This is a genomic window from Amycolatopsis echigonensis (assembly GCF_014174495.1).
GTDB lineage: Bacteria > Actinomycetota > Actinomycetes > Mycobacteriales > Pseudonocardiaceae > Amycolatopsis > Amycolatopsis echigonensis.
In genome coordinates, this window is the sequence record NZ_JACJHR010000076.1 from 1 (window position 1) to 43,291 (window position 43,291).

Sequence of the window (43,291 nt, forward strand, 5' to 3'; positions counted from 1 at the left end):
GACCTGAACGCGGCGGAGTTGTAGTTTGTCATATGACTCGGTCAAATGACCAGCCCCGCGTAGACCTTCGGTCGGGCCGCTCGGAGGCGCAACGCCCACGCGAGCCCGGCGACGTACGCGAGGACAAGGAAAGCGAGGAACGCCCAGGCGATGCCGGAGGAGCCGATCAGCAGTTCGAAGTTGCCGACCACCAGGAAAAGGGTGCCGAGCAGGCTCGCCGAGGCGATCCCCGGCGCGATGGCGCCCTTCCATTTCGACACGCCGCGGGGGTTTCGGCGAAAGTGCGCGACGATTGCGATGGAGGTCAAGGCAAGCAGGAAGATCAGCCCGAGCGTGCCCGCGCCGCCGAACCAGGCGTAGATCTGCACGACGGGATCGAGCCGGCACACGGCCATGACTGCCAGCGCGATCGAGACGATGCCCGACGTGACCAGGGAGGCGACGTGGGGCGAGCGGTGCTTCGGATGGACCGCTTCGAAACTGGCCGGCAGCACGCCCTTGCGGCCCAACGTGAACGTGTAGCGGGACACGACGTTGTGCACCGTCAGCACGCAAGCGAAAAAGCTGGTCGCGAGCAGGCATTGCATCACGTCGTGCGCGAAGGTCGACACGTAGCGCGTGGCCAGGTCGGGAGTGAGGGCCTCCGGGCGGCTGGCCGCCAGGGCCACGACCTTGCCGGTTCCCGCGCCGACGATGACGGCCCACGCGGAGACCGCGTAAACCACGGCGATGACGAGCACCGCGGTGTAAGTCGCGCGCGGAACGGTGGTGTCCGGATCCTTTGCCTCCGAACGGAACACCGCGGTCGCTTCAAAGCCGACGAATCCGAAGATCGCGTACATGATCCCGGTTCCCACGGCTCCCTGGCTGAACGCGCCCCACGTGAACGGCTCGCCGGACAGCCCGCGGTCGCCTCCGTGCACGACGATCGCCAGGTCCAGCACAGCGACGATCAGGATCTCGGCGACGAGCAGAGCACTGAGGACGCGCGCGCTCATTTCGATGTTGCGGTAGCCGAGAAAGGCGATGGCGAGCAGGCACACCCCCGAGAGCGACCACCAGGGGACGGAAACCGCGGCGAGGGTCACGAGCACGTTGTGCACGGCGGCGCCGAGGTAGGCCGCGACTGACACGAGCAGCACCGCGTACGTCGCGATCGCCAGGGTCGCGGCGCCGAGGCCGATCACCCGGCCCAAGCCTTTTTGCACGTAGGAGTAGAACGCTCCGGCGTCGGCGACCTCGGGCGTCATCGCCGAGAACCCGACGGTGAAGAGGACGAGCACGAGGCCCATGACCACGAAGTTCAGCGGTGCTCCGGTCCCGTTGCCCGTAGCGATCATGAGCGGGATGAGGCCGGCGACGACGGTCAGCGGTGCGGCCATGGCCACGACCATGAAGACGATCTGCGGCACGCCGAGCGTGCGCGCCAGCCCTGGGGTCTGCCGGTCCGGCGGGAGGTCACGGGTCATGGGTTCCTCGCATCGCAGTCGAATGGGGGAAAGGCCGCGGGCACCGGAGTTCTCGCGACTCGGCCAGGGCGCGCCGGGACGGGCGGCGCCCGGTCCGGACGGCGTCGCCCCGTTCGAGCCAGGCAGCGTTCTGCGCGTGAGCCGGGAGCCGGGCCTGGCGTCGATCCGTCTTGACCGGAGCGGTCCGATGTGGACTGTGCGGCTGGCTCGGCGCGAGCCGGGCAGCTCAGGCAGCAGTCGGATCGCCCTTCCGAGCGTTCCGTCTGCTGCCGTTGATCCGGTCGGTGAAGCGGTCGACCGCCCAGATCGTGCGCAGCCCGAGCGGGCTCATCATGAGCGGGCGGGGGAAACGGGCTTTCTCGGCCCACAGGACGTCCAGGTCTTCGGGTCGTTCGCCGTCGACGACGAGATCCGCGAGGAGGGCGCCGACGTACGGTGCTTGCGCCAGGCCGTGGCCGTTGCAGGCGATCGAGTAGAAGACGGTGCCGCCGATCCGTCCGGCGACCGGAAGCCACGACGAGGTGATGGCGATCCAGCCTCCCCAAGCGCGGTCCACCGCTACGTCGGCCAGGCTCGGGAACCGCGTCGCGAACGCGTCGGCGAGTTCCCGGACCAGTCGCGGGTCGGGGCGCTTTTCCGTTGCCGGAAGCGGAAAGCGCGTGCCCCGCTCGACCCGGCGCACGCCGAAGACGATCGTGTCGCGCGGGGTCAGCCGGTAGTTCTCCATGATGTTGTGCTGGGTGATCAGCCCGGAACGGCTGGTCCAGCCCAGCGCCTTCAAGCGGACGGGGTCGATCGGCTCGGTCTCCGCCTCGATCACCCACAGCGGCACCGAAAGGTGCTTGGGCGTGATCGTCCATTCGCCCGAGAAGGCGTTCGTCGCGAGCACGGCCTTGTCCGCGCGCACCTTGCCTCGAGGGGTCGAAAGCACGACCTGACCGCCGTCGCGGGCGACGTCCGTGACCTTGGTCTGTTCGAAGACTCGAGCGGACGACGTCAGGAGTCCCCGGCGCACGCCGCGGGTGAACTTGCCGGGGTTCATGATCCCGCCGGCCACTTCGCGCATGCCGCCGAGGAAACCGCGCGGGATTCCGAGTTCCTCGCTCGTGCCGAGCTCGACCTTGGTCCCCGCCCGGTGCAGGATCTTGGCCACGCGCCGCACTCGTCCCAGTTGTCCTCGGGACACCGCGGCGAAGGTGTTGCCCGCGGCTTCGTAGTCGCAGTCGATGCCCAGACGCTTGATCAGGTCTTCGACGTGCAGCGCGGCGTGCTCGGCCAACCGGGCCATGGCGGGCATTTTCTTGCGGAAGAAGAGATTCAGCAGCTGGATGTCGCCGCCGGGCGCGCTCGCGAGCTGGCCGGCGTTGCGGGAACTGGAACCGTGGCCGCAGAACTGGGCCTCCAGCACCACGACGTCCTGCCCGCGTTCGGCGAGGCGCAGCGCGGCCGACATGCCGCCCAGCCCGCCGCCGACGACCGCGACGGCGCAGCCGAGGTCGCCGTCCAGCGGCGGCCGGACGTCGGACGGCGGGCCGATCCAACCGGTGAAGCCGAGGTAGTCGACGTTGGCTGTGTCCACGGGATCTCCTAGGCGCTCGCGAGCTTGGTGCGTCCGGACCGGGAAGCCGGCTCGAGCCCGGTCGCGACGTTGTGGTCGTGCAGGGCGCGGTAGGCCCGGAAAATCACGTACATCTGGGTGCCCCAGGTGGCGAGGGCGAGCGTGTAGAACGTCGTGCGGTACTGGTCGTCCGGAATCGGCAGGAAGTCGTACATCACCGCGATCGCCAGACCCGCCGCGGTGGCGAGAGCGGAAGCGACGGCCGAACCCTTGGCGCGGGCCCGCCAGAGCCGCACCGTGAAATAGGCGAGGTAGATCGCCGTGACCGCGTTGACCGCGACGTAGAAGATCGCCGAGCCAGCGTGGAATCCCCAATGGAACTGCTGCAAGTACAGTCCCGCCACGGCCGCCAGCGCGAACGCGCTGACATCGGTTGCCGCCGAAGGCTTGTAGAGGTGCGTCACGCGCATGAGGCCCAGGACGAGGATCAGCGTGATGCCTACTGAGCGCGAGAAAGCGTCGAGGAAATACGCCGCGAAGTACATCGGGCTGTGTTCGTCGCCGCCGAGCAGGGACCAGAGCAGGAAGTTCGTCCCGGACGTGGCGACGACGATCCATTCCAGGCCCAGCAAATAGTTTCCGTAACGCCGGATGAACTTCACGCCGTAAGTGAACCCGGCGAAAATCATCCAGACGTCGGCGAGGGAGAAAAGTATTTCTTTCATTTCGGTATTCCTCGAGTTTCGGGCCTTCGCTTTCGTCGAAGGCGGCGATGGTTCAGGCGAGGCGGCGCCGGGCGCGCGCCCGGGAGACGACCAAGGTCGCCAGCACGAGCAGGGCCACGACGGCGGCGATCCAGTAGCCGGAGCCGTAGAGATCCGCGGTAGCGACTTCCTCGCCGGTGCCGCGCACCGGGGTCACCGAGACGCTGAGGTCGGCGCTGATCAACGCGGTGCCGACGGCGAATCCCACGGCCATGAAAGTCCCCGCGACGCCGGCGGCCATCCCGGCCTTTTCTTCGGGCACGGCTCGTTGCGCGATCGCGAAACCGGCCGCGTAGCCGATGCTGCAGCCGAGGCCCATGACCGCTGCGCCGACGAGGTACTGCCACTGCTGGTCGTGCGCCAGCGCGAGCCAGGCAAGGCCCGCGGCACTGACCAGCGCCCCGGCCACGAACATCGAGGCGCCGCGTCCGTTGGCCGCCGGACGGTCCGCGATGGCGCCGCCGAGCAGGAAGGTCACCGCGAACGGCACCATCAGCCAGCCCGTCTGCAGTGCGCTGAGCCCCAATCCGTAGGCGTCGGCCGGACGGAGCGTCGCCGGAACGACCTGGGCGTAATCGCTGACCAAGAGCAGATAGGCCGAGTTCACCGCCGCGAACAAGGCGATGCACACGCACGCCGCCGTCACGAGCGGGGTTTTCATCAAGGACACGTCGAAGACCGCGGACGCCGATTTCCGTTCGACGCGCAGCCAGAGAATCCCGCCTGCGACGCCGAGAGCCAACGGGATCAACGCCCCGGCGCCCCACACCAGACCCTGCGTCAGCGTCAGCAGGATCGCCGCCACCCAGCCGATCATCCAGACGGTGCCGACCACGCCGACCCGGCCGGAGGGTTCGGCGGGCGGAGTGTGCGGAATGGTCGCGTACGAGGCGACGGTGGTCACGGCGAATGCCGCGGTCAGGATGAAGAAAAAGCTTCGCAGCGACAGATTCTGCACGATCAGGCCGCCGCCGATCATTCCGACGACAATTCCGACACCGGTGGCGATCACGAGAACCGCTACGCCCGCGGTGATTCCGCGCTCGCCGAGGTTTCTGCGAAGGAACCCCAGGGGCAGCAACTGCGCGGCCCCGCCGAAGCCCATTACGAGACAGCCCGCCAGCAGCGACGGATACGAGTTGCCCACCGCGGGAATGAGCGCGCCCAAGGTGAGAAAAGCGGACGCGAGCACTGACGCGTTGCGATCCCCGTAGAGGTCGGCGAGCCGGGGAAGCAGGATGAATCCGGCTCCGCCGCCCAGCGTGAGCGCGGTGTAGACCCAGGTGGTCTGGGCGAGCGTGACGAGGTGGTAGTGCGTCGCGATGACCGGCAGAAGCGGCGGCACCACGAAGATGACCGCGTTGGTCAAGACGACCAGCACCGCGCCGATGCTGAGGAGAGGGACTCTTCGGGCCGCCGGAAGGGGCGGCGCGGTGCGGACGAGGTCAGGCCGGTGCAGTTCTGCCATGGTCGACTCCGATGTCGTGGGCGGGCCTGCGGAAGGTGAGCGATCCCCGGTGCTCAGGGCCCATAAGCTAACCCTTCTTGGTCGTCCGATCAAGTTGTTTGACCAAGAGTTTTCCGGCCGTCGGCGCGACCGCCCGCCCGGCCGCACTGGTAGTCTGGGGTCGACTGGGTCAAATGTCCTAGTCGTACCGGGCAGCACTGCGGGAGGGCTCCATGCCACGCGTCTCGGCCGTCGAACGCCGGCAGGACTTCGTCAACGCGGCGATGGAGGTCATCGCCTCCCGCGGCATCGACGGCGCCACGACGCGACGGATCGCCGAACAGGCGCAGGCGCCGCTGGCGACGCTGCACTATTGCTACAACTCCAAGGAAGACCTGTTCGCGGACGTCTACGAATTCGTCGGGTCCCGGTTCCAGGCGGTCCTGGACGGCAGCGATCCGCACAGCGGCCTCGCGGAAACCGCCCGGCAACTCCTTCGCGGGGTGCTCAGCTGCTACTTCGAGTCGCACACCTTCGCGGCGGCGACGCTGGAGCTGTTCAGCTGGGCGCAACGGCAGTCCGAGAACCGCGGGCTGGGCGTCTACGAGCGTGCGTTCGAGACGATGCGCGGCATTCTGCGGAAAGCGGCGCCGGGCGATCAGCTCAGCTCCGAAGCGATCGAAGACATCGTCAACGTCATCACTTCCCTTGCTGACGGCTTCGCCTTGAATTGGCTTACGCGCGGCGACGATTCTCTCGCCGACGACAAGATCAATCTCGTCACGGCGGTGCTGGACAGCTGGCTCGCGGACCGGATCGCCCAAGAGGCGACGGCGCGCTGAACCGGTCCCGCTCCTGCGGACGGCCTGGCCGCCGCGGGAGAACGGGCTCACCCGGCCGGGCCGGGCCCGCTGATTCCGGTTGGCCCTAGCACTTTTCGCCGAGGTCGGCGAGCTTCGTGCCGTCGCCCGGCGCTCTCCGTCTCGGTCTCGCTGCGTACCTGATCGCCGCTCCGGCCAGGAATCGCGCTGCCTCGCGGCCAGTGTTCCTGAGCCGGAAAATGCTGTGCTCCCCACCGTTCCCCGGGTCCGCCCGGCTGGGTGATCGGGTCGCGGCGGCGAAGTCGGGCCTTGACGTCCGACGGCTCGTGCCACACACTCTGTCAAACGACTTTATCAAATGACCAACTTCGGTCCCGGTCGTTGACGCCGGTCAGCGGTGTCCCGGCGTCGTCAGCACGCATCGGAAGGACGCAGAACATGAAGGAACGGAGCGCGACGGAGCGCGCCGACATTGTCGTGATCGGCGCGGGGGTGTCCGGCATCGGCGCGAGCCGGCAGCTGGCGGCCGAGTTCCCGGACAAGAAGATCCTCGTCCTCGAATCCCGCGCGGCGATCGGCGGGACGTGGGATCTGTTCCGCTATCCGGGCGTCCGCTCCGACTCCGACCTGCACACCTATGCCTACGATTTCAAGCCGTGGCGGCACCGGAGCGCGATCGCCGAAGCCCCGTTGATCCGCGAGTACCTCGACGAGACGGTGGCCGAATTCGGCCTGGACAAGATCCTCCGCCTCGGCCACCGCGTGACGGCGGCGGACTGGTCGAGCGCCGAAGCGCAGTGGACGCTTCAGGTCCGGGTGACCGGCGCGGACGGGGCCGAGAGCGAGAAGACCGTCAAGGCCGGCTTCGTCTTCAGCGCGACCGGTTATTACCGCTACGACAAGGGATACACGCCGCACTTCGAGGGCCGTGAGGTTTTCCGGGGCGACATCCTGCACCCTCAGGAATGGCCGGAGGATTACGACTACCGCGGCAAACGCGTCGTGATCATCGGAAGCGGCGCGACGGCGGTGACCATGCTGCCGGCCATGCTGATGGGCGAGGGCGCCGCGGCGCACGTGACGATGCTGCAGCGCACGCCGAGTTACGTCGCCTCGGCTCCTCGGGTCGACAAGATCGCGCTCGCGCTCAGCAAGGTGCTCGGGGCGAAGGCCGGTTACGCGGCCACGCGGCGGAAGAACATCTGGCAGGACTTCCTCCTCGTCTCGGTCCTCACCAAGTTCCCGAATTTCGGGCGGAAGCTGCTCCGCAAGCTGGCGCTCAAGGACCTCCCGCCCGGGTTCGACGTGGACACCCATTTCAACCCGCCGTACGACCCGTGGGACCAGCGGCTCTGCGTCACCCCGGACGGCGAGTTCTTCCACGCCCTGCGCGACGGGAAGGCCGACGTGGTCACTGACCGGATCGACCGCTTCACCGAGAAGGGCATCCTGCTGGAATCGGGCAAGACCTTGGAGGCCGACCTCGTCGTGACGGCGACCGGCCTGGCCCTGCAGCTCCTGGGCGGCATCCAGCCGACAGTGGACGGCGTTCCGGCGAAGCTGCCGGACACCGTGCTGTACCGCGGCTGCCTGATCTCCGGGGTGCCGAACTGGGCCATGATGTTCGGGTACACGAAGGCGTCCTGGACCCTGCGCCTGAGCAACGTGTGCCGCTTGGTCGCCGACGTGCTCCGCCGCATGGACGCGACCGGGCAGGAGATCGTGGTGCCGGTCGCGCCGGAAAACCTGGCCAAGGAAGACGTCGTCGACCTCAGCGCGGGGTACCTGCGGCGGTCGCTGCACGAGCTTCCGAAGCAGGGCACCGAACTGCCGTGGCGGATGCGCACCACCTTCGTTCCGGACAACCGGCTGTTCAAGGGACAGCTGATCGACGAGAGTCTCCGGTTCTCGACCCGGACTTCCACCCTCGCCGGCGTCGGAGCCGGGTCGTGACCGCGCCGCGCCGGACGCTGAGCCAGCGTCTCCAACGAGCGTTTGTCGTTGCCCTGTGCGGGGTTCCGGCACCGGTCGCCCGGCTGCTCGCGCGCCCGCCGGTCAACCGCGCGGGGGAGCGGATGGCCCCGGACGTCGCCATGCTGATGAAACTCACCGCCGCCGGGAACGACTACAGCGACCTGCCCGCCGCCGAGGCGCGGAAGGTCATCGAGACCGACGCGGCCGTGTTCGCCGACCGGGTCGCTCCCTGTGCCGTCGAACAGGAAGTCGAGATCCACAGTGGACTCCTGGCGACCCGGTACAGTTCGGCAAAGCCCGGCCGCGGCTTGATCCTCTTCTTCCACGGCGGCGGTTTCGTTCTCGGGAGCCGGGCCAGTTACGCCTCCCCGGCCCGGATGTTCGCCCACGGAACGGGCGCCGACGTCCTGTCGGTCGCATACCGCCTTGCGCCGGAAGATCCGTTCCCCGCGGCGCACGAGGACGCGCTGGCGGCCTGGCAGTACGCCGTCGAGCACGCGGAGAGCTGGGGTCTGGACCCGAACCGGATCGTCGTGGCCGGCGAAAGCGCCGGGGGCAACATCGCCGCCGTGCTGTGCCAGCAGGTGCGCGGCCAGTCGGAGCAGCCGCTGCTTCAGGTGCTCGTCCAGCCGGTCACCGACATCTCGGTGCGGCGGCCCTCCCAGGACGAGTTCGCCGGCTCTCCCGCCTTGTCGGCCAAGCAGATCGACTGGTTCATGGGCCATTACCTGCCCGCCGGAACGGATCAGCACGATCCGCTGCTCTGCCCCTTGCTGGCCGACGACCTGAGCGGTCTTCCGGACGCCGTCGTGGCGGTCGCCGGGTTCGACCCGCTGCGCGACGACGCGCTCGCCTACGCGGCCGCGTTGCTGGAAAGCGGGGTGCGCGTCGACCTGATCCGTGAAGAAGGCCTTGTGCACGGCTATCTCTCTTTCACCGCGGTCAGCCGGAGCTGCAAGGAAGCCACGGCACGGCTGGTAGCGGCTGTCGCCGCGGCACTGCGGGATCGCGAGGCGCGGCCGCTGCGCCTCGTCGACCGGACGGCACAAGCGAAGTCCCAGCGGCCCAACCCAGAGCGGAGCGCCCGGTGACCACAACCATGCCAGCACAACTCACCGCGGACGTCGTAGTGGTCGGCGCGGGACTTTCCGGTCTCGTCGCCGCCCGCCGGCTCGTGCAGCAGGGACATTCGGTCGTCGTGCTGGAGGCCGACGACCGCGCGGGCGGTCGTTTGTACAACCTCGACGCCGGCGACGGCGTGATCAGCGAGGGCGGCGGCCAGTGGGTCGGCAAGCTGCACACCCGCATGTTCGAGTTGCTCGAGGAACTGGGGCTGAAGACCTTCCCCACGCACATCGAGGGCAAGACGATCTACCTCCGGCGCGGCAAACGGCGGACGTTCGGCGGCACCATCCCGCCCCTGGGGCCGGTGGCCCTGCTGGACTTCGCCCAGGCGCAGTTCCGTCTCGAACGGATGGCGGCGACCATCCCGGCCGAGGCCCCTTGGCGGGCACGGAAAGCAGCCGAATGGGACAGCACGACGCTCGGCCACTGGCTCGACAAGCACTGCCGGAGCGCCGAGGCTCGGCACCTGTTCGAACTCGGGCTCTCGCTGGTCTTCGCCGAGAGTTCGAGCCAGGTCTCGCTGCTCAAGGCCCTGCACCAGATCGGCACCTCGGGCGGCGTCGAGTTCATGATGAACACCGCGGACGGCGCCCAGGAGACGCGCGTGGCGGGCGGCACCCAGGCCGTCGCCGACGCGATCGCGGCCGAACTCGGGGACCGGGTCCGGCTGGGCTCGCCGGTGACCTCGATCGAACAGGACGGCCGCGGCGTGCTCGTGCGGTCAGCCGGCGCGGAGGTCCGGTGCGGCCGGGTCATCGTCGCGATGACCCCGGGCGACGCGGACCGGATCGATTTCCTGCCGCCGCTGCCGACCCGCCGCGCGAAGCTGCAGCGCGTCTGGCGCAACGGCGGCGAACGCAAGGTCTGCCTGGTCTACCGGCGGCCGTTCTGGCGCGAGCGGGGCCTGAACGGCTCCGCGGTCACCGATCTTCCGATCGCGCACTACGTCGTCGACAACTCGCCGCCCGACGGCAGCAAGGGCATCCTCCTGGCGTTCATCGGCACCGCCGCCTCGGGCGGTTTCCATTGGGACGACACGATTCTCGACGACGAGGAAGCACGCCGCGACGCCTTCGTGAAGGACCTCGTCGAGCTTTTCGGCCCCCAGGCGCGGGATTTCGAGCAGTACCTGGAAAAGTCCTGGATCGCCGAACCGTGGATCAGCGGCGTGGCGGGGCTGCGGACCCCGGGCGTCCTCACGAACTACACCGACGCGACGACCGCGGCGGTCGGCCGGGTCCACTGGGCCGGAGCGGAGACGTCCGCCGAGTTCGAGTCCTATATGGAGGGTGCGGTCCGCGCTGCCGAACGGGCGGTGGCCGAAGTCGTCGCCCAAGGTGTCGACGTTCCGCGGTAGCGCGTGGCTCCGGCGGCATTGCCCGCTTGGCCGCCCGCACCGAGGCGCCGCGCCGCTGGTCAGAGGAGGATCACGGTGCGCTCCCCGGGGTCGTCCTGGTGGGCCCAAGCCTCTTCGACCTTCTCGAGCGGGAACGGGTGCGGGCGCACGGCCATGCCGCCCGCGGCGATCGCGGCGACGAGTTCGGTGAACTCCCGGTGCATGACGTCCATCTCCACCGCGCCGAAGCCGCTGCCCAGGATGCGGAAAGCGTTGGAGCGCAAGGCGTGCCCGGAGAGGGTGATCGCGTCTCCGCCCATGCCGCCGATCTGCACCCAGTCGAGCAGGCGGGTGTGTTCGGTCCGCGCCCCGAGGACGGCGCGCATGGCGAGTTCGGTGGGCGGACCCCACACGTAGTCCAGGACCACGTCGACGTTCGCGGCGGCCTCGGCGAGCGCGGCCGCGGTGGCGTCCTCGTCGGGGGTGAGCTGGACGACCGCGTCCGCGCCCTCGGCCGCGAGTTCGTCGAGTCGGGAACGATTGCGTCCGGCGGCGATCACGCGCTCGGCACCGAGGTGCTTGGCGACCTTGACGGCTGTCGATCCGGCATTGCCGGTCGCGCCGTGCACCAGGACCGACTGCCCGGCTTGGAATGGCACCCGGGTGCGCAGCGCGGTCCACGAGGACAAGGCCGGATTCATGGTGGCGGCCAGGACCGCGGGATCGGCTCCGTCCGGGACCGGGATCGCGCTGGCCGGATCGATGACGATGCGCTCAGCGAGGGAGCCACTGCCCATCGGCATGACGAAGGCGAGGCTGCCATCCTCTCGGCGAACTACGGCGTCGGCGCCGGCCAGGGCGGGCAGCGTCTTGGGGCTCGTGTAGTGCTTGCCCGCGGCGATGCCCCGGGTGGCGGGGTGCACGCCGACGGCGAGAACCTCCACCTCCTCCTGGCCGGGGGCGGCCTCGGGCGCGGGAACGGACCGGAAGTGCGGCGGCTCGTCGAAGGACTCCACCACCGCGGCGTTGATCGTGGACATGCGGGCATCCCCTTGCGTGTGCGTGGCTCGGCGGCGGGTGTCCGTCCGCCAGTAAGATACGGTTTCGTTTCTTACTGCTCCGAATGTACGACGGCGGGTTAAGATACGCAACCGGATCCAACCGTCCGGGGGAAACGTCAGGGAGCCAAGGTGAGCCAGCGACGCACGGAGCCCGCGGCGCCCACCCGGCGCAGGGGCGCCGCACTGGAGAGTGCGATCCTGGACGCCGCCTGGGAAGTACTGGTCGAGCAGGGCTACCACGGCTTGACCTTCGAGACCGTCGCGGCGCGCGCCGGGACCAGCAAACCGGTGCTCTACCGGCGCTGGCCGCAGCGCGACGACCTGCTGCTCGCCACGCTCGCCCGGCACTGGCGCCCGCTCGACCTCCCCGACACCGGCAGCCTGCGCCAGGACGCGCTCGCTCTCCTGCGCACGGTCAACGCCGAGCGAGCCCGCACGCTGATCCTCATGCGCATCCAGCTCGCGGACTACCTCCGCGAGACCGGCACCACCTTCAATCACCTGCGCAGCCGCGTCCTGCCCGTCGATCAGCCGCCCCCGTTCGCGACGCTTGTCGACCGCGCGGTCGAGCGCGGCGAATTGGCGGACGTGCCCCGTTCCGACCGGGTCGTGAACCTTCCGTTCGACCTCGTGCGCCATGACATGCTGATGCGCATGGACGGGGTGCCGGACGAGACGATCGTCGAGATCGTGGACGCGGTGTGGCTGCCTCTGCTCGGCCTCTCGCAGGCCGAACGCTGAGTCCTTTCGCGACGACTCGCCGCCCCCTCTTGGGGCAGCAAGTCCGGCGGGTCTTCGCTTGCCGCCGCAGCACTTCCTGCCGCGAGCGCGGAAGGGCCGAGCGTCGAGAACAGCTCGCCTCGCCGAGATCTTTCCTTCTCACTCGGCCGTTTCGGAGTGGCCGCACGGCCGGAGTCCGTCCATCAGGAGGTCCAGCAGGCGACCCGCCATCGCTTTGTGCTCGGCGGAACCGGCCACGGTGAAGATCCCGATGAGAGCGGCGGCGATGTCCTCGGCGGGGACGTCGGCGCGGAGTTCCCCGCTCGCGCGCCCGGCTTCGAGGATGTCGCCGATCGCGGCGAGCAGTTCGGTTCTGGTGCGGGCGTGGGCGATCTCGCCCGATTCGACCATCGCGAGCAGGGTGTCGAGCATCCCGTTCTTGGTCGCGATCCAGTCCCCGAACAGGTCCATCCAGCGGCGCAGCGCCGCGCGCGGGCCGAGCTGGGCGAGCAGTTGCCTGGCGCCGGCGGTGAGCCGCGAGACCTGATCCTGGTAGACCGCGTCGACCAGGGACTCCCGGGTGGGGAAGTGCCGGTACAGGGTGGCGATGCCGACCCCGGCTTCGTGGGCGATCGCGCGCATCGACGGCTCGGTCTCGGCCGAAGCGAACAGGCGGGTCGCCACCGCCAGCAGCTGTTCGCGGTTGCGGGTCGCGTCCGCCCTCGGCCGGCGGACCTTTGCGGAAGCCAAAACGGATCACGCTCCACTTGTGCTAGCTTGGGTCAGATAAACGGAGCGTAGTCCGTTTGCATTGCGTCACGAGCCGCTACAGAAACAGGTGAGCATGAAAGAACCGAACGCCACCGCGTCGGCGACTACCGGCCGGGCGGTCCAGTTCGAGTCGTTCGGCGGGCCGGAGACCCTGCGCGTGCGTGAGGTGCCGGTGCCGCAGGCCGGTCCGGGGCAGATCCGCGTGCGGGTCGCCGCGGCCGGGCTGAACCCGATGGACTGGTTCATGACCTCGGACGCGGAGACCGCCGCGCGGTTTGGCTTGAGCCTGCCGTGCGGGTTCGGCACCGACTACGCCGGGATCGTGGACCAGGTCGGCGAAGGCGTGCGCGAGTTCGCCGCCGGCGACCGCGTGTTCGGCGGGGCGATGTCCCGCGCGGTGGCCGACTACGTCCTGATCGAGGACGCGGGGACGATCGCGGCCGGCGGCGAGGCGCACCGCACCCCGGACGGCGTCGACGACCGCACCGCCGCCGCTCTCGCAATCGCGGGCTGCACGGCGGCCGCGGCGCTGGCCGTGATCAACCCGGGCCCGGGCGACACGGTGCTCGTCGGCGGCGCGGGAGGCGGGGTCGGCGTATTCGCCGTCCAACTCGCGCGGCTCGCGGGCGCGCGAGTGATCGGGACCGGATCAGCGTCGTCGGCCGACGCCCTGCGCGCACTGGGGGCCGAGCCGGTCACCTATGGCGACGGCCTGGTCGATCGCGTCCGCGCGCTGGCTCCCGAGGGCGTCACCGCCGCCATGGACCTGCACGGGGAGGACACCGCACTGGCAGCACGCGAACTCGGCGTGCCGGACGAGCGGATCACCACCATCGCCGCCCAGATCGACGGGATCACGCCAGCGAACGGCGCCAACGCGGCCCCGGGCGCCATCGAGGAAATCGCCGGCCTGGTCGCGGCGGGAAAGCTCCGGGTGCCGATCGCGGCGACCTTCCCGGTCGAGAAAATCCGGGACGCGGTCGAGCTCCAGGCGGGACGGCACGTGCACGGGAAGGTCGTCATCGAGCTGTAGACGAGGGAACTCCCCGCACGCGGCGGCCGGGGGAAGGTGGTTTGCCACTGCGTGAATTTCGGGGTGTGCGGGCTGGCGGCCGAGGGGTTCCTCGGTTGTCTCGCGCGGCTGTTGGTCAGTGGTGCTGGGGGCGAATCGGCTCGGCTGTCGCGGCAGGTGGCCGAGGGAAGGTGGTTGTGCCGCTGCGTGAACGTCGGCGGTGTGCGAGCTGGCTGCTGGAGGGTTCCTCGGTTGTCTCACGGGCTGTTGATCGGTGGTGCTGGGGGCGAATCGGCTCGGCTGCGGCGGGAGGTGGGCCAGGGAAGGTGGTTGTGCCGCTGCATGAACGTCGGGGTGTGCGGGCTGGGGGCCGCGGGGTCCTCGGTACCTCGCGCGGTTGCTGGTCAGTTGTGCCGATGACGAACCGACCCGGCCGTCGCGGCGGGCGGCCGAATCGGTTGTCCGCGCAGGGATTCCGGCCGGAGTCGCGAACCTCGGCCGCGGCTCGCGCCAGCCCGCGAGCCTCGGCCCGACCGGCGGCAGTCAGGTCGCGGCCGGGGTGAAGTTCTCCCGGTGGATCACGCGCGGCGCCATCCGGCGGCGTTTGAACGCTTTCACCCCGGCGTCGACCATCGGCGGCGGTCCGCAGAGCCAGCCCGACCAGCCGCGTGCGCTGGGAATGTCCTCGAGGAACCGGTCGGTCGGGAAACCGGTGCGGTGCGTGCTGTTTCCGGGTTCGTGGGACAGCACCGGAAGGAACGCGAAATTCGGGCAGCTGTCGGCGAGTTCGGCCATCAGGTCGAGGTCGTAGAGGTCGGCCTCGCCGCGAACCCCGTGGTACAGCACGATTTTCCGGTTCGGGTCGCGGGCGAGCGCCGTGCGGGCGAGGCCGATCAGCGGGGCGAGGCCGGTGCCGCCGCCGATGAGTGCCATCGGGCCGCCGTCGTCCTCGTCGGCCGGGGGCAGGACGAAGTCGCCGAGAGGTCCGGTGACCTGAACCTGTTCTCCGACGGTGAGATCGGCGAAGATCCACTTTTCGGTCGCCGCTCCGCCGGGCACCGAACGGACGTGCAGCTCCAGGACTTTGTCCTCGTCGGCGGTGTTGGCCAGCGAGTACTGGCGGCGGACGGCGGTGCCCGGCACGGTCAGCTCGACGTACTGCCCGGCGTGGAAGGCCAGCGGCTCGGGCAGGCCCAGCCGCAGCCGCCGGGTGTCGCGGGCGATGTCTTCGATTTCCCGGACTGTCGCGGTGAGATCGCGCAAGGGGTGCGTGGCACGACCGGCGCCGCCCCCGGTTTCGACGACGACGTTCGAGCGGAGCCGGGCCTGGCAGGCCAGCGCCAGACCCGCGGCCCGCTCGTCCTCGGTCAAGGTGTCGGCGGGGGAGTCGCGGTGGTCGACGTCGCCGTCGACCACCCGGAGTTTGCAGGTTCCGCAGGTGCCCTGGTTGCAGGAATTCGGCATCCAGACGCCGGCGCGGAGGAAGGCGTCGAGCATCGGCTGGTCGGGCTCGCACGGCACTTCCCGGTCGCCGACGGTCGCGGTGAAGGGCATGTCAGACCTCCCAGGCGACGTGCAGCGACGTCGGGCCGCGGAAGCCCCAGCCCCAGAACTCGACGTCGGAGGAGGTGTCGCGTTCGAGGTTGGGGATCGACTCGAACAGCTCCTCCAGCGCGATGCGCATGACGTGGTTGGCGAAGTAAATGCCCGCGCAGGCGTGGTTCCCGGCGCCGAAGGCCAGGTGCGGCAGCGGCGGACGGTGCAGGTCGTAGCGGGTCGGGGCCTCGTAGACGCCGGTGTCGTGGTTGGCCGAGCCGTAGGACAGGATCACCGGCGTGCCGGCGGGAAGGTCGACCCCGGCGACGGTGACCGGTTTGGTGGAGATCCTCGCGGTGGCCGACCAGATCGGCGACGTCCAGCGCATGCCTTCGGAGATCGCGCGGGGGATGAGCGCCGGGTCGTCGACGACCTGTTCCAGCTGGTCGGGTTCGCTGAACAGCCCCGCCAGCGTCGAGGCCATGCCGTGGCCCGGTTCCTGCATCGCGCCGAGCAGGTACACGTAGATGGTGGGGTAGATGTATTCGCGGTCGCGGGTTTTCCCCGGCGGCATGCCGTCGTGCAGCCAGTGCGAGATCGCGGTGTCGGCGGGTTCGGCGATCCACTTGTCGATCAGCGGGTCGACCGTCGCCTGGATCTCGGCCTTCGCTTCGTCGCCCTGGACGAAACCTTCCGGGTTGGCGAATTCGCCGTCCTCGGTCATGGCCGCGTTGGTGAACGACCGGCTCAGTTTCGCGAACCATTCGCGCAGCTTGTCCGATTCGACGCTCTGCAGCCCCAGCAGGTCGCCGAGGGAGCGGACGCTGACCGGCTCGCAGTACTGGGAGACGAGTTCCGCCCGGCCGTCGTTCTCGAACTTCGCGAGGTAGCCGCGGGCGATGGGCCGGACGAGGTCGTCGATCCACCGGTCGACCTCGACGGGCTGGAGGGCGGGTTCGACCATCGAGCGCAGGTCGGCGTGGATGTCGCCGTTGACGCCGATGATCGCCGGATGGCCGAAGGTGCGGCCGCCGGCCGGCGTGATGACGGCTTCGAAGTCGGGGCTGGTGGCGATCTCGCGGCAGATCTCCGCGGTCGTCGCGACGTGCGAGCCGAGGACCGGCACGTACGCCAGGGGAGCCTCGCGGCGCAGCCGTTCGTAGGGCTCGTACGGGTTTCGCTCCAGCTGGGCCATGGTGATGTCGCCGATCCAGGAAAGGTCCGGGGCGGTGGTGCTGTTCGTCGTCATTGACGCGGCCTCCTTCGGGACTTCGTCCGGGTCGGAGGAAAGGTAGGTCCGGGCGAGCCGGGCCGACGACACGCCAAGCGCGGATCCGGTACGGATCGCGCGACGAATCCGGCGCGTCGCCGCTGATCAGCTAGCATGCGTCCATGTCCGCACGCCGGGGTGCGGCGCCGCGGGACTGGGAGCGAGTCTCGAAGTCGGTGGCCGCCGCCTACTTTCCGCATCAGCTGACGCCGCTGCGCGGCGGCCGCGAGCCGCGGCTGACCCTCCGGACGCTGGACCTCGGCCCGGTGCTGATCGGGTACGTCGGCTGGGGAGCCGACGTCGAGATCGCCTGCGACTACCCGTCCGCCTACGAGGTCAACCTGCCCTTGACCGGCCACCTCGCCAGCCGCGGCAGGCACGGCACGGTCACGTCGGTGCCCGGGCAGGCGACGGTCTTCCGGGCCGACACGCCGTCGCTGATCACCCACTGGGACGCGACCTGCACCGTGCTGGGCGTCAAATTCGACCGGGACTGGCTGGACCGCGAGGCCGAGCGGGTCCTCGGCGCCGGGACCGTCCGCGTGGCCGGCGCGCTCCCGGACCAGCTTCGCCTCGAACACGGCCCGGCGCGCGATTGGCGGCATCTCGTTTCCGGCTTGTCGTCGCACATGGGCGACCGCGCGTTGTTCAGCGACCAGCCGATCGTCCGGGAACAGCTGGCCGGAGCGGTCGCGGCCGGATTCCTGCTGGCCGGCTGCCCCGACTCCGGCTGCGTCCCGGCGCCGCGGCCGCGCGCGATCATGCGGGTGGTCGACGCCGTCCGCGCCGACCCGGCCCGGGCGTGGACCGCCGCGGACATGGCGGCCGTCGCCGGGACCACGGTCCGCAGGCTGCAGGAAAGCTTCCGGGAGTGGGTCGGATGCACGCCGACGGAACACCTGGTCGGCGTCCGGCTGCAGCGCGCCCGCGCGGACCTCGAAGCGCACCCGGAATCCTCGGTCAGCGAAATCGCCGCGCGGTGGGGCTTTTCGAGCGCGAGCCGGTTCGCGGCGGCGTTCCGCAGGCGTTATGGACGTCCGCCGTCGCAAGCTCGATGAGGGCGGCGGGTTCGCGCCAGGCCGCGACCGCCCGGGTGGGGCGAGCAGCCGGGGTCGGCGGGCCAGGCGTCGAGCAGGCGCGGGAGGTCCGGGTGGTCCTGGCGGCAAGCGCAGTCACTCCGGTGGCTGGCTGAGGATCTCCGAGGCGGTCTTCGCGGGTGCGGGCAGTGCGGACCACCCTGCGAGACGGGCGTGGCGGAGACCTGTCCGGCCGCGACGCCGGTCGCCTCGCGGGGTAGTTTGGCGAGGAGAGCGGGCCGGTTTCCCGTTATCCGCGAGAGAAGCCGTCCAGGCTGCCGCCGGCCCGGTGCTGTCGTCGGCCAGGCCTGCGGAGGTGTTCGTCGACGCGCCGGGTGAGCCGGTCCAATTCCGCCAGCAGCTGCGGCAGTGGTCGCTCCGCCGTGCCCGCACCGCCGTGGGTGTCCGGATTTTCTCGTTGCGCGCCAGAATGTATCGCCGTCATCGTCGTCACCGCCTCGCGCGTCGCCGAACGGAATGCCAGATCCGAACTTCCCGGTACCCGGGTGCGGGTAAACGTGGCGCTGGTCACGGCTGGCTTTTGCCGACCTGGCGGAAGGGCGAGCGCCTGCGGGACGTCCCGCCCGATCCGCTTCCCGCCGAGTCGAGGAGTCCTTTGTGGACGGCGCGGTTCCTGCCGGGCGAGTCGGTCGTGGTGCCGGGAGCCGTCATGCTTCCTCCTCTTCGCCCGGCAGGCACCAGTGCCTGCCGGTGGTCCAGCCGAGGAAGCGCCGTCCCGTTCCGTCGGGCGTCCGGCCGTCCGGGGTGAACCGGCCGCCGTCGACCACGTGGGCCAGGCCGGTCACTGCCGGGGTGAAGCGCTCGGCCAGGCCCGCCCGGGCCACCTGCGCGGCGAGCTGGCGCACGGTCGTGCGCTGAGTGTCCGTGTTGCAGAAGCTCAAGAAGAACAGTGCCTGCCGCCAGGCGTACGCCGCGTTCTTGACCGCTTGCAGGGCCGCGTGGCGATGGTCGGTGCGGATCGCCAGCCGGTCCACCGTCCACGCCAACGACTCCGCGGCCAGCTCGGGCGCGGAGGCCCGGAGCCGGTCCCGCAGACCCAGCGTGTCCACCAGAACTGCCAGGTTCTGCGTCGTGAGGATCTGGCTCTGCTCCAGCACCGTGCCGTTCGCGGCCACCGAGCCGGGCGTCCGCGTCGGCCGGGCTTCGGCGGCTCGGGCGACGCACAGGTCGGCGAAGTCGTCGGCGGTGCGTTTGGCCAGCACGCGGAACGGGCGCGGGCGTGGCGCCGACGTCCAGGACTGCGGCAGGTCGTAGTAGCGGGCGTAGAGCGTGCCCGCCATCGCGCGACTCGTGAGCTCCGCCGCCGTGCGCCATTTCGCGGTGAACGTGCCCATGAAGATGTCGGCGGCGACTTCCTCCACCAGCGGCATCGGCAGCCCGGCCTGTTTCGCGAGTGCGCCCAGCTCGCGCACCAGCGTGTTCGGCAGGATGGCCTGCGGGAACGCGCTGAGCGCCAGCAGCACCGTCTGGGCCAGCGTCTGGCGCGCCGCCCGGGCGGTGTCCGGCCGCCGCGCTCGCAGCGGATCGATCGCGCGGACCCAGGGCAGTTCCTCGAGCCGGACCTGGTCTTCCAGGTCGAGCAGCAGCAGGCTCCGCCGGCGGCGGAAGGCCGCGTAGATCTTCGCGTACAGCGTCGAAAGCTGCTCGTTGTCGAAGTTCGCGGCCAGCAGTTGCGCGGTGATCTGCGGCAGGACCGTCGCGAGCACGTCGGCTGAGGTGATCACGTCGCGCGCGACCAGTTCTTCGATCGGCGCCTCCAGCGCGCGGGCGACCTTGGTGACCAGGTGCGCTGGCGCGTCTCCGGCGACCGGCTCGAGCGACGGCAGCCCGCCGTCGGCCGGGAAGCGGTCCAGCCGTTCGGCCAGCGCGGCCGCGAGTTCGGCGTGGGTGGGCTGCGCGGCGACCGAGGCCTGCAAAGCCCGCAGCGCCGCCCGCGGTTCCGAGTCCGGTTCGCCGTGCTTGGCGATCGTGTTCGCCAGGGCACGGCGGATCCAGCCCACGTCCCGGCCGGTCAGTTCCGTGCTGTCGTGCTCGCACGCCAGCAGCGCGCGATGCAGCCGGGCGAAGTTGCTCTTCGGGTGGGTGTGGGCTTTCGACGCGGTGTACCGGACGCTCGCGGTCGCGTAGTCGGCGAGCCACTCGGCGCGTCGCTGGCTCCAGTCCCGCGGCCAGGTACGGCACGGCCAGCCGCCGGTGACGTCGTTTCCGTCCAGCCGCGGCAGCTCGCCCTCGACGGTGTCGCACCACAGCGCGACCAGCCGGTCGAACAGCGGGTGCCACACCTTCAGCGTTTCCAGCATCGCCGCGATCGCGGGCCGGGTGCGCGCCGACCGCAGCGATTCCCGGACTTCGCCGACGGTGCTCAGCCGTACCAGTGCGCCCGTCGGTCGCGGCGCCGCGCCCGGCAGCGGAGCCAGGCGCAGGCGAGGCAGGTGCGGACGAAGCTCCGCGATCAGGTCGAGCGCGGCTTCGGCGTGCCCGTGGTCCAGCAGCCAGGCCACGACCGGCAGCGCGGCGTCCTCGGGAAGCTCGATCCGGTACGACTCGGAGGCCAGCATGGCGCGCAGCGCGGCGAGCCCGGCGTCGGTGAGGTACCAGAGGTTGAGCCGTTCGCGGTCGGTGGCGCCCGGCCCGTCGGCGCACAGAGCGGCCTCGGCGGGCGAAAGCGGGACCTCAGCGAGGAAGCGGCCGGGGGCGAACCCGCCGTGCGCGACCTCGAGGGTCATCCACGCCGGAGTTTCCGCGACCGGAACCCGCGAGCCGATTCGCAGGGAGCCGTCGGCCATGCCCGCCAGGATTTCCTGCCACCGGCTCGCTTTCGCCCGCGCACGCTGGCGCGTCGCGCCGTCCTTCGCGGACGCGGCGGTGCGCACAGCCCGTTCGAGCTGCCCGTAGGCGTACCCCGGCGAAGCGGTGTGTCCCATGTGGATTCCCCCTGCTGTCGAGACTTGGAGGCAGGATTCGAACCTGCGCCCTCCCGGAATACAGCCGGGTGTTCTGCCTGCTGAACTACTCCAAGAGGCGGGGGAAGCGACATGGAGGCGGGATTCGAACCCGCGCCCTCCCGGTTACGAGCCGGGTGATCTGCCGCTGATCTACTCCATGGTGTTCCCCGCGCCGGAAAGCCTAGGTCGGCGGGGGACCGCACCGCCACCGATATACGACGGGGCCGGCGGGCGGCGCCGAAGCGTCGCCCACCGGCAACCCAGGACCCGATGCCGAGCGCGGGACGGTCAGCGAGCTGCGGCGCCCGCGCGGCGTTTGGTCCAGATGTCGTACGCGACCGCGGCGAGCAGCACCGCGCCCTTGACGAGCATGACCCGTTCGCTGGGAGCGCCGATCAGCGACATGCCGTTGTTGATGACCGCCATGATCAGGCCGCCGGTGATGGCTCCGACGACCTTGCCGACCCCGCCCTGGACCGCGGCGCCGCCGATGAACGCGGCGGCGATGGCGTCGAGTTCGAAGTTGACGCCCGCCGTCGGCCCGGCCTGGTTGAGGCGGCCGGCGAAGATGATGCCGGCCAGCGCGGCGAGGACGCCCATGTTGACGAAGACCCAGAACGTCACCGATTTGACCTTGACCCCGGACAGGGTCGCGGCCTGCAGGTTCCCGCCGATGGCGTAGATGTGCCTGCCGAACACGGATTTCCCGGCGACGAGCGAGTAGCCGAGCACGAGGACGGCGAGCAGGACGAGGACCCAGGGGAGATTGCGGAACCGGGCGAGCTGCACGACGACGGCGAGCACGAGCGCGGCGGCGACGGCGATTTTGAGCACGAACAGCGGGAACGGGTCGACTTCCTGGCCGTAGCCGAGCCGGGCGGTGCGCTTGCGCCATTGGGTGAGCACGATCCCGGCGACCACCACGACCCCGGCGAGGAGGCTGAAGAGGTCGGCTCCGCCGAGCGGGCCGAGGCCGATGTTGCCGAGGTAGCCGCCGGTGAAGCCGTTGGACAGGGTGCGGATGGCGTCCGGGAACGGGCCGATGCCCTGGTTGCCGAGCACGGTCAGGGTGAGCGCGCGGAAGGCGAGCATCCCGGCCAGTGTCACGATGAAGGCGGGGATGCCGAAGTAGGCCACCCAGTATCCCTGCCAGGCGCCGATCACCGCGCCGACCACAAGGGTGAGCACGACCGCGAGCGGCCAGGGCAGCCCGAGGTTGACCGTGAGGACCGCGGCGACCGCGCCGGTCATCGCCACGACCGAGCCCGCGGAGAGGTCGATGTGCCCGGAGATGATCACCAGGATCATCCCGATGGCGAGGATCAGCACGTAGGAGTTCTGCACGATGATGTTCGAGATGTTCTGCGGTTCGAGCAGCGCGCCGCCGGTGATCGCCTCGAACAGCACCACGATCAGCGCGAAGGCGACGTAGATGCCGCTCTGCCGGAGGTTGATCGAAATCCGCCGGGGGCTGCGCCCCGCGGGCGGGGCGGCCGGATCGGCTGGCCGCACGGGGTTCGTGGTGGTCATGTCCGTTCCTTCGTCATGTGTCGCATGAGCAGTTCCTGGGTGGCCTCGGCGCGGGCGACCTCGCCGGTGATCCGGCCCGCGGACAGGGTGTAGATGCGGTCGCAGAGCCCGAGCAGCTCGGGGAGCTCGGAGGAGATGACGAGGACCGCCTTCCCCTGCGCGGCCATCTCGTTGACGATCGTGTAGATCTCGTACTTCGCGCCGACGTCGATGCCGCGGGTGGGCTCGTCGAGGATGAGCACGTCCGGGTCGGTGAAAATCCACTTGGCCAGCACGACTTTCTGCTGGTTCCCGCCGGACAGCTTGCCGGTGACGCTGCGCACCGACGGGGCCTTGATCCGGAGGTCGCGGTGGAACCGGATCGCGACGTCGTGTTCGCTGTGCTCGTTCACCCAGCCGCGGCGCGAGAGCGCCGGCAGCCCGGCCGCGGAGGTGTTGCGCTGGATGTCGTCGATCAGGTTGAGCCCGTACAGTTTCCGGTCTTCGGTGGCGTAGGCGATGCCGTTGCGGATGGCGTCGCGGACGGACTTGAGGGTGATCTCCTTGCCGTCCTTGACCAGCCGGCCCGAGATGTTCGTGCCGTACGAGCGGCCGAACACGCTCATCGCGAGTTCGGTGCGGCCCGCGCCCATCAGCCCGGCGAGCCCGACGATCTCGCCCCGGCGCAAGGTCAGGTTCGCCCCGTCCACCACGACCCGGCCGGGCTGGCTCGGGCTGTGCACGGTCCAGTCCTCGATCCGCAGCACCTCGTCGCCGATGTCCGGTTCCCGCGGCGGGAACCGGTGTTCGAGGTCGCGCCCGACCATGCCGGTGATGATGCGTTCCTCGCTCAGCCCGGCCGCGTCGAGCGTTTCGATCGTCTTGCCGTCGCGCAGGATCGTGACGGTGTCGGCGATCGCGATGACCTCGCCGAGCTTGTGCGAGATGATCACGCACGTGACGCCGTCGTCGCGCAGTTCGCGCAGCAGCGCGAGCAGATGGGCCGAATCGTCGTCGTTGAGCGCGGCGGTCGGCTCGTCGAGGATGAGCAGTTTGACGCGCTTGGACAGGGCTTTGGCGATTTCGACCAGCTGCTGTTTGCCCACGCCGAGTTCGCTGACCGGCGTGACCGGGTTCTCGCGCAGCCCGACCCGGCGCAGCAGGTCGGCGGCCTCGTGGTTGGTCCGGTTCCAGTCGAGCCAGCCGCGCTTGGCCCGCTCGTTGCCGAGAAAGATGTTCTCGGCGATCGAAAGCTGCGAGCACAGCGCGAGTTCCTGGTGGATGATCACGATGCCGCGGCGTTCGCTGTCCCGGATGGACCCGAACGCGCAGTCCTGGCCGTCGAAGGCGATTTCGCCGTCGTAGCTGCCGTGCGGGTAGACGCCGGACAGGATTTTCATCAGGGTGGATTTCCCGGCGCCGTTCTCGCCGCAGACGGCGTGGATCTCCCCGCGCCGCACCGAGAGCGTGACGTCGGACAGCGCGGTGACGCCGGGAAAGGTCTTGGTGATCCCGCGCATGCCGAGCAGTTCGGTCATTTCAGCTGGCCCGCCGTGTAGTAGCCGGAGTCGAGCAGTTCCTTCTGGTAGTTGGACTTGTCCACCACGACCGGCTGCAGCAGCTGGGCCGGGACGATCTTGGTGCCGTTGTTGTAGTCGGTCGTGTTGTTGACCGCCGGCTTCTGTCCCTTGAGGACGGAGTCGGCCATTTTCACCGTGACGTCGGCGAGCTTGCGGGTGTCCTTGAAGACGGTGGAATACTGCTCGCCGGCGATGATCGACTTGACCGAGGCGACTTCGGCGTCCTGTCCGGTGACCACCGGATAGGGCTGTCCGGCGGTGCCGTAGCCGTTGCTCTTGAGCGCGGACAGGATGCCGATCGACAGGCCGTCATACGGGGAGAGCACGCCCTGGACCTTCGCGCCGCCGGTGTAGGTCTTGGTCAGCAGGTCTTCCATGCGGCGCTGCGCGGTCGCCGGGTCCCAGCGCAGGATCGCGGTCGGCGCGAAGTCGACCTGGCCGCTCTTCACGATCAGCTTCTTGCTGGCGATCAGCGGCTTGAGCACCGACATGGCGCCGTTGTAGAAGAAGGTCGCGTTGTTGTCGTCGGGCGATCCGCCGAACAGTTCGATGTTGAACGGACCGGGTCCGTCGCCGAGGCCCTTGAGCAGCGAGTTGGCCTGTTCGACGCCGACCTTGAAGTTGTCGAAGGTGGCGTAGTAGTCGACGGCGGGGGAGTTGCGGATCAGCCGGTCGTAGGCGATGACCGGGACCTTGCGGTCGGCGGCCTCCTGCAGCTGGGTGGTGAGCGCGGTGCCGTCGATCGAGGCGACGATCAGCAGTTTCGCGCCCTTGGTCAGCTGGTTCTCGATCTGGTTGACCTGGGTGGGGATGTCGTTCTCGGCGTACTGCAGGTCGACCTTGTAGCCGAGCTTTTCCAGCGCGGCCTTGATGTTGTCGCCGTCGTGGATCCAGCGTTCGGACGATTTGGTCGGCATCGTGACACCGACGAGCGCGCCGGCGGACCCGCCCGCCTGCTGGTCGACGGTTTTCGCGCTCGACCCGCACGCGGCGAGGCCGAACCCGAGCACGGCGACTCCGGCCGCCGCGGCGGCGGTGCGGATTCCTCGAATGAACCTCATTGTTCGTTCTCCTTCTCTCAGAAACCCTGGGCGAGCCGGTGGTAGGCCTGGTTCCAGCGGATGCGGTCGGCGAAGTCCGCCGTGGTGGTGTTCTCGTCGATGAGGAGCAGTTCGACGTCGAGCATGCGGGCGAAGTCCCGCACGGTCTCGGTGCCGACCGCCTGGGTGAGCACGGTGTGGTGCGGTCCGCCCGCGGTGATCCACGCTTCGGCGGACGTGGTGAGCGACGGCGTGGGCTTCCACACGGCGCGCGCCACCGGCAGGTTCGGCAGCGGTTCGTCGGGCGGGACGACGTCGATTTCGTTGGCCACCAAGCGGAACCGGTCGCCGAGGTCGGTCAGGCCCAGCACCGCGCCCCGGCCGGGCGCGGCGTCGAAGACCAGCCGGACCGGGTCCTCGCGGCCGCCGATGCCGAGCGGGTGGATCTCGCACGACGGCGTGGCCGCGGCGATGCTGGGGCACACCTCGAGCATGTGCGCACCGAGGATTTTCGGTTCGCCGGGTCCGAAATGGTAGGTGTAATCTTCCATGAACGACGTTCCGCGGTCCGAGCCGCGGCCCATCGCCTTCACCGCGGCCAGCAGCGCGGAGGTTTTCCAGTCGCCCTCGCCGCCGAAGCCGTAGCCTTCGGACATCAGCCGCTGCACGGCCAGTCCCGGCAGCTGGCGCAGTCCGCCGAGATCCTCGAAGTTCGTGGTGAACGCGCCGAATCCGCCTTCGGTGAGGAAGGACCGCAGGCCGAGTTCGATCCGCGCGGCATACCGCAGCGATTCGTGCCGTTCCCCGTCGTGCGCCAGCTCCGGAGCGAGCGCGTACTCGTCCGCGTACTGCGCGACCAGGCCGTCGACGTCCGCTTCGGAGGCCGCGTCGACCCGCTCGGCGAGTTCGGTGACGCCGTAAGTGTTGACCGAGACGCCGAACCGCAGCTCGGCCTCGACCTTGTCGCCTTCGGTGACCGCGACGTCGCGCATGTTGTCGCCGAACCGGGCCAGTTTCAAGGTCCGCAGATGCGCCGCGCCGATCGCCGCCCGCGCCCACGCGTCGATGCGGGCGACCACCGCCGGATCGGCCGCGTGGCCGGCGACGGTCTTGCGCGGGATCCCGAGCCGGGTCTGGACGAACCCGAACTCGCGGTCGCCGTGCGCGGCCTGGTTGAGGTTCATGTAGTCCATGTCGAGACTGGCCCACGGCAGCGTCGCGTCGAGCTGGGTGTGCAAGTGCAGCAACGGTTTGCGCAGCGCGTCGAGACCGCCGATCCACATCTTCGCCGGGCTGAAGGTGTGCATCCACGCGATCACGCCGACGCAGGCGGGGTCGGCGTTGGCCTCCTGCAGCACCTGCCGGATGCCGGCGGACTCGGTCAGCACCGGCTTGCCGGCCAGCTCGCACGGCAGCCCGCCGGAATCGGCCAGCAGCTGCCGGATACGCAGCGACTGCCCGGCGACCTGCTCGAGGGTCTCCTCGCCGTAGAGCGCCTGGCTGCCGGTGAGGAACCACACCTGCGGCTTGGTCGCGGAGGTCATCTTTTCTCCTTGCTGGCTCATGGTTTCAGCGCTGCCCGTAGACGTTCTGGTAGCGCGCGTGCAGCCGGTCGACGTCGGAGCCCGACAGCGGGACGGGCGTGCCGAGCTGGTGTGCGATGTGGACGGTGCGGGCGACGTCCTCGACCATCACCGCGGCCTTCACCGCGTCCCGCGCGGTGGCACCGACGGTGAACGGGCCGTGGTTGCGCATCAGGACCGCGGGGGAGCGGGTCGCGCGGAGGGTTTCCACGATGCCGCGGCCGATCGAGTCGTCGCCGATCAGCGCGAACGGGCCGACCGGGATCTCGCCGCCGAACTCGTCGGCGATCATCGTGAGCACGCAGGGGATCGGCTCGCCGCGCGCGGCCCAGGCCGTGGCGTAGGTCGAATGCGTGTGCACGACGCCGCCGACCTCGGGCAGATGCCGGTAGACGTAGGCGTGCGCGGCGGTGTCGGAGGACGGCGCGAGTTCGCCGTGCACGAGCTTGCCGTGCAGGTCGGTGACGACCATCGTGTCGGGAGTCAGGTCGTCATAGGACACGCCGGACGGCTTGATCACCATCAGGTCCTCGCCGGGCACCCGCGCCGACACATTGCCCGAGGTCCAGACGACCAGTTCGTTGCGCGTCAGCTCGCTGTGCAGCCGCGCGACGGATTCCTTCAGCTCCGCGATAGTCCCGCGCGCCTGTGCGGTCAGCGTCATCAGTTCTGTCCTTTCGCGACAGTGGCCAGTTCGCGGCGGCGCGCGGCGAGACGGTGCAGCACGTCGTTGCCGCCGCGGCCGAAGTAGTCGTGCAGCGCGGTGTATTCCGCGTACAGCTCGTCGTAGGCCGATACGTTCGACAGCACCGGCTGGTACGCCATCCGCTGGACCGAGCCCATCGCCGCGGCGGCCGCGCGCACGTCGGGGTAGGCGCCCGCGGCGATCGCGGCGTGGATGGCCGAGCCCAGCGCGGGCCCTTGCGCCGAGCCGATCACCGAGAGCGGGAGGCCGGTGACGTCGGCGTAGATCTGCATCAGCAACTGGTTCTTCGTGAGCCCGCCCGCGACGATCAGCTCGGTGACCGGCACTCCGGCGGCTTCGAAGGTCTCGATGATTTTCCGGGTGCCGAACGCGGTGGCCTCCAGCAAGGCCCGGTAGACGTGCTCGGGCCGGGTGCTCAGGGTCTGCCCGGCGATCACCCCGGACAGCTCGTGGTCGACCAGGACCGACCGGTTGCCGCTGTGCCAGTCGAGCGCGACCAGGCCGTGCTCGCCGATCTCCTGCTGTTCCGCGAGCCGGGTCAGGACCTCGTGCAGGGACAGCCCTTCCGCCCGCGCAGTGTCCGAATAGGACGCTGGGACGCAGTGCTCGACGAACCAGCCGAAGATGTCGCCGACACCGCTCTGGCCCGCTTCGTAGCCCCAGAGCCCGGGGACGATGCCGCCGTCGACGACTCCGCACATGCCCGGCACCTCGCGCAGGTCGGCGCCGTTCATGACGTGACAGGTCGACGTGCCCATGATCGCGACCATCTGGCCCGGCTCGACCGCCTGCGCGGCCGGCGCGGTGACGTGCGCGTCGACGTTCCCGACCGCGACCGCGATCCCGGCGGGCAGCCCGGTCCAGGCCGCGGCCTGCGTGCTCAGCTTCCCGGCGAGCGAGCCGAGCTGCCCGATCGGATGGTCGAGTTTCTCGTCCACAAAGGACTCGAATCCGGGATTGAGCGCGCGGAGGAACTCCCGGCCGGGGTAGCGGCCGTCCTGGTGGATCCCCTTGTACCCGGCCGTGCAGGCGTTGCGGACGTAGGTCCCGGTGAGCTGCCAGACGATCCAGTCCGCCGCCTCGACCCAGTGCCGCATGGCCCGGTAGACCTCGGGGGCTTCCTCGAACAGCTGCAGGGCTTTGGCGAACTCCCATTCGGACGAGATCAGCCCGCCGTACCGCGGCAGCCACGGCTCCCCGAGTTCGCGGGCCGCGGCGTTGATGCGATCGGCCTGCGGTTGCGCGGCGTGATGCCGCCACAGCTTCACATACGCGTGCGGATTGCCCGCGAATTCCGGGAGTTCGGACAGGGGAGTGCCGTCCGCGGTGGCCGGGATCATCGTGCAGGCGGTGAAATCCGTGCCGATCCCGATCACGTCCCGCGGATCGGCTCCCGCGTCGGCCAGCGCGGCGGGCACGGCGGTGCGCAGGACGTCCACGTAGTCCGACGGAACCTGCAACGCCCAGCCCGGCGGCAGCTCCTCGGCCGTGGCGGGAAGCCGGTCGTCGACGACCCCGTGCCGGTACTCGGTCACGGCGGTCCCCAGTTCGGCGCCGTCGCGCACCCGGACCACGACCGCGCGCCCGGACAGCGTGCCGAAGTCGAGGCCTACGACGAGGGGATCTGCTGGCACTGGAGGGATTTCCTTCCGGATTCCGCGCCGCGCGACGGGATGCCGCTCGGCTGTTAGCGCTAACATTTCGAAGTGTTCGCGTGCTCGGGAGCGGCGTCGCGGCGCCGCTATCGGGGTCCGGTGCTGTCCCGGACGATCAGATCGGGTGCGACGAGATGGCGGACGCCGGGGTCGCCGCCTTCCATGCGTTCGACGAGCAACCGGAAGGTCCGCCGCCCGACCTCGATGAAATCCTGCCGGACGGTGGTGAGCGGCGGGCTGAAGTAGGCGGCCTCGGGAACGTCGTCGAAACCGGCCACGCGGACCTGCCCCGGCACCGAGAGACCCGCCTCGGCGAACGCGCGCAGCACGCCCAGCGCCATCTGGTCGTTCGCGACGAACACCGCGTCCGGCTGGGTTTCGGCGACCAGGCGACGCCCCGCGTCGTAGCCGGAACGAGGACTCCAGTCCCCGCGCAGCGGCGGCGGCACCCTGGCGCCGCGCCGTTCGAGCGCTTCCCGCCAGCCGCGTTCCCGCTCCAGCGATTCCAGCCAGTCCTCCGGCCCGGCGACGTGCCACACGGTTTCGTGCCCGAGCGACAGCAGATGCTCGGTCACCCGCCGGGCCCCGTCGTACTGGTCGACCGAAATCACCGGCACCGGAGCCGATTCGCCGCCGCCGACCGCGACCATCGGGATGTCTTCGGGCACCTGCCGCAACGCCTCGCCGGCCGCGACGTGCGGCGCGATGACCACTATCCCGCCGACCGCCTGCCGCCGCAGATTGTCCACTGCCTCGGCGAACGTCGACCTCCGCGGGCGGCTGACGCTGGAGATCGTGACGCCGTAGCCCTCTTCGCGGGCGGCGTGCTCGATGCCGTACAGCGTGCTCGCCGGACCGTACAAATTGGACTCCAGCGCGACGACGCCGAGAATGCTCGACCTCCCGGTCGCCAACGTCCTGGCCGCCGAATTGGGCCGGTACCCCAGTTGTTCCACCGCGGCCAGCACCCGCGCCCGCGTTTCCGCGCGAACGGGCCCGGTGTCGTTCACGACGCGGGAGACGGTCATGTGCGAAACGCCTGCCATCGCCGCCACTTCGGCAAGCCCCGGCTGGCGTTTGGCTGAAGACCCGTCGGCGGGCATTCCCGCACCTCCTCGCTGAAGTCCGCGGGTATGAGCATCGCAATGTTAGCGATAACAGACGGCGGGTCAACCCTTTCTTCGGAATAGGTTGCCGGACTGATGCGAGAGCGGCGGCAGCCAGAGACGAGCAGGCAAAGCCGTGTCACCGGCGCGGAACCGGCCGCGAAAGCCGCAGTTCGATCAAGTCCGCGCCCCGGCGCAACAGGTCCACCCATTGCTCCGGGTCGTGGTCGAAGCGGGCCGCGGACCAGCCGACCGACAGGCTTCCGTACGGTTCGCCGCGCAAGAAGACCGGCACCGCGAGAGTTGCCACACCGGTGTCGTACTCGCCGGTGGTGAACGCCCAGCCGCGCACGGCGACCTCGGCCAGTTGCTCGCGCAGGACGGCGAGGTCGGTGACCGTGTCCGGCGTGAACCGGGCCATCGGGCGGTCGGCGAACAGCCGGTCTCGCTCCTCTTCGGACAGGAACGCGAAGTACGCCTTGCTGGTCGCGCCCGCGTGCGCCGGGTACAGCTCGCCGACCAGCGAGTAGCCGCGCAGCCGTCCGTCCGCGCCTTCCGCGGCCAGCACGCACCGGGTGTGCGCGCCGTCGGGCAGGGACAGCAGGGCGGCGTGCCCGGTCTGGGCGGCCAGGTCGGTCAGGACCGGGGCCACCAGCAGGTCCAGCGCGCCGGCCCGGTCCCACATCCGGCCCAGGTGCAGCGCGGCCGGGCCGATCCGGTACTTGCGGGTGCTGTCGTCGCGGACCAGGAAACCGCGGTGGGCCAGCACGGCCAGGAGCCGCTGGGCGATCGACGTGTGCAGCCCGAACTCGCGGGCCACCGCGGTGACTCCCCATTCCGGGCGGGCGCGGTCGAACGCGAGCAGCACCTGCAGCGCGCGGTCCGCGGTCTGCGGCAGGCCGGGCGGGGTGGTGCGGTCGTCGGGGTCCGGCATCCCGCCATTGTGCGAATAACGGGAAATGTTTGTAAAGCGGGCGGGCTCGGACGGAATCTGGTCGGACCAATCCCCGCCTGCTTTGACTTCTCCAGAGGAACCACATGCTCAAACACGTCCTGGAACTGCTCGAAATCCTCGACGACCCGGCGGTGACCGGGAAGGAGGTCGTCGGCTACCTCGACGCCGTCGCCGGCGCGGACGGCAGCGGCGCGGAGATCACGACGGTGCCCGGCCCGGCCGGGAAGACCGACTTCGTCCGGGTGCGAGTGCCCGGCAGCCGCGGCCGCACCGCGGGCGGCGACGCGCCCACGCTCGGCGTGGTGGGCCGGCTCGGCGGGGTCGGCGCCCGGCCGGAGGTGACCGGGTTCGTGTCCGACGGGGACGGCGCCGCCGCGGCGCTCGCCGCTGCCGCCAAGCTGCTGTCCATGCGCGCTCGCGGGGACGTGCTGGCCGGCGACGTGCTGATCGGGACGCACATCTGCCCGGACGCGCCGACCCTGCCGCACGATCCGGTGCCGTTCATGAACTCGCCGGTCGACATCGCCACGATGAACAGGTACGAGCTGTCCGGCGAGATGGCCGCCGTGCTGTCGATCGACACCACCAAGGGCAACCGGGTGATCAACCACCGCGGGCTCGCGCTGTCCCCGACCGTGCGCAGCGGCTACATCCTGCGGGTCTCCGAGGGGCTGGGCGAACTGCTGGAGGCGGTGACCGGCGCGCCGCTGGTGACCTACCCGATCACCACGCAGGACATCACGCCCTACGGCAACGGCGTCTACCACCTGAACTCGATCCTGCAGCCGTCGACCGCGACGGACGCGCCGGTCGTGGGACTGGCGATCACCTCGGCGGCGACCGTCGCGGGCTGCGCGACCGGCGCCAGTCACGAGACGGACATCGCGGCCGCCGCGCGCTACGCGGTCGAGGTCGCCAAGCAGTTCGGCGCGGGCGCGCTGCACTTCCACGACGAGGCGGAGTTCGCCAACCTGCGAGCCCGCTACGGCTCGATGGCGCACCTGCAGACGCTGGGCACGGAGGTGGCCGGATGAACACCGCGACGAAAACCGCGAAGCAGACCAAGAAGCGGATCGGCAACGACGACTACTCGCTGCGCCGCGTCCCCCAGGAGGCCCGCTACGGGTTCGGGTCGATGCTGCTGCAGTGGCTCGCGCAGTCCGGGTCGCTGTCGCAGTTCGTGCTCGGCGCGACGCTCGGCGTCGGGATGCGGTTCTCCGACGCGTTCTGGGCGTTCACCCTCGGCGCGGTGATCCTGGAGGCGGTGATCTTCCTGATCGGCCTTGCCGGCCAGCGGGAGGGCCTCACCATGACGATGCTGACCCGGTTCACCGGCTTCGGCCGCAACGGCTCCGCGCTGGTGAGCCTGGTGATCGCGATCAGCCTGGTGGGCTGGTTCGGCGTGCAGAACGGCATCTTCGGCAAGAGCATGCACGCCCTCGTCGGCGGGCCGCCGTGGCTGTGGTGCGCGGTGTCCGGCGTCGTCTTGACGCTGCTGGTGATCTACGGCTTCAAGTACATGATGTGGCTGGCGAAGATCGCCGTGCCGCTGTTCTTCGGACTCGTGGCCTGGAGCGTCATCTCGACCCTGTCCGACCACTCGGTGGGCGCGCTGATGTCGGCGGCGCCGACCGCGACGGCGATCACCATCCCCGCCGCGGCGACGATCATCGCCGGCGGCTACATGACCGGGGCCGTGGTCGCCCCGGACATGACCCGGTTCAACCGCAAGGGCTGGCACGTCCTGCTGCAGAGTTCGGCGTCGATCGTCCTGTCGGAATACATCGTCGGCATGACCGGCGTGCTGCTCGGGCACCTGGTCGGCAGTTCCGACGTCACGCACATCGTGCTGTCCACTTCGGGCTTCGTCGGGTTGATCGTGGTGGTGCTGGCGACCGCGAAGATCAACGACTGGAACCTTTACGGCTCTTCGCTGGGCGTGGTGAACTTCGTGCGGACCGTGTTCGGCCGCCCGTTGCACCGCGGTGTCGTCACCCTGGTGATCGGGTTCGCCGGGACGGTGCTGTCCGCGATCGGCTTCCTTCAGCATTTCACTGCGTTCCTGTCGGTGCTCGGGGTCGCGATCCCGCCGGTGGGCGGCATCATCGTGGCCGAATACTTCCTGGTGCGCCGCCTTTCCACGCCGCTGCGGGAAACCCGGGCGGACGGCCGGGTCCCGGCCACCATGCCGGTGTGGGTGCCCGCCACGCTCGCGGTGTGGGCGGCGGCGTTCTGCGTCGGCAAGTTCGTGCACTGGGGCATCCCGGCGCTGAACTCGCTGTTGACCGCCGCGATCCTGTACACGGTCCTGGGCCTGGCCGGGCTGATCCGGCCGGTGGGCTCGGTGGATCTGGAGGAGGTGGGCCGGTGACCAGCGCACAGGACGAGGTGGTCGACCTCTGCCGGGACCTGATCCGGATCGACACGTCCAACCCGGGCGCCGCTGAGCGGCCGGCCGCCGAGTACGTCGCGGAGAAACTCTCCGACGCCGGGCTGGAGCCGACGCTGGTGGAAAGCGCGCCCGGCCGGGCCAGCGTGTTCGCCCGTGTGTCCGGAGTGGACTCTTCGCGGCCCGCGCTGCTGCTGCACGGGCATCTGGACGTGGTGCCCGCGGACGCGGACGAGTGGAGCGTCCCGCCGTTCTCCGGGGAGATCGCCGACGGCATGCTGTGGGGCCGCGGCGCGATCGACATGAAGGACTTCGACGCGGCGATCCTCGCGCTGGCGCGGCAGTTCGGCCGCGCCGGCGAAAAACCGCCGCGGGACATAGTGTTCGGCTTCCTCGCCGACGAGGAGGGCGGCGGGAAGTTCGGTTCGCACTGGCTGGCCGAGAACCGCCGCGATCTGTTCGACGGCGTGGGCGAGGCGATCACCGAGGGCGGCGGGGTGTCGTTCGACCTCGGCAACGGCAGCAGGCTGTATCCGATCGAGTGCGCGCAGCGCGGGCAGGCGTGGCTGCGGCTGGTCGCCACCGGCCGCGCCGGGCACGGGTCCTCGCCGAACGACGAGAACGCGGTCACCGATCTGGCCGAATCGCTCGCCCGGATCGGGCGGCACCGGTTCCCGGTCCGGCTGATCGCCCCGGTGCGCGCACTGCTGGAACGCGCGGCGGACCTGCTCGGCGTCCCGTTCGATCCGTCCGACGTGGACGGAAGCCTGGCGCGGATGGGCCGGGTGCGGGAGCTGGTGGAGGTGATCCTGCGCAATTCGGCGAACCCCACCATGATCTCCGGCGGGTACCAGGTCAACGTCATTCCCGGCCGGGCCACCGCCGCGGTCGACGGCCGGTTCCTGCCGGGGTACGAACAGGAACTGCTGGACACGATCGACAAGCTGCTGCTGCCGTCGGTGCGCCGCGAATTCATCCACCGGGACATCGCGATGGAAAGCGGTTTCGACGGCCCGCTGGTGGACGCGATGTGCGCGGCCATCGCCGCCGAGGATCCGGACGGGCACCCCGCCCCGTACTGCAACGCCGGCGGCACCGACAACAAGGCGCTGTCCGCGCTCGGCATCCGCGGCTTCGGGTTCAAAGCGCTGCGCGTTCCGCCGGAACTGCCCTACCACCGGCTGTTCCACGGCGTGGACGAACGGGTGCCGCTGGAGTCCTTGCGGTTCTCCGTCCGGGTCCTGGACCGGCTGCTGCGGACGTGCTGAACAATGGCGGGCGGACCAAGGAGAATCGTGTGACTGACTTGCTGTTGCTGTCCAATTCGACCAACCACGGCCGCGGCGCGCTCGAACACGCGCTGGACGCGGTGGCCGAGGTGCTGGACGGGCGCACCGAGCTGGTGTTCGTGCCGTTCGCGCTGGCCGACCACGACGGCTACACCGAGCGCATCGCGGCCGCGCTGGCACCGCTCGGGGTGCGGGTGCGCGGGCTGCACACCGCCGACGACCCGGTCGCCGCGGTGCGCTCGGCCCCGGCGGTCTACACCGGCGGCGGCAACACCTTCCGCCTGCTGGCCGAACTGTACCGCCAGCGGCTGCTGGAACCGTTGCGGGACAGGGTTTCCGAGGGGATGCCTTACCTCGGGGCCAGCGCGGGCACCAATATCGCCGGCCCGACGGTGCGCACCACCAACGACATGCCGATCGTGGAGCCGCCGAGCCTGACCTCGCTGGGCCTGGTGCCGTTCCAGCTCAACCCGCACTACGTCGACCCCGACCCGGGCAGCACGCACATGGGCGAGACTCGGGAGAAGCGGCTAGCGGAATTCCACGAGTGCAACGACATTCCGGTGCTCGGCCTGCGCGAGGGCACGTGGCTGCGCGTGCGCGGAGACTGGGCGGAACTGGCAGGCGTCTCCACGAGCGGCGGCGCACCCGGCCGGTTGTTCCGGCGCGGCATGCCGGGAGAGGACCTGTCCGGCGACGTCAGCGACCTGCTCGCCCCGGCGAGCGAACCGGTGTGGGGCTGACTGTTCGGCGGCTAAGGGCACCGGTCTGCCGGTGATCGGAGGGGAAGGGCTGGGCCTGCGGGCTCGGCCCTTCCCCGTTTTCGGCCTCGGGGGAGTGCGTCGAGCAGCAGCCTTCGGGCTCGTCGACGTGCCGGAGGACTCTCGGAATCCCGCCTAGAGCCAGGCGGGGAAGGCGGCGGCGAGCGAATGCGGGACCAGCTGCCGTGCGGGCTGGGGCCAGCTGCGGTCTTGCGGGCCGGGGAGCAGCTGCCGTGTTGCGGGCCGGGGAGCAGCTACCGTCGTGCGAGCGGGGCCAGTTGCCGCCCGCGATCCCGAGACCGGCCGCCGCTGCGAATCCGTGACCAGTTGCCGCCTTGTGAACCAGGGGTGGCTGTCGTCCTGCGGGCGGGGGCCAGCTGCCATCCTGCGATCCCGAGGCAGGCCGCCCCTGCGAACCCGGGACCACGTGCTGCCTCTGCGGCCCGCGCCTTGCCCTCACCTTCCGCCAGAACCCGCCGCCGAAAGAACTCTGCCGAGATAGCTTGACACAAGCATCTTAGGACAAAGATACTTCCGGCGACCCCGCCGGCCGAGGCGGCTGGTCTGGCGGCGCGGCGGGACCGCGCGGTCCGGGCCCGCCTCGCGAATGGTCCGGCCCGGAAAGGAACCGCTGTGACCGTGCCGAGAGAAGAGCGTGCGCCGTTGACCGCGTGGCTGGGCGTGCTGGCGCTGCTGGCGGTCGTGGCGATTTCCTACATCGACCGGGTCAACGTGTCCGTGCTGATCACCGATCCCGCGTTCGCGCATCACTTCGGGATCGCGGGCAACCGGGCCGCGCAGGGTGCGTTGATGACGTTGTTCCTGGCTGGTTACGGAATCGCGGCCATGCTGATCACGCCGTGGTACGAGGCGGTTTTCGGGGTCCGGCGCGGATTGATCGTCAGCCTGGCGTGCTGGGCGCTGTTCACCCTCGTGTCCCCGTACGCCGGGAGCGCGCTGGTGCTGCTGACGCTGCGGTTCCTGCTCGGGGCCAGCGAGGGACCGCTGTTCTCGCTGAAGACCATGTACGTCAAGGACAATTTCGCCGAAGGCGCATGGGGCAAGCCCAACGCGGTCAGTTCGATGGGCGTTTCGCTGGGCACGGCGCTGGGCATCCCGGTGATCACCTTCGCCCTCGTGCACTTCGGCTGGCACGGCTCGTTCCTCCTGCTCGCGGCGCTCAACCTCGTCGTCGGCCTGCCGCTGGTCGCCCTGTTCGTCCGAGCCTCGCGGCGCCGGACAGCGGTCCGGGAACCGGCGCTGCGGCGGTTCGCCGGAGCGTTGCGCACGCCCAAGCTCGGCTGGATCCTGCTGATCGAGGTGGCCACGCTCGGCTATCTGTGGGGCAGCACCTCCTGGCTCCCGTCGTATTTGCTGCAGGCACGGCATTTCTCGCTGGCGCAGATGAGCGCGCTGTCGGCGCTGCCGTTCGTGGTCAGCCTCGGTTCGGGTTTCCTCGGCGGATACCTCATCGACCGGATGCCCGGCCGCCGGGTGCCGCTCGTGCTGGTGATCGGCAGCATCGGCACCGCGCTGTGCGCGACGACCGTGACGTTCGCCGATTCGCGCTGGCTCGCGGCGGCGACCCTGATCCTCGCCAACGCGTTCTGGGGCCTGCAGGGCCCGGCGATTCCGACACTGGTGCAGCAATACGCGCCGGCGGGCTCCGTGGGCAGCGCCTACGGCGTGATCAACGGGGTCGGCAATCTGGTGTCCGCGCTGCTTCCCACGCTGATGGGCGTGGCGATCGCGGCGGGCGGAGACCACGGGTTCGCCGCCGGGTACGCGCTTCTGGCCGCTACGCAGCTGCTCACGCTGCTCGGTGCCGTCGTGCTGCTCCGCGGTCGCGCCCCGGCGGGGAAACCCGCTGCGGCCGATCAGCCCGCGGCGCAGTCTCGTTAGGACGTAGGCCACCGGCTAGGCTCCGTCCGCATGCCGCGGGACAAGGAGCCGATGACGATGGACCCGGTCGACCAGGTGGTGGCGGACTGGGCGCGCCAGCGCCCGGACCTGGACGCCTCGCCGATCGCGGTCTTCGGCCGGGTCCGCCGGATCGCCGACCTCGCCGCGGGCGGCCTCCGCGGGTACCTCGCCCCGTACGGCCTGACCCCGGGCGAGTTCGACATCCTGTGCAACCTGCGCCGCGCCGGACGCCCCTACCGGAAGACGCCGTCGGAGCTGGCGGCCTCCGCGCTCGTCACCTCCGGCGCTCTCACCGGGCGGCTGGACGCGCTGGAACGCGACGGGCTGATCCGCCGCCGCGACCACCGGGCCGACCGCCGGGTCAGCTACGCCGAACTGACCGCCGCTGGCCGCAAGCTCATCGACCGGGTTCTCGAAGGACACCTCGCCCGGGAAGAAGCGCTCCTCGCCAGCCTGGGCGAAGCCGACCGCAAGGACATCGAACGGGCGCTCGCCCTGCTGGAACACGCCGTCCGGGAAGCGGGTCCGGAACGGTAGCCGACCAGTCTCCGCCGACCACGTCCGACTTGCCGCGACGCCTGGTCGCGGACTTCTCCGAGCTGGTGCCGCGGGCGTCAGGCCAGCGAGCCCGCGCGGCGGCCGAAGACGACCCCGGCCGCCAGGCCTGAGCCGCCGGGGTAGTTGCCGGAGAAGAGGCCGCCGAGCATCTCGCCGCAGGCGTAGAGCCCGGGCAGGGCGCGGCCGCGGTCGTCGAGGACCCGGCCGTGCGGGTCGCAGCTCAGGCCGCCGAAGGTGAAAGTGATGCCGCAGGTCACCGCGTACGCGTAGAAGGGACCGGTGGTGAGCGGCGTCGCCCAGTTGCTTTTCGGCGGCCTCGTGTCGGCTCGGCGGCCGTCTTTGACGTTGGGGTCGAACGGGATCGAGACGTCGATCGAGCGGTTGTAGTCGTTGACGGTCTTGGCGAGTCGTTCGGGATTGACGCCGATCCGTTCGGCCAGTTCTTCGACGCTGCCGGCGCTCGCGACGGAGACGCCCGGCATGTCGTATTCCTCGGAGCGCAGCATCGGGCGGAGGCAGGCGTCGAAGATCTGATACGCGACGGAGCCGGGTTGTTCGAGGATTTCCTTGCCGTACTTGGCATAGGTGTAGTTCCGGAAGTCCGCGCCTTCGTCCAGGAACCGTTCTCCGTCGCGGTTGACGATGATGCCGAGCGGATAGCTCTGCCGCGTGAGCCGGTTGGTCAGCTCGCGATTCGATTCGTTGCCGGGTGTGAAGGCGTCCCACTGGGTCGAGTGACACGACTGCCAGTCCCCGCCCTTGGCCGCTCCGAGCGAGAGCGCGGCGGTGATCATCTGGCCGGTATTGAAGGGCGTTCCCCGGACCTTGGCGTTTTCCCAGCCCGGGCCGAGATGTGCCCGCCGCAGCTCCCGGTTCGCCTCGAAGCCGCCCGCGGCGAGGACGACCGAATCCGAGCGCAGTTCGTGGACAACACCGTCGCCCTGCCGGACTTTCACTCCGGTGACGGCACCGTTTTCGGTCAGCAGGTCGAAGACGTCCTGTCCGTAGCGGACTTCCGTGCCGAGCCGGTCCGCGACCCGGACATGGTCGTGCATGAGTCCTGCCCCGCCGCCGACGTTTCCGACGTGCAGACCGCCCCAGAACAAGTAGGTGCCATCGGCACGCTCGTAGGCTTGCCGCTCGTACATCAGCCGGTACTTCAAGCCGAGCGAGTGCAGCCAGCGCAGCCCGGACGCGGCCTCGTTGACCAGCGCCTCGGTGAGTCCGGGGTCGTTGCGGCCGTTCGTGACCTTCGCGAGGTCCCGGGCGTAGTCGTCCGGCGAATACGGGGGCACGCGGGTGGTGGAATGCCGCTCGTCCGGCTCGATGAAGTCGAGGAGATCCTCGAGGCCGCGGTGGGCGATCCGGGTGGCTCCCGCCGTGTAGTAGCTGTTTCCGCCGAACTGCTCGCGCGGAGCTTTCTCGAGAACCAGCACCCGGCGGCCTCGCACCGCGGCGGCGTGCGCGGCGGTGAAAGCCGCGTTGCCGCCGCCGACGACGATGACGTCAGCGGCTTTTCCCGGGTTCGCGGTTTCGGCAGACGGGTTCAACGAAGGGTCCCTTCGGCGTTATCGGTGGCGCGCACCGGGTTTTCCGGCACTGCCGAGGCGGGTTCGCTGGGGGCTCCGGTCCGCGCGGACAGTGTTTCCAATGGGCGTTTTCCGGTGTGCGGCCCGAAGATCGCGATCGCCAGCGCGACGATCAGCCAGCAGGCCGCGATGTACACGAACACCGCCTGGTACCCGAGCCCGGCGAAGATGGACGCGACGAGCATCGGGCCGAAGATGTTCGCCAGGCGCCCGGTTCCGTACACCAGCCCGTGGCCGGCGTTGCGCAGTCCGGTGGGGAAAAGCTCGGGGCTGTAGGCGTAGAGAAGCGTGGCGAAGGTCTGGATCAGGAGATTGACGCAGAATCCGAAGACAACGATCGCCACCGGGTTGAAGGTCAGGCCGTAGGCCAGCCCGCTCGCCGCGGTGGCCAGGGCCGCGATCACGAGCGGAAGCTTGCGTCCGAGCCGGTCGGTCACCGGCCAGGCGAGCAGTGCGCCGGGGACCGCGCCGATCGTGGTGAGGGCGGAGAACCCGAGCGATTTGGCCACGCTGAAGCCGTGCTGCGTCAGGAGAGTGGGCACCCAGGCGACGAAACCGTAGAAGCCGAGGGTCTGGAAAATCCAGACGACCGCGAGGAACAAGGTGGTGCGGCCGTACGGGCTCTTGAACAGCTGCCGGTAGCCGCCGGGGCTCGCCGGAGTACTCGGCCCGGCCGGGACTTCGGCGAGCGGGGGCAGCGGCCCGGCCCGCTGCTCCAGCTTCTCGAGGACGGCCTCGGCCGCGGGCTGCCGGCCCTTGTGGACGAGCCAGCGCGGGCTTTCGGGCAGCGCCGCGAGCGCGGGAATGGCCAGCAACGCGGCCGAGCCGAGAACGAAGACCAGCCGCCAGGCACCGGATCCCAGCGGGACGATGCCGCGCGCCGAGAACGACATGAACGGGATGCCGGCGAGACCGACGGCCATCACGGCCGACTGCATCCGGCCGCGTCGCGCGGCGGGCATGACCTCGGAGATGTAGGTGGTCGCGGCAACGACCATCGCCGACAGGCCGACTCCGGTCAGAAAGCGGAAGACGACGAAGGTCGGCACGTTGACCCCGGCCGCGTTGACCAAGGAGAACAGCGAGAACAACGAGGTCGAACAGAGCAGGGCCCGTTTGCGGCCGATGAGGTCCGAGACCCGCCCGCCGAACGCCGCGCCGACCGCCATGCCCAGGAACGCCGCCGAGGTGACGACCGCGATGTCCCCGACGGAGAAGCCGAGGTGCTTGACCAGCGCCGGCGCGACGTAGGCGAAGGTGTTGAGGTCGCCGAACTCGAACAGGAACACGAAGGCCAGCGTGGCCAGGGCGAATTTGTGGGCTCTGGTGATCGGGAGACGGTCCAGGCGGGCGGCCGTCGTGAAGGGCGTGAGCACTTCTATCCTCCTTGATAGACGTGGCGTCCCGGTGGCGGGATCGAACGGGCAGGCGGCCGCGGGCGCGCCTTTCAGAGTGACACCGCGAGTTCGGCAGTGGCAGGGGGATGAACGTCGGGTTGGCGCCGCGCCGGGCGCGGACGGTCCGAGATCGGGATGTGCACGACGGCCGTCGCGAGCCTTCGGGCCGCTCGGCGCAACGAAACCGCTTCGACCTCCCGAGGGGAGGAGCGGTTCCACGCGACCTCGACCACGCCGGCGAGGGTCCCGATCCGCAACGACTGGCGGTCGTCCCCGACGCGTGCGTGCACGACGCTCCCGCGCCTCGCGGCCGCGACCGCCACCGCCACGGCCGAGGTCAGCCCGATCGCGGGGTGCGCGGCGTGCATGGAGAGCATGCGCACCGCGATGTCGTAATCCTGCGCCCGGACCAGCTTCCCGCTGGCAGTCCGGTAGTCCGCCGCGGGGCCGACCACGCCGGTCTTCGGCACCGCATGAGGCACCGGTCCGCCGGGCGGCACCAACCCGTGCCGGACCGCGCCTTCCGCACGGAAGGCGGTCAGCATGGGCAGCCGCTCGGCGATCTCGTCGGCGTTCTCGGTGGCGGTCATCGCCACGCTGGGTGCGTCGATCAGGATCGCGGGCGCTCCGGCGGCGACAAGGCTCGCCTCGGCGGTCGTTCCGCCCGCGCTGACGATCTGACTGGGGCGGCGAGTCGGGAACGAACGGTCGAGATCGAACGGCCCGCGGAACGCGAGTTCCACGTCCACGCCGCCCGATTCGACGCCCGGCACGAGGGCCTCGCCGGTCCGCGGCGCACGGCCGCCCGGGGTGGCGACCGCGGTCTGCAGGATGGCGCCGGTGTTGAGATTGCGCAGCCGCACGGTCGTCACGTCGCCCTCGACCGCGACAAGTCCTTCCTGCACCGCGTAAAGGCCGACGGCGGTGGCGCAGTTCCCGCAGTTGCTGCCCCATTCGACGCCCCGTTCGGCGATCCCCACCTGGCCGAAGAGGTAGTCGACGTCGGCGCCCGGACTCGTCGAACGGGAGACGACCGCGGCCTTCGACGTGGTCGACGTCGCTCCGCCGACCCCGTCGATCTGCCGGAGATCGCCCGAGCCGAAAGCGTTCGCCAGCACGACGTCGAGATCGAGCGGCAAGGCCGCCACCGCGTCCGCGGCGAAGATCCAGCATTTGCTGGTGCCGCCCCGCATCCACGCGCCCGGCAAGTCGACTGTGCCCGCTGTGGGATCCACCTCGAACTCCTTTGGTTGCTGGCTTCCCGAGCAAGCGTGCGACACCGCGTCGGTTCAAACCAGCTAAAGTTGCTCAAGGTGGCTTAAGCTGAGCTGTAGGCTGTCGGGATGAGGATGGACATCCGGCGGATGCTCGTGCTGGTCGAGGTTTCCCGCGCGGGCTCGCTGACCGCGGCGGCGGAGAGCCTCAGCTACACGGTTTCCGCGGTTTCCCAGCAGATCGGGCAGCTGGAGGACGAGGCGGGGCAACCGCTGATCGAGCGCCGGCCGCGGGGCGTGACGCTCACCGAGGCCGGCCGCGCCGTGGTGCGCCACGCGGAGAAGATCGAGCGGATCGTGTCAGCGGCCCACGAGGAACTGCGCGACCTCGCCGGGCTCAACACCGGGACGCTGCGGCTCGGCACGGTCCCGACGGTGACCGAATCGTTCCTGCCGACGGCGATCTCCGCGTTCCGCGAGCATCATCCCGGCGTGGACCTGCGCGTCCACAGCGCCCAGCTCTCCGGCCTCGAACATCTCCTCGAATCGCGCGAGATCGAACTGGCCATCACCTGGGACCGCGAGCGGCCCGCCGACGAGCCCGGGAAAAGCCTGACGAGCGAACTGATCTTCCGCGATCCGAACGTGCTGCTAGTGCCGTCCAGCCACCCTCTGGCCGAGCGGTCGTCGGTCCGGATGGAAGAGCTCCGGCACGAGCCGTGGATCATCCGCACCTCGCCCAACGTCCTGGCGCTGCTCAACGCGGCCTGCGAGGCGGCGGGCTTCGACCCGATCGTCAGCTTCGAAGCGCGCAGCTACCAGGAAGCACAGGCGATGGTCGCGGTCGGCATGGGCATCGCGCTGGTGCCCCGGCTGTCGCTTTACAGCCTGCGCAACGACATCCGGGTCCTCGCCGCCATCTCGCCGCGCCCGCCGAGCCGCCGGATCGTGCTCGCCCACCGGCGCGGGGAACGGCTTTCCCCCGCCGGATCGGCGATGCGGAAACTGCTGATCGAGACCGGCCGGAACTGGACGCCCGCGTAGCTTCGGCCTCGGCGGAAACGGAGTGTCCGCGGGCCCTGCTGGGGTTTCCCCGGCGCGGTGGAGGTCCGTGAGGGGAACCCCGAGGGA

35 protein-coding genes and 2 tRNA genes are annotated in these 43,291 nt (G+C 70.1%); 14 read left to right on the top strand and 23 right to left on the bottom strand.

Annotation, left to right across the window (positions count from 1 at the left end; genetic code table 11):
* Positions 1 to 41: 41 nt before the first annotated feature.
* From H5411_RS36200 to H5411_RS36215, 4 genes are all read right to left on the bottom strand, one after another.
* Positions 42 to 1,469, bottom strand: coding sequence for an APC family permease (locus H5411_RS36200; protein WP_101433679.1), 1,428 nt, complete (start codon positions 1,467 to 1,469; stop codon positions 42 to 44).
* Between the two features lie 226 nt (positions 1,470 to 1,695).
* Positions 1,696 to 3,048, bottom strand: a complete 1,353-nt coding sequence (locus tag H5411_RS36205; RefSeq protein WP_101433678.1) for an NAD(P)/FAD-dependent oxidoreductase — start codon at positions 3,046 to 3,048, stop codon at positions 1,696 to 1,698.
* Between the two features lie 8 nt (positions 3,049 to 3,056).
* Positions 3,057 to 3,752, bottom strand: a complete 696-nt coding sequence (locus H5411_RS36210) for a transporter (protein ID WP_101433677.1) — start codon at positions 3,750 to 3,752, stop codon at positions 3,057 to 3,059.
* A 52-nt stretch (positions 3,753 to 3,804) separates the two neighbouring features.
* Positions 3,805 to 5,259: an MFS transporter gene (locus H5411_RS36215; protein ID WP_101433676.1), complete on the bottom strand. Its 1,455-nt coding sequence runs from the start codon at positions 5,257 to 5,259 to the stop codon at positions 3,805 to 3,807.
* 212 nt (positions 5,260 to 5,471) lie between these two features.
* Here H5411_RS36215 and H5411_RS36220 point away from each other — a divergent pair, with 212 nt between their 5' ends.
* From H5411_RS36220 to H5411_RS36235, 4 genes are all read left to right on the top strand, one after another.
* Positions 5,472 to 6,080 carry a TetR/AcrR family transcriptional regulator gene (locus H5411_RS36220; RefSeq protein WP_244194436.1) on the top strand — a complete coding sequence of 203 codons (609 nt, stop codon included), beginning with the start codon at positions 5,472 to 5,474 and terminating at the stop codon, positions 6,078 to 6,080.
* A gap of 417 nt (positions 6,081 to 6,497) precedes the next feature.
* A complete protein-coding gene (locus H5411_RS36225; protein ID WP_183126422.1) occupies positions 6,498 to 8,012 on the top strand; it encodes a flavin-containing monooxygenase in 1,515 nt (504 codons plus the stop codon).
* Positions 8,009 to 9,124 (top strand): alpha/beta hydrolase, encoded by a 1,116-nt coding sequence (locus H5411_RS36230; RefSeq protein WP_183126423.1) that lies wholly within the window; start codon positions 8,009 to 8,011, stop codon positions 9,122 to 9,124. Before H5411_RS36225 ends, H5411_RS36230 begins: the two co-directional genes overlap by 4 nt.
* Positions 9,121 to 10,515, top strand: a complete 1,395-nt coding sequence (locus tag H5411_RS36235; RefSeq protein ID WP_220817954.1) for a flavin monoamine oxidase family protein — start codon at positions 9,121 to 9,123, stop codon at positions 10,513 to 10,515. The genes H5411_RS36230 and H5411_RS36235 overlap by 4 nt, the downstream gene beginning before the upstream one ends.
* Positions 10,516 to 10,574: 59 nt before the next feature.
* On the opposite strand, the gene H5411_RS36240 is transcribed toward H5411_RS36235, so the two are convergent.
* Positions 10,575 to 11,534 (bottom strand): quinone oxidoreductase family protein, encoded by a 960-nt coding sequence (locus tag H5411_RS36240; protein WP_183126424.1) that lies wholly within the window; start codon positions 11,532 to 11,534, stop codon positions 10,575 to 10,577.
* A 150-nt stretch (positions 11,535 to 11,684) separates the two neighbouring features.
* Between H5411_RS36240 and H5411_RS36245 the strand changes: the two genes are divergently transcribed.
* Entirely contained in the window at positions 11,685 to 12,296 is a 612-nt protein-coding gene (locus H5411_RS36245; RefSeq protein WP_101433671.1) for a TetR/AcrR family transcriptional regulator, read from the top strand.
* A 138-nt stretch (positions 12,297 to 12,434) separates the two neighbouring features.
* Here H5411_RS36245 and H5411_RS36250 read toward each other — a convergent pair whose 3' ends face one another.
* Positions 12,435 to 13,025 carry a TetR/AcrR family transcriptional regulator gene (locus tag H5411_RS36250; RefSeq protein ID WP_101433670.1) on the bottom strand — a complete coding sequence of 197 codons (591 nt, stop codon included), beginning with the start codon at positions 13,023 to 13,025 and terminating at the stop codon, positions 12,435 to 12,437.
* 94 nt (positions 13,026 to 13,119) lie between these two features.
* On the opposite strand from H5411_RS36250, the gene H5411_RS36255 reads away from it, so the two are divergent.
* A complete protein-coding gene (locus tag H5411_RS36255) occupies positions 13,120 to 14,079 on the top strand; it encodes an NADP-dependent oxidoreductase (protein WP_183126425.1) in 960 nt (319 codons plus the stop codon).
* 522 nt (positions 14,080 to 14,601) lie between these two features.
* Here the strand turns inward: H5411_RS36255 and H5411_RS36260 are convergent.
* Positions 14,602 to 15,612: a 2Fe-2S iron-sulfur cluster-binding protein gene (locus H5411_RS36260; protein ID WP_101440631.1), complete on the bottom strand. Its 1,011-nt coding sequence runs from the start codon at positions 15,610 to 15,612 to the stop codon at positions 14,602 to 14,604.
* Position 15,613: 1 nt separating this feature from the next.
* Positions 15,614 to 16,843, bottom strand: coding sequence for a cytochrome P450 (locus H5411_RS36265; protein ID WP_101441405.1), 1,230 nt, complete (start codon positions 16,841 to 16,843; stop codon positions 15,614 to 15,616).
* 143 nt (positions 16,844 to 16,986) lie between these two features.
* Between H5411_RS36265 and H5411_RS36270 the strand changes: the two genes are divergently transcribed.
* Positions 16,987 to 17,922, top strand: coding sequence for an AraC family transcriptional regulator (locus tag H5411_RS36270; RefSeq protein ID WP_101440630.1), 936 nt, complete (start codon positions 16,987 to 16,989; stop codon positions 17,920 to 17,922).
* Positions 17,923 to 18,190: 268 nt separating this feature from the next.
* Here the strand turns inward: H5411_RS36270 and H5411_RS36275 are convergent, their stop codons facing one another.
* The 12 genes from H5411_RS36275 to H5411_RS48635 all read right to left on the bottom strand — a co-directional run bounded on the left by H5411_RS36275 (position 18,191) and on the right by H5411_RS48635 (position 31,019).
* A complete protein-coding gene (locus H5411_RS36275) occupies positions 18,191 to 18,385 on the bottom strand; it encodes a hypothetical protein (RefSeq protein ID WP_143271497.1) in 195 nt (64 codons plus the stop codon).
* A gap of 223 nt (positions 18,386 to 18,608) precedes the next feature.
* Complete coding sequence (locus H5411_RS36280) at positions 18,609 to 20,885, bottom strand: hypothetical protein (protein ID WP_183126426.1); 2,277 nt, start codon at positions 20,883 to 20,885, stop codon at positions 18,609 to 18,611.
* A gap of 22 nt (positions 20,886 to 20,907) precedes the next feature.
* Positions 20,908 to 20,980: transfer RNA gene (locus H5411_RS36285), tRNA-Tyr, on the bottom strand.
* Between the two features lie 14 nt (positions 20,981 to 20,994).
* Positions 20,995 to 21,066: transfer RNA gene (locus H5411_RS36290), tRNA-Thr, on the bottom strand.
* Between the two features lie 128 nt (positions 21,067 to 21,194).
* The gene (mmsB, locus tag H5411_RS36295) at positions 21,195 to 22,436 is read right to left on the bottom strand and encodes a multiple monosaccharide ABC transporter permease (protein ID WP_101440628.1); all 1,242 of its coding nucleotides are present in this window, start codon (positions 22,434 to 22,436) and stop codon (positions 21,195 to 21,197) included.
* Positions 22,433 to 23,953, bottom strand: a complete 1,521-nt coding sequence (mmsA, locus tag H5411_RS36300) for a multiple monosaccharide ABC transporter ATP-binding protein (RefSeq protein WP_101440627.1) — start codon at positions 23,951 to 23,953, stop codon at positions 22,433 to 22,435. The genes mmsB and mmsA overlap by 4 nt, the downstream gene beginning before the upstream one ends.
* A complete protein-coding gene (chvE, locus tag H5411_RS36305) occupies positions 23,950 to 25,056 on the bottom strand; it encodes a multiple monosaccharide ABC transporter substrate-binding protein (protein WP_101440626.1) in 1,107 nt (368 codons plus the stop codon). The genes mmsA and chvE overlap by 4 nt, the downstream gene beginning before the upstream one ends.
* 17 nt (positions 25,057 to 25,073) lie before the next feature.
* Complete coding sequence (gene araA / locus H5411_RS36310) at positions 25,074 to 26,579, bottom strand: L-arabinose isomerase (RefSeq protein WP_101440625.1); 1,506 nt, start codon at positions 26,577 to 26,579, stop codon at positions 25,074 to 25,076.
* 25 nt (positions 26,580 to 26,604) lie between these two features.
* Positions 26,605 to 27,282: an L-ribulose-5-phosphate 4-epimerase gene (locus H5411_RS36315; RefSeq protein WP_101440624.1), complete on the bottom strand. Its 678-nt coding sequence runs from the start codon at positions 27,280 to 27,282 to the stop codon at positions 26,605 to 26,607.
* Positions 27,282 to 28,958 (bottom strand): ribulokinase, encoded by a 1,677-nt coding sequence (gene araB / locus H5411_RS36320; RefSeq protein WP_101440623.1) that lies wholly within the window; start codon positions 28,956 to 28,958, stop codon positions 27,282 to 27,284. The genes H5411_RS36315 and araB overlap by 1 nt, the downstream gene beginning before the upstream one ends.
* 107 nt (positions 28,959 to 29,065) lie before the next feature.
* Complete coding sequence (locus H5411_RS36325) at positions 29,066 to 30,082, bottom strand: LacI family DNA-binding transcriptional regulator (RefSeq protein ID WP_101440622.1); 1,017 nt, start codon at positions 30,080 to 30,082, stop codon at positions 29,066 to 29,068.
* Positions 30,083 to 30,224: 142 nt separating this feature from the next.
* Positions 30,225 to 31,019, bottom strand: a complete 795-nt coding sequence (locus H5411_RS48635; RefSeq protein WP_101440621.1) for an IclR family transcriptional regulator — start codon at positions 31,017 to 31,019, stop codon at positions 30,225 to 30,227.
* 104 nt (positions 31,020 to 31,123) lie between these two features.
* On the opposite strand from H5411_RS48635, the gene H5411_RS36335 reads away from it, so the two are divergent.
* The 6 genes from H5411_RS36335 (at position 31,124) to H5411_RS36360 (ending at position 37,939) form a co-directional block, all read left to right on the top strand.
* Positions 31,124 to 32,074, top strand: a complete 951-nt coding sequence (locus H5411_RS36335; RefSeq protein WP_101440620.1) for a DUF1177 domain-containing protein — start codon at positions 31,124 to 31,126, stop codon at positions 32,072 to 32,074.
* Positions 32,071 to 33,411, top strand: coding sequence for a cytosine permease (locus H5411_RS36340; RefSeq protein WP_101440619.1), 1,341 nt, complete (start codon positions 32,071 to 32,073; stop codon positions 33,409 to 33,411). Before H5411_RS36335 ends, H5411_RS36340 begins: the two co-directional genes overlap by 4 nt.
* Complete coding sequence (locus H5411_RS36345; RefSeq protein ID WP_183126427.1) at positions 33,408 to 34,697, top strand: M20/M25/M40 family metallo-hydrolase; 1,290 nt, start codon at positions 33,408 to 33,410, stop codon at positions 34,695 to 34,697. Before H5411_RS36340 ends, H5411_RS36345 begins: the two co-directional genes overlap by 4 nt.
* A gap of 29 nt (positions 34,698 to 34,726) precedes the next feature.
* Positions 34,727 to 35,461, top strand: a complete 735-nt coding sequence (gene pepE, locus H5411_RS36350; RefSeq protein ID WP_183126428.1) for a dipeptidase PepE — start codon at positions 34,727 to 34,729, stop codon at positions 35,459 to 35,461.
* 651 nt (positions 35,462 to 36,112) lie between these two features.
* The gene (locus H5411_RS36355) at positions 36,113 to 37,381 is read left to right on the top strand and encodes an MFS transporter (RefSeq protein ID WP_208637592.1); all 1,269 of its coding nucleotides are present in this window, start codon (positions 36,113 to 36,115) and stop codon (positions 37,379 to 37,381) included.
* Positions 37,382 to 37,411: 30 nt separating this feature from the next.
* A complete protein-coding gene (locus H5411_RS36360) occupies positions 37,412 to 37,939 on the top strand; it encodes a MarR family winged helix-turn-helix transcriptional regulator (RefSeq protein ID WP_244194912.1) in 528 nt (175 codons plus the stop codon).
* A 77-nt stretch (positions 37,940 to 38,016) separates the two neighbouring features.
* Here H5411_RS36360 and tcuA read toward each other — a convergent pair whose 3' ends face one another.
* The 3 genes from tcuA to H5411_RS36375 all read right to left on the bottom strand — a co-directional run bounded on the left by tcuA (position 38,017) and on the right by H5411_RS36375 (position 42,181).
* A complete protein-coding gene (gene tcuA, locus H5411_RS36365) occupies positions 38,017 to 39,510 on the bottom strand; it encodes an FAD-dependent tricarballylate dehydrogenase TcuA (RefSeq protein WP_101440615.1) in 1,494 nt (497 codons plus the stop codon).
* Positions 39,507 to 40,925: an MFS transporter gene (locus H5411_RS36370; RefSeq protein WP_101440614.1), complete on the bottom strand. Its 1,419-nt coding sequence runs from the start codon at positions 40,923 to 40,925 to the stop codon at positions 39,507 to 39,509. Before H5411_RS36370 ends, tcuA begins: the two co-directional genes overlap by 4 nt.
* 71 nt (positions 40,926 to 40,996) lie before the next feature.
* A complete protein-coding gene (locus tag H5411_RS36375; RefSeq protein WP_208637591.1) occupies positions 40,997 to 42,181 on the bottom strand; it encodes a PrpF domain-containing protein in 1,185 nt (394 codons plus the stop codon).
* A 108-nt stretch (positions 42,182 to 42,289) separates the two neighbouring features.
* Here H5411_RS36375 and H5411_RS36380 point away from each other — a divergent pair, with 108 nt between their 5' ends.
* Positions 42,290 to 43,204, top strand: a complete 915-nt coding sequence (locus H5411_RS36380; protein WP_101440613.1) for a LysR family transcriptional regulator — start codon at positions 42,290 to 42,292, stop codon at positions 43,202 to 43,204.
* Positions 43,205 to 43,291 lie beyond the last annotated feature (87 nt).

What these genes read in the sequence shown, in the direction of transcription:
- H5411_RS36200 (WP_101433679.1), bottom strand. Translation starts at nt 1,469, where the DNA reads ATGACCCGTGACCTCCCGCCGGACCGGCAGACCCCAGGGCTGGCGCGC.
- H5411_RS36210 (WP_101433677.1), bottom strand. Translation starts at nt 3,752, where the DNA reads ATGAAAGAAATACTTTTCTCCCTCGCCGACGTCTGGATGATTTTCGCC.
- H5411_RS36215 (WP_101433676.1), bottom strand. Translation starts at nt 5,259, where the DNA reads ATGGCAGAACTGCACCGGCCTGACCTCGTCCGCACCGCGCCGCCCCTT.
- H5411_RS36220 (WP_244194436.1), top strand. Translation starts at nt 5,472, where the DNA reads ATGCCACGCGTCTCGGCCGTCGAACGCCGGCAGGACTTCGTCAACGCG.
- H5411_RS36225 (WP_183126422.1), top strand. Translation starts at nt 6,498, where the DNA reads ATGAAGGAACGGAGCGCGACGGAGCGCGCCGACATTGTCGTGATCGGC.
- H5411_RS36240 (WP_183126424.1), bottom strand. Translation starts at nt 11,534, where the DNA reads ATGTCCACGATCAACGCCGCGGTGGTGGAGTCCTTCGACGAGCCGCCG.
- H5411_RS36255 (WP_183126425.1), top strand. Translation starts at nt 13,120, where the DNA reads ATGAAAGAACCGAACGCCACCGCGTCGGCGACTACCGGCCGGGCGGTC.
- H5411_RS36260 (WP_101440631.1), bottom strand. Translation starts at nt 15,612, where the DNA reads ATGCCCTTCACCGCGACCGTCGGCGACCGGGAAGTGCCGTGCGAGCCC.
- H5411_RS36265 (WP_101441405.1), bottom strand. Translation starts at nt 16,843, where the DNA reads ATGACGACGAACAGCACCACCGCCCCGGACCTTTCCTGGATCGGCGAC.
- H5411_RS36270 (WP_101440630.1), top strand. Translation starts at nt 16,987, where the DNA reads ATGTCCGCACGCCGGGGTGCGGCGCCGCGGGACTGGGAGCGAGTCTCG.
- H5411_RS36275 (WP_143271497.1), bottom strand. Translation starts at nt 18,385, where the DNA reads ATGACGGCGATACATTCTGGCGCGCAACGAGAAAATCCGGACACCCAC.
- H5411_RS36280 (WP_183126426.1), bottom strand. Translation starts at nt 20,885, where the DNA reads ATGGGACACACCGCTTCGCCGGGGTACGCCTACGGGCAGCTCGAACGG.
- mmsB (WP_101440628.1), bottom strand. Translation starts at nt 22,436, where the DNA reads ATGACCACCACGAACCCCGTGCGGCCAGCCGATCCGGCCGCCCCGCCC.
- mmsA (WP_101440627.1), bottom strand. Translation starts at nt 23,953, where the DNA reads ATGACCGAACTGCTCGGCATGCGCGGGATCACCAAGACCTTTCCCGGC.
- chvE (WP_101440626.1), bottom strand. Translation starts at nt 25,056, where the DNA reads ATGAGGTTCATTCGAGGAATCCGCACCGCCGCCGCGGCGGCCGGAGTC.
- araA (WP_101440625.1), bottom strand. Translation starts at nt 26,579, where the DNA reads ATGACCTCCGCGACCAAGCCGCAGGTGTGGTTCCTCACCGGCAGCCAG.
- H5411_RS36315 (WP_101440624.1), bottom strand. Translation starts at nt 27,282, where the DNA reads ATGACGCTGACCGCACAGGCGCGCGGGACTATCGCGGAGCTGAAGGAA.
- H5411_RS36325 (WP_101440622.1), bottom strand. Translation starts at nt 30,082, where the DNA reads ATGCCCGCCGACGGGTCTTCAGCCAAACGCCAGCCGGGGCTTGCCGAA.
- H5411_RS48635 (WP_101440621.1), bottom strand. Translation starts at nt 31,019, where the DNA reads ATGCCGGACCCCGACGACCGCACCACCCCGCCCGGCCTGCCGCAGACC.
- H5411_RS36335 (WP_101440620.1), top strand. Translation starts at nt 31,124, where the DNA reads ATGCTCAAACACGTCCTGGAACTGCTCGAAATCCTCGACGACCCGGCG.
- H5411_RS36340 (WP_101440619.1), top strand. Translation starts at nt 32,071, where the DNA reads ATGAACACCGCGACGAAAACCGCGAAGCAGACCAAGAAGCGGATCGGC.
- H5411_RS36360 (WP_244194912.1), top strand. Translation starts at nt 37,412, where the DNA reads ATGCCGCGGGACAAGGAGCCGATGACGATGGACCCGGTCGACCAGGTG.
- H5411_RS36380 (WP_101440613.1), top strand. Translation starts at nt 42,290, where the DNA reads ATGAGGATGGACATCCGGCGGATGCTCGTGCTGGTCGAGGTTTCCCGC.